This window comes from Streptomyces sp. NPDC058637 (assembly GCF_042717325.1).
In the GTDB taxonomy this organism is placed as follows: Bacteria; Actinomycetota; Actinomycetes; order Streptomycetales; family Streptomycetaceae; genus Streptomyces.
The window spans coordinates 167,089-224,759 of sequence record NZ_JBHXRD010000005.1 but is presented as its reverse complement, the minus strand read 5'-3'; the positions used below and the strand labels follow the sequence as shown (position 1 = coordinate 224,759).

The following is a 57,671-nucleotide window of genomic DNA, read 5'->3' as shown; positions in this document are numbered from 1 at the left end:
GGACACGACGAGGTCCGGGCGGTGCTCCGCCACGGCGGCGGTGAGCGCGGCGTCCCACTCGGCGCGGCTCGCGTGGGCGCCGAGCTTGCACACGAAGGTGGGAAGCCCGGCACGCTCGGCGCGCTGGAGTCCGACGGTGCCGTCGCGGTCGGCGCCGACCGCGACGACCTGGGCGCCGTAGCTCTCGGGATCGTCACCGATCGCGTCGAGCAGCGCTTGCAGATTCGTGCCGGAGCCGGATACCAGCACGACCAGACGGGCCGGAGCGGCGGAGGGGGGCGAGGCCACAGCAGGGCCCTTTCTCGCGTGGTAAGGCAGGTGCGTCGTACCGAAGATGCGTTTGTATGGTCGTACGAAAGACGCTCGCCCCCGGATACGGGGAACTCTACGAACGGGCCGACCGTCAGCAACGATACCGGCACACCCGGCGGCCCCCACGGGACGGGGGCGCGGCCGGGAGGTAGCGTCAGGTGACAGGCAACCGTCCTCAGGGCGGACATGACGAGATGGGGAAGACGTTCACCACATGCCGGACCGCCTCCGCACCGCCTTTGGCCACCCGCTGCCCGAGCGGACTTCCGCGCTGATGCGGGAACGCCGGCCCTCGTCGCCGGACTCCTCCCCTTCGGGTTCCACCCCGTCACCGGACTCCTCCTCGGCACCCGACTCCTCTCCGGCCACACCGGACTCCTCCGCGCCCTCGGACGACAATCCGTTCGCCGCGCCGCCCGAGGACCGGCCCGACCAGCCCTGGCAGCCCCGCCACCCGTCCCCGGGGGCGGGGAACCAGGGCGACGGCGGTCAGGGCGGCCCGCCCGACGACCGGCCCGCCTGGGGCAGCCGGTGGAGCGACAAGCAGCCGGGCCGGCAGAACGGCGGCTTCGGCAGCCGTCCCGGGGGTACCGGGGGGCAGGGCGGCAAGGGCGGCCCCGACGGCAGTCCCGGCGGGGTGCGCTGGGATCCCACCGACCCCGCTCAGCGGCGCGCGCGCTACGCGGTGCTGGGCGGCATGTGGGCGTTCTTCTTCGCCCTCTTCGACTTCCCCGAGATCGCGCTGCTCCTCGGCGCCCTCGCCGTGTACTGGTCGATCAGCGCGCTGCGTACGGGACCGCGGAAGGCCGGGACGCCTGACGCCACAGGGTCCGGCGGGGCCCCGGACCGTACGCCCGCCGCCACCGCGCCGTCCGGGACCGCTCCGGGAGCCGCCCCCGGCGGAGCTTCCGGGGCCGCTCCCGCCACCGGGCAGATCAGCGGCCGGCAGCAGACCACGGCGGCCGTGAGCGGGCTGGTGACCGCTCTGCTCGCGCTGACGATCGTCGCCACGAGCTTCACGGTCCAGCTGGTCTACCGCGACTACTACACGTGCGTGAACGACGCGCTCACCAAGTCCGGCGCCCTGACCTGCAACGACCTGCTGCCCGACCCGCTGGAGCCCTTCTTCGGCGTGAAGAAGTAGTTCCGGAGCGGCCGTCAGGCCTCGTTCTTCCCGGCCGGGTTGCGGTGCCCCTGGGCATCCGGAACCCGGCCGGACCACGTTCCGGGGCCCGGAGGGCTTCCGTCCGCCGGTGGGCCTCCACCCGTCGGTTCGCTTCCGGGGCCCTGATCCGTTCCGTCGTCACCGTCCGCCGCGAAGTCCGCCATCAGTCCGCCGGATGCCTTCCGGAGCGTGGCCCAGCGGGCCTTCCTCGCGCCCTCCTCGTGCCAGGAGTCGGCCGACAGGAATTCGTACGGTTCGGCGTCCACACCCGGCGCCTGCTTCTCCGGAGCCGCCCGGTCCTTCTCCCGGGCCCGCTTCTGGGCCTTCTGCGCCTTCTCCGTCCTCCTCCGCTCCTTCCTCTCCGCCCTGCTCTCCGTCCCGCTCTCCGTCCCGCTCTCCGCCTTCTCCCCCGCATCCCCCGCTGGCTGATTCCCCGTGAGGTCCCGCCGCCAGCCCCATCGGGTCTCCCGCAGCCGCCACGCCCTGAGCAACAGCGCCACGGGGACACCGATCACGGCCGTCCAGGCGAGCGCGGCAGGACCCACCAGCCACCACACCGGTCCGAACTTCGCCAGCGCCCCCGTCCCCAGCGGGCCGCCCGACGCGGCCGCGAGCACCGCCGCGCCCACGCCGCAGCCGACCGCCGCGAGTGCCGCCACCAGCGCCGTACCCCCGACGCCCCAGGCCTCGTCCCGCTCCCCACGGACGGGAGCGGCCCCACGGGCGGCGAAGCGGGCCACGGTCAGCCCGGCGACGACCGGCACCGCCACGGCCGCCCAGTTGGCCACCGTCCCCGGGCCCTGGGACGGGACCGCGTGGAGCAGCGGGAAGTCCGGCAGTGCCGGCTGTCCGGCGAAGGCCAGCGGGGTGACCGTGGAGGCCGTACCGAGGGAGAAGCCGGGCCCGAGCCCGTAGGCGGCGCCCCACATCGCCGCGTTCGGCACGAGCGCCAGTGCCAGCAGCAGTACGGAGATCCGGCCCGCCCAGTGGCCCGACAGCGCCAGGAACGACTCCCGGGCCGGCCCGGCGTGCCAGACGAGTGCCACGGCGACGAGGAGCGCCCCGCCGCCGAGCAGCACCGTCACCCCGGCCACCGCCGACCGCAGGGCCGTCTGCGCCCCGGCCCTGAACCGGGCGCGGGCGGCGGCCTCCTGCAGCGCGAGTGGTGCCCAGGCCAGCAGCGGGCCCGGCGGGCGCCCGCGCGCCGTCCACACCCCGGCCGCCGCCGCGCCGGTCACCACGGCGGCGAGCGGAAAGGCGAGCGTGGTGCGCTCGGCAGGCAGCCCGCCGCCCTGCGCGTACGCCGCCGTGGCCATCACCACCAGCAGGTATCCGGCGCTCACCGCGCAGCACGCCCCGACCGCCGAGTGCCTGCCCACGAGGTCCTCGTCGGTCTCCGCGGAATCCCGGGCGGCTCGGTGCACCAGCCACACCGGCAGGACGACGAGCAGCAGTGGGACGGTGGCCACGGGGGCCGGGTGCCCGCCGAGGGTGTCGGATCTCACGAGCTCGGCGCCGTGCGCGAGGAGCCAGAGCCCGGCCGCGACGTGCAGGGCGCCGCCCGGGCCGCTGTCGGGGTACGGGGAGCTGATCCACAGCAGCATGACCAGCACGGCGAGCGAGCCGAGCCCGAGCCCCGCCGCGATCGTCCCGCGTACGAAGGCGGAGGCCAGCACGGCGGACCTGCTCCGCTCGGCCGGCAACATCGGGCTGCGCTCGGTCACTTGGGTCACCGGGCCATGCTCCCAACGACACGCGCTTATTTCGTGTAACGGGCGAATGGCCGCTGTGTCGCTCAATATACGCTTATGTACTTTTTCACCCAGTGCAGTGCCGCCGGGGGCCGCACATGACACGGAGCGCCACCGGTCCGCCCTCCGCCGCCCCGCTGCCCTCTCCCAAGGAGCGCCGCAGGCTGCGCGAGGCCCGGGCACTGAGTGAGGAACAGGTCGCGGCGGCCGTGGGCGTGACCCCCGCCACCGTCCGCGCCTGGGAAACAGGGCGCACCAGCCCGCGGGGGCGCCGCCGCACGGCGTACGCCAGGCTGATCGGCTCCGCCACGTCCCGCACGGCGGTGCCGGACGCGGCAACCCCCTCCGTCGAAGCCACCGGGAGCACCACGATGTCCCCGACCGAGCCCGGCACCGGCGCCACCCCAGGCGCCGGGACCACCACCCCCGTACCGGCCGAGCCCGTCCCCGCCGGTACCACCTCCGTACCGGCCGAGCCCGTCCCCGCCGGTACCACCTCCGTACCGGTCGAGCCCGTTTCCGTACCGGTCGGGCCCGTCCCCGTACCGGCCGGTTCCGGTTCCGCGTCCTCACCTGCCGGGCCTGGCGGGACCGCCCCGGCGGCACCCGCCGCTCCGGCCCCCGGCGGTCCGACGGCCGAGGAGGCGTTCGACGCCCTGTACGCGCGCACCGCGCCCGGTCTCGTCGGCCAGACCTATCTGCTGACCGGGCGTCCGCAACTGTCCCGGGAAGCCGTCGACCACGCCTTCCAGCTCGCCTGGCACCGCTGGCCCGAGGTCGCAAGGGACCGTGACCCGGCGGGCTGGGTGCGGGCGGCGGCGTACGAGTACGCGATGTCGCCCTGGCACCGGCTGCGCCGCACGCACCGCCGTGCCGATCCGCGTCCCGACGATCCGGGGCGCGGCGCGCTCCTCGACGCACTGCTGGACCTGCCACCCTCGTACCGCCGGACCCTGCTGCTCTACGACGGTGTGGGGCTGGACCTGCCGGAGACGGCGGCGGAGACCGAGGCGAGCACTCCCGCCGCGGCGAGCAGGCTGATGAACGCCCGGGCCGCGCTCGCCGAGCGGATCCCCGAGTTGGCGGGACCCGCGTCGCCCGGCGAGCAGTCAGCGCTGATCCACGAACGGCTGGGCTCCCTCGCCCTCGCCGGTACCGAACAGGTGCCCGCACCGCCTCCGGCAGGGGCGGTCCGCCGGGGCAGCGAGCGAAAGGCGGAGCTCTGGACCCGGGCGGCGATCTGCTTCTGCGTGATGCTGATCGGCACGACGGCCTTCACCCTGAAGACGGCCCCCACCCAGTACGAACAGCCGCTCGCACCCGCCGAACGGGTGGGCGGCGTGCCCCCTCGGGGCGGCCCGCAGAAGCTCACGACGCAGGACCTGAAGCTGCAGAAGGCGCTGCGCGGCGAGTTCGCGCACGGTCCGGAACGCCTGGTACCGCGCATCCCCTGACCGGCCACGCGAACGGCGCGGGCCCGCACCCCTTCGATGAGGGGTGCGGGCCCGCGCCGTCGCTACGGGTGACGCGGTGCCGCGGCGGACGGGCCGCCACGGCGCACGGTCAGCCGCCGAGGATCTCGCGCGCCAGCTTGGCGGTCTCGGTCGGCGTCTTGCCGACCTTCACGCCGGCGGCCTCGAGGGCCTCCTTCTTGGCGGCGGCGGTGCCGGAGGAGCCTGAGACGATGGCGCCCGCGTGGCCCATGGTCTTGCCCTCGGGGGCGGTGAAGCCCGCGACGTAACCGACGACCGGCTTCGTGACGTTCTTCGCGATGTAGTCGGCCGCACGCTCCTCGGCGTCGCCGCCGATCTCGCCGATCATCACGATGAGGTCGGTCTCGGGGTCGGCCTCGAACGCCGCGAGGGCGTCGATGTGCGTCGTACCGATGACCGGGTCGCCACCGATGCCGACGGCGGACGAGAAGCCGATGTCACGGAGCTCGTACATCATCTGGTAGGTCAGCGTGCCGGACTTGGACACGAGACCGATGCGGCCGGGCTTCGTGATGTCGCCCGGGATGATACCGGCGTTGGACTGGCCGGGGGTGATCAGGCCGGGGCAGTTCGGGCCGATGATCCGGGTCTTGTTGCCCTTCGAACCGGCGTACGCCCAGAAGGCTGCCGAGTCGTGGACGGCGATGCCCTCGGTGATGACGACGGCCAGCGGGATCTCGGCGTCGATCGCCTCGACGACGGCGGCCTTCGCGAAGGCCGGCGGCACGAAGAGGACGGACACGTCGGCGCCGGTCTTCTCGATCGCCTCGGCGACGGAGCCGAACACGGGTACCTCGGTGCCGTCGAAGTCGACGGACGTGCCCGCCTTGCGCGGGTTCACGCCGCCGACGATGTTGGTGCCGTCGGCCAGCATGAGCTTGGTGTGCTTCATGCCCGTGGCGCCGGTCATCCCCTGGACGATGACCTTGCTGTCCTTGGTGAGGAAGATAGCCATGGTGTTGGAGTCCCTTAGTCCCTTGTCGTGTCGGAGACGCGCAACGTCACAGCGCAGCCGCGGCGAGCTCGGCGGCCTTGTCGGCCGCGCCGTCCATGGTGTCCACGCGCTGGACCAGCGGGTGGTTGGCGTCGGAGAGGATCTTGCGGCCCAGCTCCGCGTTGTTGCCGTCGAGGCGCACGACCAGCGGCTTGGTGACTGCTTCGCCCTTGGACTTGAGCAGTTCCAGGGCCTGGACGATGCCGTTGGCGACCTCGTCGCACGCGGTGATGCCACCGAAGACGTTGACGAAGACGGACTTGACGTCCGGGTCGCCGAGGATGATCTCCAGGCCGTTCGCCATGACCTCCGCGGAGGCGCCGCCACCGATGTCGAGGAAGTTGGCGGGCTTCACGTTGCCGTGGTTCTCACCGGCGTACGCGACGACGTCCAGGGTCGACATGACCAGACCGGCACCGTTACCGATGATGCCGACCTCACCCTCGAGCTTGACGTAGTTGAGGTTCTTGGCCTTGGCGGCGGCCTCGAGCGGGTTGGCCGCGGCCTTGTCCTCGAGGGCCTCGTGGCCGGGCTGACGGAAGTCGGCGTTCTCGTCGAGAGAAACCTTGCCGTCCAGGGCCAGGATCCGGCCGTCCTTGGTCTTCACCAGCGGGTTGACCTCGACGAGGAGGGCGTCCTCGGCGACGAAGGTGTCCCACAGGGTGACCATGGCCTCGGCGACACCCTCGGCCACGTCGGCCGGGAACTTCGCCTGGGCGACGATCTCGCGGGCCTTGACGATGTCGACGCCGTCCACGGCGTTGACCGGGACCTTCGCGAGGGCCTCGGGGGTCTTCTCCGCGACCTCCTCGATGTCCATGCCGCCCTGCACCGAGGCCATGGCCAGGAAGGTGCGGTTGGTGCGGTCGAGGAGGTACGAGACGTAGTACTCCGCCTCGATCTCCGGGGACAGCTCGGCGATCATCACCTTGTGGACCGTGTGGCCCTTGATGTCCATCCCGAGGATGTCGGTCGCACGCGCGACCGCCTCGTCGGGGTCGGCCGCCAGCTTCACGCCACCGGCCTTGCCCCGTCCACCGACCTTCACCTGCGCCTTGACGACTGACTTGCCGCCCAGCCGCTCGGTCGCCTCGCGGGCTGCCTCAGGCGTGTCGATGACTTCACCGGCCAGCACCGGTACACCGTGCTTGGCGAAGAGGTCCCTCGCCTGGTACTCGAACAGGTCCACGCGCGTCCGTCCCTATTTAGTGGTCTCGCGGTTCGTTTTCTGCGTGGGCGTGCCGCGAGGGCAACGTGACTGCGCAGTCACTAGGGAGGCGCACACGGTGTCCGGGTACGCGGCATGTCCATCCGGCAGGTTATCCCCGTGCTCGGCCGGACCCTAAATTGCGGATCACACCTGCGCGGTGATAACGGTCACAGACCGCGCTGGTGGCCGGGGTGCAAGGGACAAAACGGCGTGCGTGCCGGGCTCGTACGGCGGGTCCGGGGGCGGGGAGGGCGGGGTCCGGGGCCGCGAGGTCCGGGTACTCCGGAACGGTGACGTGCCGCCCGCGTCGCCTCAGCCCCTGTCCGGTATCGGCAGGGGCCTCTTCTCGATCGCGGCGGCCATGATCTCCGGGAAGAGGTCCGGGGTGCACGCGAAGGCGGGCGCGCCGAGCGCCCCCAGCGCGGCCGCGTGTTCCCGGTCGTAGGCGGGCGCGCCCTCGTCCGAGAGGGCGAGCAGGGCCACGAACTGGATACCGGAGGCCTTCATCGCGGCGACCCGCTTGAGCATCTCGTCCCGGATGCCGCCCTCGTAGAGATCGCTGATGAGGACGACGACGGTGTCGGCGGGACGGGTGATCTTCGACTGGCAGTAGGCGAGGGCGCGGTTGATGTCCGTACCGCCGCCGAGCCGGGTTCCGAACAGCACGTCGACCGGGTCGTCCAGCTGGTCGGTGAGGTCGGCCACGGCCGTGTCGAAGACGACCAGCCTGGTCGCCAGGGTGCGCATGGACGCGAGCACCGCGCCGAAGACCGAGGCGTGGACGACGGACGCCGCCATGGACCCCGACTGGTCGATGCAGAGGATGACGTCCTTCCGTACGCCCCGGTCGGCGCGCCCGTGTCCGACGAGGCGCTCGGGAACGACCGTGCGGTGGGCGGGCAGGTAGTTCTTGAGGTTGGCGCGGATGGTGCGGTCCCAGTCGATGTCCCGGTGGCGCGGCCTGCTGATGCGGGCCGAACGGTCCAGGGCTCCGGTGAGTGTCGCCCTGGTGCGGGTGGCCAGGCGCTTCTCCAGGTCCTCGACGACCTTGCGCACGACGGCCCGCGCGGTCTCCTTCGTCGTCTCGGGCATGGCCTTGCCGAGCGAGAGCAGCGTGCCGACGAGATGGACGTCGGGCTCCACGGCCTCCAGCATCTCGGGCTCCAGCAGCAGGGCGGACAGCCCGAGGCGGTCGATCGCGTCGCGCTGCATGACCTGGACGACGGAGCTCGGGAAGTACGTACGGATGTCGCCGAGCCAGCGGGCGACGGACGGGGCGGACGCTCCGAGCCCGGCGGTACGGTCGCTGCCGCCCCGGCCGCCCGGCTTCTTCCCTCCGCCGTACAGCGCGGTCAGGGCGCCGTCCATGGGGACGTCACGGCCGGTGAGCGTGTGCCCGGTGCTCTCGGCGCCGTCCGCGCCGAGCACCATGCGCCAGCGCCGCAGCCGCTCGTCGTCGGCCGGCGGTCCGGCAGGGGCCGCTGTCATCGTCGCCTTCTCCTGTCCCGTCGTGTCCGCCCGGTCCGTGGTGTCCGTGGCCGTCCTCGTATCCGTGGTGTCCTTCGTGTCCGCCCGGCCCTTCGTCATCGGGTTTCCGCTCCCGTCGTCATCGGGGTGCCGTCCGTCGCCTCGTGGTCGAGCCCGAGCAGCAGTCGGAGCATCGGGGTCACCGCGTCCGCGCGCTCCTCGTCGAGGCCGGCTCCGAACCCGGGCGCACCGGCCGTGTCCATGCCGTGCGCCGCCTCCGGGGCCGGGCCGCGGCGGACGAGCTCGCCGAGGGTGCGCCGTACGCCTGGTTCGTAGGCCGAGAACGTGCGGCGGAGGAGGGGCAGCACATCGGTGAACAGGTCGGCCGGTACGCCGGTGAGCCAGGCGTCGACGAGGCCGAGGAGCCGATCGTCGTGGACGAGCAGCATGCCGCCGCCCGCCGCGCCGCCGACGAAGCCCTCGATCCAGGCGGCGGCGTCGGCCGGTGGTGTGCCGGGTGAGAGCGCGAGGCCCATCAGCCGTGCCGCCTCCTCCTCGGCGAGCCGCCCGTCGTCCAGGAGGAGTCGGGTGGCACGGCCTCGGATCACTCCCGCGACGGTGTCCCTGGCGGACAGCTTGCGCAGGACGTCACCCCAGCGCTCCCGGAGTCTCTCCGCGGGGACGGCACCGGCCAGCAGCCCGATCGCGGTGTGCACCGCGTCCAGCCGGTGCCGCAGCTCCGCGGCTCCGTCCGCGTCGAGGCCGGTGCAGGCGGGTGGCAGGCCGACGCAGATCCGCTCGGCGAGGCCGACGGCGACCTCGCCCAGGGCAGCCGTGCCGGTGCCCCGCACGTCCCCGTACCGCAGGGAGCGGGCCAGGGCGGGCAGCGCGTCGGCGAGATGGCCGACGTCCGTGTCGAGGGCGGCCCGGTCGGCGAGGGCCTTCATGACGACGGGCAGCGCCTCGGTCAGTCCGGCCAGGAGACAGTGCTCGGCGAGCGCGGTGACGTCGGCGAGCGCGGTCGCCGCGACGGCGTCCGACTCCGCCCTGGCGGTCGCGGCGGAGAGCACCGTGGTGCCCCAGACGCCTGCTTCCGCGATCCGGACGGACAGCTCCGGCTCCCAGCGCAGCCGCCAGCTCTCGCGGAACGTCCCGGTGCTGCCCCGGCCGGCCGCGGGCTCGCCCCAGCCGACGCCCAGGAGCCGCAGCCGGTGCAGCAGTCTGCTGCGGGCCGCGTCGGTGTCCTTACGGAGGTCGAGCCCCAGCTCCCGCTCCTGTGCCTCGGGCTTGAGCCTCAGGGTGCGCTGCTGCCGGGTCAGGTCACGCCGGAGGGGGACGGCGGGTGCGGTGTCGGGCACCTCGCCGAGGGTCTCGCCGACGACGAGCCGGGCGTGGACGAGGGCCAGCGGCACGTCGGACCCCTCGCACATGACGGCCCGGACGGCGTCGGTGGCCTCGGCAAGGCCGGGGAATGGACGGTCCCGCACGGCGGCCAGCGTCGTGGCGAGCCGGACGGCCTCGATGACATGGGCGGAGGAGACGGGCCGGTCCTCCTCGCGCAGCATTCCCGCGACCTTCGTCATCCAGCGTTCGACGGGCCGGTCGGTCGCGGCGAAGAGGTGCCCGTACCAGCCGGGCGAGTCGATCCCGGCGCCGTATCCGCTGTGCCGGGCGAGCCGGCGGTGCGTCCAGGGCACCCAGGTCAGTTCCGCCTTCACCCTGGGGATCCCTCTGAGGAGGGCCCGGTCGGCGGCGAGTGTCGTCCGGGCGGCGAGCGCGGGGACGTGCCAGGCGCCGCAGACGACGGCGATGTCGTCGCCGAACTCCTTGCGGGCGGTGCGCAGCTGGATGCGCATATGGGCTTCCCGTACGGCGTCCCGTGGGTGCCCGCCGTCCCCGTACGCCTCGCGCAGCGCCGTCATCGCCTCGGCCAGGGCGGCGAACGGTGCCCGTGGGTCGGCCGGTGCGCCGTCCGGGGCCCGGTGCTCGACGACGTCCTCCCACCAGCGCTCGGGGTCGTCGTAGCCCGCGGTCGCCGCGAGGACACCGATCGGGTCGACGGCCGTGTCCTCCGGCCGGCCCGCCGACTGCTCCGTCATGGCCAGGGAGTGCGCGGCGGGCAGGTCCACGAAGCGCACCGGGACCTCGTGCGCCAGCGCCCAGCGGATCGCCACCCACTCGGGCGAGAACTCGGCCAGCGGCCAGAAGGCGGCGCGCCCCGGGTCGTCCACCGCGTGGGCGAGCAGCGCGACGGGAGGCCGCATCTGCTCGTCGGCGGCGAGCGGCAGGAGGGCGTCGCCCTCGGGCGGTCCTTCGACGAGCACGGCACGCGGCCGTACGGAATCCAGGGCGGCCAGGACCGCGCGGGCGGATCCCGGGCCGTGGTGGCGCACCCCGAGCAGCAGCGGCCCCCCGGACGCGGCCGGGACCGTCGGACGGACCGTCATGCGGAGACCTCGCGGCAGGCGCGGTAGAAGTCCTTCCAGCCGTCCCGCTCGCGGACCACGGTCTCCAGATACTCCTGCCACACCACCCGGTCGGCCGCCGGGTCGCGGACGACCGCGCCGAGGATGCCGGCCGCGACGTCGCCCGACCGCAGCACGCCGTCGCCGAAGTGGGCGGCGAGCGCGAGACCGCTGGTGACGACGGAGATGGCCTCGGCCGTGGACAGCGTCCCGGACGGCGACTTGAGCTTGGTGCGGCCGTCCGTGGTGATGCCGTCGCGCAGCTCCCGGAAGACCGTGACGACGCGCCGGATCTCGGCCATGCCGTCGGGGGCCGCGGGCAGGTCGAGGGAGCGTCCGATCTGGTCGACGCGCCGGGACACGATGTCCACCTCCGCCTCGGGGGTCTCGGGCAGCGGCAGCACGACGGTGTTGAAGCGGCGGCGCAGGGCGCTGGAGAGCTCGTTGACCCCGCGATCGCGGTCGTTCGCCGTGGCGATGAGGTTGAAGCCGCGCACGGCCTGGACCTCCTGGCCCAGCTCGGGGACGGGAAGCGTCTTCTCCGACAGGATCGTGATGAGCGCGTCCTGCACATCGGCGGGGATGCGGGTGAGTTCCTCGACCCGGGCGGTCATGCCCTCGGACATGGCACGCATGACCGGGCTCGGCACGAGCGCCTCGCGGCTGGGGCCGTGGGCCAGCAGCCGCGCGTAGTTCCACCCGTAGCGGACGGCTTCCTCGGGGGTTCCCGCGGTGCCCTGGACGAGCAGGGTCGAGTCTCCGCTGACGGCTGCGGCGAGGTGCTCGGACACCCAGGTCTTGGCGGTGCCGGGCACGCCGAGGAGGAGCAGGGCCCGGTCGGTGGCGAGCGTGGTCACGGCGACTTCGACGAGGCGGCGCGGGCCCACGTACTTAGGTGTGATCACCGTGCCGTCCGGGAGCGCTCCGCCGAGGAGGTAGGTGGCGACGGCCCACGGCGAGAGCTTCCAACGGACGGGCCTGGGGCGGTCGTCGGCGGCCGCGAGCGCCTTGAGCTCGTCGGCGAAGGCGTTCTCGGCGTGCGGCCTCAGGACCTCGCCGCCGCTGTCTGCGGCTGCGGTGTGCACGGATACGGACGTGGTCATGGATCCCCCTCCAGATCGTTCGACCCGATGTGGATCCACCGTGCACCATGCCACTGACAATCGGTCCCGACCGCGCCCCCGAACAGGGAAAAGGCCTGGTGGGAAGCCGAGTTCGGAGGCGGGGTCAGGAGGGGTCCGGAGGTGGAGCCCGGAGGTGGCGCGTCCGGGAGGTCAGCCGACGGCGGATGAGACGGCGACGCAGCCGCCGCTCGTCAGGAGCGCCTCGCCCTCCGACTCCGTGATGACCTCGCCCTTGTACGTGATCGTGCAGGTGACGTCGTCCGACTCCGGTGCGAACGGCATGACCGCGGGCGGCATGATGCCGCGCGGGGTGACGGTCTTCCGCCACGGGAGCGTGGGCGATCGGACCGTCTCCGTCGTCGGCTCCATGGCGTCACCCCCGCCGTCGTGGAACCGGATCTCGTCGACCTTCGTGCCGGTGACTTCGTAGGTCACCTCGTAGGTCTCGTCCACGGCCTCGTCGACGGCCCGGTCGATCGATTCCTCGACCGACTCCCCGTCCGTCGCGGAACAGGCGGTGAGCCCGGGCGCCAGGCCGCCTACGAGAACGGCGCACGCGGCGGACCGGGTGTCGCGTCCACGGCCGTTGGGGTGGGTGAGGCGAGGGATACGGGTGAGGCGATTCATCAGATCCCCCGAAATGGTCTGCCGACCGTTCTCACTTCGCAGGAAAGCGCACGGACCCGCCACGGTCGAGGTGTCGCGGAGCGGGGGAAGTCGCAGGTCGGTGCCGATTGTCAGTGGGGCGGCCTACCGTCGTTCCCATGCTGCTATCTCACGGGGGAGAATCCGCGCGCACCGCCGGTCCGGGGTCGCGCTGGACGGTGGAGCAGGTGCTGGCACTGGCTCCTGACGAGGCATCACGCGAGGCGGGGAGCAGGCTCGGCTCCGCGCGCCCGTGGTCCGCCACGGGCCGCACCGGCGGGGGGACGCTGTGGGGACTGTGCGACGGGAGCGGCGGCACGCCGTACCGCACGGCGGTCGACACGGACGGGCCCGCCTACACGTGCAGTTGCCCGAGCCGGAAGTTCCCGTGCAAGCACGCGCTGGGGCTGCTGCTGCTCTGGGCTTCCGGCGATCCCGCGCTGGGGCGGGGAGGAGCGGCCCCGGACTGGGCCGAGGAGTGGCTGGAGGGCCGCCGCGGACGGGCGGCGGTCCCGGCGGTTGGGGGCCATGCCTCGGGTCCGGCCGGCCCCGAGGCGGCCAGGAGGCGTGCGGAACGCCGGGCCGAGCGCATCACGGGAGGTGCGCAGGAGCTGGAGCAGCGGCTCGCCGACCTGGTGCGCGGCGGACTGGCGGCGGCCGACCGTCCGGAGTACGGCCAGTGGGAGGAGACCGCGGCCCGCATGGTCGACGCACAGGCTCCAGGGCTCGCCGGGCGGGTGCGGGAGCTGGGCTCGATCCCGGCGTCGGGCCCGGGCTGGCCGGTGCGGCTGCTGGAGGAGTGCGCGCTGCTGCATCTCCTCGACTCGGCGTGGCTGGGGCTCGACCGGCTGCCCGGTCCGCTGGCGGCGACGGTGCGGACGCGGGTCGGGCTGACGGTGCCCGCCGAGGGCCCGCCGGTCCGTGACCGGTGGCTGGTCCTCGCGCAGTACGACATACCGGACGGCAAGATCGTCACCCGTCGCGTCTGGCTGTACGGGAGGGAGTCGGGGCGCACGGCGCTGCTGCTGTCGTTCGGGGCGGCCGGGCGCTCCCCCGGGCCGGCGCTGCCGGTGGGGGTGACGATCGACGCCGAGGTGACGTTTTATCCGGGCGGCGGGCGGCTGCGGGCCGAGCTGGGTGAGCGGTTCGGCACGCCCGTCGCCGCTACCGCACCGCCGCCGGGCGGCACGACGGCCGACGCCGCCGCCGCGTACGGGCGTGCCCTGCTGGACGACCCGTGGCTGGACGCGTGGCCGGCCACCCTGCGCGAGGTCATACCGGTGCCGTCCGGGGACGGCTGGCAGCTGGTGGACGCGTCGGACGGCTCCGCCCTGCCGCTCTCCTCCCCGGCGGTGTCCCGGCCCGGCCTGTGGAAGCTCGTGGCACTGTCCGGGGGTGGCCCCGTGACGGTGTTCGGAGAGTCCGGGCACCGGGGCTTCGACCCGCTCGCGGCCTGGTGCCCCGAGTCCGTCGACGACATGGGGGCGGGCGCGACCGTGGCGCTCCTCTGACGCGACCGTATCTCTCGATCCGCGACTCCTGGACAACCGGAGGGGACCGATGACCACCACCAACTCGACGACCACCGTGCCGGTGAACACCCCGTGGGAGGAGCTTGTCACCTCCGCCCTGCTCGGCACCGACCGGCGTCCGTTGCGGCGCACGGCTGCTGCGGGACCCGCGGACGGCGCGGCAGCCCTGCTGGACGCGGCGGCGCTCCATACCGTGCGGCGCCGCGCCGCGCTGCTCCCGGCCGCCGGGGCACCCGCGCCCGAGCCCGCGCCCGCCGACCCCCGGCCGCCGCTTCCCGCAGCCGCCCGGCACCGGCTGGCGCAGCTGCTCGCCGACCGGTCCGCCCCCTCGGGCGGCGGGCGGAGGGGTACGGCCCCCGATCTCACCGAGCTCATCCCCCAGTGGCTGGCCACCGCCGGAGCACGCGGATTCCGCGCTCCGGCCGAGCTGCTGCCCGCCCTGCTGGACGCGGCCAGGGCGCGCACGGACCTGCGACCGCACGCGCTGGCGTTCGCGGGCCCGCGCGGGCTCTGGCTGGCTGGGCTGAATCCGGAGTGGCGGTTCGCGCTGCGGGCCTCACCCGGCGGTGCGCACCGGCCCGGCACCGGGGATCCGGATGCGGTGCGCCGGATGTGGGAGGAGGGGCTGTTCGCGGAACGGGTCGCGCTCCTGGGGGCCGTACGGGCGGAGGATCCCGCCGCGGCACGGGCCCTGCTCGCGGCCACCTGGTCCACGGAACGCGCCGAGGACCGGCTGATGTTCCTCGACTCGCTGCGGACGGGCCTGTGCGGCGACGACGAGGCGTTCCTGGAGGATGCGTTGTCGGACCGCAGCCGCAATGTCCGTGCCACGGCCGCGGAACTGCTGTCCGCGCTGACGGATTCGGCGCTCGCACGGCGGATGGCGGACCGGGCCACGTCCTGTGTGAACCCCGATCGTACGGGCGGCGCCGTGTCCGTCGCCGTGGAGGCCCCGCACGAGTGCGACGCCGCGATGCAGCGTGACGGGGTGGTGCCGGTCCCACCGTCCGGCCGGGGTGAACGCTCGTGGTGGCTTGGACAGTTGGTGGAGGCTTCCCCGCTGACCGTCTGGCGGGAGAGGTTCGGCGGCCGTACCGCTCGGGAGATCGTCGCGCTGCCCGTCGCCGACGGGTGGGCGCCCGAGCTGCATGCCGCGTGGTGCCGGGCGGCGGTGCGGCAGCGGGATCCCGAGTGGGCGCGGGCGCTGCTCGGTACCCCGTCGACGCCTCCGGCGAACGGCCCCGGGACGGCGTCCCTGGCGGAGCGTTCCCAGCTCCTCGCCACCCTGCCCGCCGCCGAACGGGCGCTCTGGGTGGCCGACTTCATAGCGGCACACGGTCTGTCCGAGGCGTTCCAGCTGCTCGGCGTCTGCACCGTCCCCTGGTCCGAGCCGCTCGGCCGGTCGGTGGTCGACGCGCTGGACATCGCCCGGGACGCGGGGAGTTACCCGTGGAGTTTCAGCGGGGTGATGGGCCTGGCCGAGCGCTGCCTCGACCCTGCGGAGGCGGACCGGCTGGAGGTGCTGACCACCACCCCCGACGAGCCGGAGGGCGCGTCACCTGGAGCGGGTGGCTACTGGTCGGAGGCGTTCCAGCGCCTGGTCTCCACGCTGCGCCTGCGCGCGGCCATGGACGCGGAACTGACACCGGACGCCGGGTGCGCGAGCACCCCGGACCGGGACGCCCCGGCGCGGTCGGGCGCCGGCTGACCGGGCCGGAAGAGCAGGGCCGGCCGCGTGCCACGGTCGGCGGGCCGCGCCGGACCGGCTCGGGCTCCGCTGACCGGCTCGGATTCCGCGGACCGGCTCGGGCTCGCGGGGGCCGGCGCGGGGCTCAGGCTCGCTCGGGCTCGCGGGGGAGGCTAAGGCCCTGAGCGGGCACGGCTCGCCCCCGGCAGGCCTCGGCAGGCGCGGGCCCAGGAAGGACGACCCCAGGCCGCGTCGAGCACCGGCGGCTCGCTCCGGGCAGGACCCCGCGCGGCCCACGCAAGCACCGGGCAGGCTCCTGCACCGACCGCGCGGGCCCAGGCGGCGGGCAGGCATCAACGGGCCCCGTCGGGTCCAGGCCCCGCCGAGCAGGCGCAAGCCCTGACCGACGCCGGTCCTGACCGGCGCGATCCAGGACCCAGACCGACCGCCCCGGAAGAAACCACCACCCCGGGAGCCGGGAAGGCGCGGCACCGGCAGGTGTAGCGGTCCGGATGCCCCGCCAGCCCGCCCGGATGCCCTACAAGCCCGTCCGCATGTCCCGCGAGCCGAGCGGTCAGGCCTCCGCGGACTGGCGTACGTGGGCGTTCACCCAGTCGACGATCGACGCGGTCGTCGCGCCGGGGGTGAAGATCTCCGCCACGCCCTGCTCCTTCAGCGGAGCGATGTCCGCCTCGGGGATGATGCCACCGCCGAACACCTTGATGTCCTCCGCCTCGCGTTCCTTCAGGAGCGCGATGACCTTGGCGAAGAGCGTGTTGTGCGCACCGGAGAGGATCGAGAGACCGATCGCGTCGGCGTCCTCCTGGATCGCCGTGTCCACGATCTGTTCCGGGGTCTGGTGGAGGCCCGTGTAGATGACCTCCATCCCCGCGTCCCGCAGCGCCCGCGCGATCACCTTCGCCCCGCGGTCGTGGCCGTCGAGGCCCGGCTTGGCCACCACCACACGGATCGGACCGGTCACACCCATCACTGCCTCCACATGCGTCTCCCGTGCCGGAAGGGCCGGGGATGTGAACGAACGTTATCCACAGCATCCCGTACCGCGTCGTTTCGCGGTGGACCGGGAGGGGGAAATCACACATGGGACATGTTCGCCGAGCGGCGCTCCCTGCGTCAGGCGGCCCACCGGCCGTGCAGGGACCGCCGCAAGGGGAGCCGCAGCGAGGTCGTCGTACCACCGTGCCGCCAGCCGCACGGCACGGTGGTACGGCCCCCGGCCGGCAGGGCCGTCGTCACCTCCACCGCGGCACCCCGTGAGGGCGTACGGGGCAGGGAGCCGCCTCCCCCGCATGCCAGTGCAGGAGGTCCGGCCATGAAGGCCCTGTCCTTCCTACCCCTACTGCTGCGCGGCCCGTGGCCGCGCCCCTGCCGCCTGCCATCCGCGCTGGTGAGAGCCACCGCCCTGGAGCTGGCGATCCTCGCGGGGCATGTGCTCATCTACCCCTCGGGCATCACGCCCGAGCGCAGGGCCCGCACCGCTCCGCCCGGCCGGGGCACCGCCCCCGAGCCGCAGGTCACTCCCACCGACACCGACAGGGCGGCGGCAACCGGGCCCGCCGTCACCGATGAGACGAGGGGCAGCGCCTCACCGCTCGGCCCTCCGCCCGCCGACGACCGCCCTCCCGTGGTCCTCCTGCACGGTTTCATCGACAACCGTTCCGTCTTCGTCCTGCTCCGCCGTTCCCTGTCCCGGCACGGCTGGCATCACCTGGAGTCGCTCAACTACTCGCCGCTGACCTGCGACATCCGCACGGCGGCGGAACTGCTCGGCCGGCATGTCGAGGAGATCTGCGCCCGCACCGGGCACCGCGAGGTCGACATCGTCGGGCACAGCCTCGGCGGCCTGATCGCGCGGTACTACGTGCAGCGGCTCGGCGGCGACCGGCGGGTGCGCACGCTCGTCACCCTCGGCACGCCGCACTGCGGCACGGCCGTCGCCCCCGTCGCGGGCGCGCACCCCATCGTCCGCCAGATGCGCGGCGGCTCGGACCTGATCGAGGAGCTGCGCCACCCGGCCCCCGGCTGCCGGACCCGGTTCATCAGCTTCTGGAGCGAGTTGGACCGGATGATGGTCCCGGTCGAGGCGGCGTGCGTCGACCACCCCGACCTGGACGCGGTCAACGTGCGCGTCACCGGTATCGGCCATCTCGCGCTCCCCGTGCACCCCGCGGTCGCCGCCGCGATCCGGCAGGCACTCGAATCGGACGATTCGGTCGACCTCAGTACTCCAGGGGCCACTTCCGTGGCCTGAGCCGACCCGAAGAAATAGAACTAATTTCGAACATAGGGCCAAGCCTGCTTCCACAGTCCGCCGAAAGGCGGCCGATTGCCCGTTTCCTACGGTGCCGGGACCCGTCGAAGATTGTCGTCGTCACGTACTGCCGGGTACAGTCGCGGCCACTGCTCACCCTGGGATTCCCCACCGGACCCAGAACAGGTTCTGCTGCCGAGGCGAGAGAGAAGTTGGTGAACGACCAGCACCCCCACGCCGGGTACGCCGGATTCGACAGCCGGTCCACCGGAGGTTTCGACACCGACCCGCTCTTCGGGTCCCTGCCGGACCATCAGGACGGCAGTCACGAGACGGCGTACGGCAGCGGTTACACCGCCGCGTACGACGGTTCCTACGGCGGCTACGACACCGCTCACGCGGCCGAGCCCCAGGGCCAGTACGACACCGGCCAGTACGACACCGCGCAGTACGGCAACCAGTGGGACACCGGAGCGCACCAGCAGACCTCGTACGACGGCTACGGCGCGCAGCCCCAGCAAGCCCAGCAGACGCACGACACCACCGCCACCTGGATGCCCGAGGCGGGGATCCCCGCGCAGGCGGCACACACCGGAACCGGAGCCCCGGGCGCGACGGGCCAGTGGGACACCACCGGCTGGGGCCACACGGGCCAGGCCGACCAGTGGGCCACGGGCGACACCGGCGCCTTCCCCACCACCACCTTCAGCAGCACGTCCTACGCCACGGGCACGTACACGGCCCCGGTCTTCGAGACCTCCGGCTACGAGACGGCCGACACGGGCGCCTATGACGCCACCGCCTGGAACACCGGCGCCACGCCCGAGACCACGGCGTACGCACCCGAACACATGTCGTATCCCGCATACGAACACCAGGCCGCTCCCTACGAGTCGTACGAGACGGCCGAGTTCGTAGCCCAGGAACACATGGACGGGGCCGACGCCGGGACCACCGTCGCGGAGGCGGAGTCCGACGCGCAGGCGGAAGCCGCCGCGTACGACGCGGCCGATCCGTACGCCCCGTACAACCCGGACCTCGGGCACGGCCCGGCCGACGTGCACGACGCGGTCACCGAGATCGCGCACGTCATCGACGTGACCGCGCCCCACACCCCCTCCGGGGCCCACCCCGTGGGCCGTTCCGCCCAGCGCGGCGGCAGCCGCGGCCGGCGTCGCACTCCGGCGAAGCGCTCCGCGCTCCTCACCGTCGCCGTTCCCTCCGCCTGCGTGATGAGCGTCGCGGGCATCGCGGCGGCTTCCGTGAGCGGCGTCGGCGCCGCCGAGCAGAAGAAGGACGACACCACGTCCATGGCGGCCGCGGACACGGTCAAGCCGGCCGTGGCGAACAACGAGCTGGACACCCAGCTCGCCGCCCTCAGCGCCGATGCCGAGAACTTCGCCGACCGTGCCAGCCGCACCCAGGAGCGCATCGACCTGAAGGAACGTCAGGCCGTCGAGAAGAAGAAGCGCGAGGAGGAGGCCGCACGCCGCGAGGCGGCACGCCCCAAGTTCGCCCTGCCGGTCAACCAGCACGGTCTCAGCGCCTACTACGGCCAGGCGGGCGTGAACTGGATGTCCGCCCACACCGGCATCGACTTCCCCGTGGGTCTCGGCACCCCGGTGATGGCGGCGACCGACGGCACCGTCCGCACGCAGCTGAACAGCGCCTACGGGAACATGGTGATCGTCACCGCGGCCGACGGCACCGAGACCTGGTACTGCCACCTCAGCGCCGCGAAGATCCGTTCCGGCACGGTCAAGGCCGGTGACGTCATCGCGTACTCGGGGGACTCGGGCAACTCCACCGGCCCGCACCTGCACTTCGAGGTACGGCCCGGCGGCGGCGCGTCGATCGACCCGCTGGCGTGGCTCCGCAGCCACGGCCTCAACCCGAACTGAGCCCTGAGATCGATCGAGGGCCCGGGCGCGAACCCGGGCCCTCGAGTCGCGCCCTGAACGATCCGGGGCCTTGAACGATCCGCAGCCCTGGACGATCCGAGCTTCGAACGATCCGCAGGCGTACCCGTACCCGCGCCCGGTCGACGAGAAAGCCCGGGCCCCATCCGGACCCGGGCGACAGGCCCTACAGCTTCTCGACCGGCGCGTACCGCAGCAGCAGCTTCTTCGGGCGTTCGTCGCCGAAGTCGACCGTGGCCTTCGCCTGGTCGCCGAAGCCCTCGACGGCCGTCACCGTTCCCAGGCCGAACTGGTCGTGCGTGACCCGGTCCCCCGCCACCAGGGTGACCACCGGCTTGTCCGCCGTCCGCCGGGTCGCGAAGCCCGAGGGCCCCGACCTGGCGCGCGACGAGGACAGCGACGAGGTGATCCCCGACGTCGGTCCCGCCGGAGCCGCCATCGGGCCCTTGCGCTTCCACTCCAGGTGCTGGTCCGGGATCTCCTCCAGGAACCGCGACGGCGGGTTGTACGAGGGCTGTCCCCAGGCGCTGCGCATGGAGGCCCGGGTCAGGTACAGCCGCTCGCGGGCACGGGTGATGCCCACGTAGGCGAGCCGACGCTCCTCCTCCAGCTCCTTCACCTGACCCAGCGCGCGCATGTGCGGGAAGACGCCGTCCTCCATGCCGGTCAGGAACACCACCGGGAATTCGAGGCCCTTGGCGGTGTGCAGCGTCATCAGGGTGACGACACCGGAACCGTCCTCGTCCTCGTCGGGAATCTGGTCGGCGTCGGCGACGAGCGCGACCTTCTCCAGGAACTCGGCGAGCGTGCCCGTGCCCTCCTCCTCAGCACGCTCCTGCTCGAACTCGAGGGCGACGGCCGCGAGCTCCTGAAGGTTCTCGACGCGGGTCTCGTCCTGCGGGTCGGTGGACGCCTGGAGTTCGGCGAGATAACCGGTCCGCTCCATGACGGCCTCCAGCACGACCGCCGGGCCGGCGCCGGACTCCACGATCGTGCGGAGCTCCTCCATCAGCGTGTTGAACCGCTTCACGGCGTTCGACGAACGGGCCGCCATGCCGTACGCCTCGTCGACGCGGCGCAGCGCCTGCGGGAAGGAGATCTTCTCGCGCAGCGACAGGGCGTCGATCATCGCCTCGGCCCGGTCGCCGATGCCCCGCTTCGGCACGTTGAGGATGCGGCGCAGCGGGACGGTGTCCTCGGGGTTGGAGAGGACCCGGAGGTAGGCCAGGACGTCCCTGACCTCCTTGCGCTCGTAGAAGCGCACTCCGCCGACGACCTTGTAGGGCAGCCCGACGCGGATGAAGATCTCTTCGAAGACGCGGGACTGGGCGTTCGTGCGGTAGAAGACGGCGACATCGCCCGCCTTCGCGTCCCCGGCGTCCGTCAGCCGGTCGATCTCGTCGGCGACGAACTGCGCCTCGTCGTGCTCGGTGTCGGCGACGTAGCCGGTGATCCGGGTGCCGGCGCCGGCGTTCGTCCAGAGGTTCTTGGGACGGCGGCTCTCGTTGCGCTCGATGACGGCGTTGGCCGCGGACAGGATCGTCTGCGTGGAGCGGTAGTTCTGCTCCAGCATGATCGTCTTCGCGTCCGGGTAGTCCTCCTCGAACTGGAGGATGTTGCGGATGGTCGCGCCGCGGAAGGCGTAGATCGACTGGTCCGCGTCACCGACGACGCACAGCTCGCCGGGGGCGTCGGCCTCTCCCGCCGGGCCCACCAGCTCGCGTACGAGGGTGTACTGCGCGTGGTTGGTGTCCTGGTACTCGTCGACCATGACGTGCCGGAAGCGGCGGCGGTAGTGCTCGGCGACGTCGGGGAACGCCTGGAGCAGGTGGACCGTCGTCATGATGATGTCGTCGAAGTCCAGGGCGTTGGCCTCGCGGAGCCGTGCCTGGTAGAGCGCGTAGGCCTGCGCCAGCGTCTTCTCGAAACCGTCGCTCGCCTGACCGGCGAAGGTCTCCTCGTCGATCAGCTCGTTCTTCAGGTTCGAGACCTTCGCCGTGAACGACTTCGGCGGGTAGCGCTTCGGGTCGAGGTCCAGATCACGGCAGACCAGCGCCATCAGCCGCTTGGAGTCGGCGGCGTCGTAGATCGAGAACGACGAGGTGAAGCCGAGGAGCTTGGACTCGCGGCGCAGGATCCGCACGCACGCGCTGTGGAAGGTCATGACCCACATGGCGTTGGCGCGCGGCCCGACGAGCTGCTCGACGCGCTCCTTCATCTCACCGGCGGCCTTGTTGGTGAAGGTGATCGCCAGGATCTGCCCCGGGTGCACCCCGCGCTCGGCCAGCAGGTGGGCGATCCGGTGGGTCAGCACGCGGGTCTTGCCCGAGCCCGCCCCGGCGACGATGAGCAGCGGAGAGCCCGCGTGCACGACGGCGGCGCGCTGCTCGGTGTTCAGCCCGTCGAGCAGCGCGGCGGAGTCGACGACCGGGCGCGGGGCGCCGTCGCGGTAGTACGCGTCACGCGGCGGCGGGGGCGTGTCGAAGACGTCCTCGAACAGCCCCTCCGGCACCGCCTCGGGCGCGTGGCCCTCGGGGGGCGGCGGGGGGCCTTCGTCCGCTTGCTGGAGGCCGGTCAGGAAACTGTCGTCAAAGAGGCTGCTCATCGCTGGTCGAGTCTAGGCCGCCGCACCGACAACCCGGGGCCGCATTCCGAACGAGGACCGAAATCCGTACGCGTACGGAGACGGGCCGCGCACCGTGCGTAGGAATCCGGGGTCCGTCGCCGCCCGGCGGGCAGCCGGTCCGGAAAGGTCACGGAAATGTATCGGGCATATCGAACATCAACCTTCACAGGGACACCACGGGTTGGCTAGCGTGCTCGGCGGGTGACCCGTCACCGCTTCGAGGCGACCCACGCCACGCGGGCACCCCCGCCGAATCCGTGCCGCCCTCGCGGGAGCCGGAACCGGGGACCCACACGCAGCACCGGGGTGAATCGGTCCGTTCCCCAGGACCGTAGGGCAGCCTTCCGTTCCGCCCGAACCCGACAGCTAACCCGGTAGGCGGTCCACGGAAGGAGATGCCTGCCTTGGCATCGCATCGCAAGCCGCGCCCGCGGGTACGCACCACCACCCCGGCCGTCGGCCTCACGACGGCGGCGCTGGCCTCCGTCACCCTGCTCTCGACGCAGAGCGCGACGGCCGCCCCGGCGGAGCCCAGGCCCAGCATCGAGGAAGTGCGGAAGAAGGTCGACGACCTGTACCGCCAGGCGGGCACGGCGACGCAGGAGTACAACAAGGCGAAGACCGCGTCCACGCAGCAGCGCTCCAAGGTCGACGCGCTGCTGGAGGCCGCGGCCGAGCGGGCCGACAGGCTCAACGAGACGCGCCGGGAGCTGGGCCACTACGCGGCTGCGCAGTACCGAGGCGGTGCGATCGCCCCGACGGCGACGTTCTTCCTCGCGGACGACCCGCAGGCGTACTTCGACCAGGACCAGCTGATGGCGCGGATGACCAGCCGGCAGCAGAAGGCGGTCGCCGACTTCCGTACGCAGCAGAGCGAGGCCGCGGCGAAGCGGGTCGAGGCGACGAAGAGCCTGGAGACGCTCACCGAGTCGCAGGCCACTCTGCGCACCAGCAAGCAGCAGGTGCGGAACAAGCTGACCGAGGCCCGCTCGCTGCTGTCGGAGCTGACCGCCGAGGAGAAGGCGCGCCTCGCGGAGCTGGAGCGCGAGAAGGAGGCGGAGGCCGAGCGCAAGGCGAAGGAGCTCGCCCGCCGGCAGGCCGCCGCGAAGGCGGAGGCCGACCGGGCGGCCGAGGAGGCGGCCTCGAAGGAGGAGGAGGCGGGCTCCGGCACCGGAACGGGCGGCGACACGGGCTCCGGCACGGGCTCCGAGACGGGCTCGGACAGCGGCTACGCGGCCAAGGCCGACAAGGTCCTCGCCTTCGCCCGGGCCCAGATCGGCAAGCCGTACGTCTGGGGGGCGACGGGCCCGGCCTCGTACGACTGCTCGGGCCTCACCCAGGCCGCCTGGAAGGCCGCGGGCGTCACCCTGCCCCGGACGACCTGGGACCAGGTGGAGGCCGGCACCCGGGTGGCCACGGCGGATCTGCAGCCCGGTGACCTGGTCTTCTTCTACGACGACATCAGCCACGTCGGCGTCTACAAGGGCGACGGCATGATGATCCACGCGCCGAAGCCCGGTGCGAACGTCCGCGAGGAGTCGATCTACTCCATGCCGATCTACGGCAGCGTGCGCCCGGCGTGACACGCGGGCGCGCGAAGGGCGGGCATACGAGTCGTACGCCCGCCCCGCCCGCGACACAGCCGCACCGCCCACGACAGCGGCCGGCTCAGGCCCGGAGGCCGGCTCAGGCCCGGAGGCCGGCTCAGGCCCGGAGGCCGGCTCAGGCCCGGAGGCCGGCTCAGGTCCAGAGCGTGGCGATGAAGATGTTGGCGACCGTCAGCCCGCCGACCGCGGCGAAGGCGCCCTTGCCGACCCTCTCCTCGTCCCGCTTCACGTACACGAGCGCCAGGATCACGATCAGGACCAGCAGCTTGACGCCGATCTTGACGTTGTTCACCGCCTGGTCGTCGGCCTGGTTGAGCCCGACGAGGGCGATGCCCGTCACCAGCATGGTCAGCGCTCCGTGCAGCATGGCCGGCACGAAGCGGGCGGTGCCCGCCCCCATGGCCTTCATCTGGGTCAGGAAGCCGCCCAGCAGGGAGGCGATACCGATGATGTGCAGGGCCACGAAGACATTGATGAGTACGTCCATGGCCGCAGCCTAGCCGCGGGCATATCACCACTCTTCGGCCAGGTAGGACTTCCTTACGAATTCGTTCACACCTGGTGCGAATTGCCGGACTGCGGTTGATTTTTCCAGTCATTCGACGAGACCGAAACGTCACATCGCGCCAATAACTGTCATTACGACTCTTCCCCGTGCCTCGGGTTTAGCGTCCCTCCCAGGTGACCGATTCCTCACCGCCGACCCGTACCGGGGCGGCACCCCGGTCACCCCGCCAGGAGATCCGGCGGCGGGCCACTCCCCCTTTTCCAGGTGGCCCGCCGCCGCACTCCCGGCGGGCCCGCAGGTATCCCCCGGCGGGCAGTCGAACGGAAGGACCCACGCCCCCGTGGCCGCCCATCGCAAAGCCGCTCACCGCAAGCCCAAGCAGCGCCTGTTCACCGGGCCTGCTGCCCGCACCGCGGCCACCCTCGCCTTCGCCGGGGCGGCGACCGCCACCGCCCTGGAAGGCGCCGCCCAGGCCGAGCCCCAGCTCTCCCCGGCCCAGGTCAAGGCCAAGGTCGACCGGCTGTACCACGACGCCGAGGTCGCCACCGAGAAGTACAACGGCGCGAAGGAGAAGGCGACCGCCTCCGCGAAGTCCCTCGACGCGCTGCGCGACGAGGCCGCGCGCCGGACCGACCGCCTCAACGCCGCGCGCAACGCCCTCGGTTCGTTCGCCGCGGCGCAGTACCGCAGCGGCGGCATCGACCCCGCCGTCCGGCTGGCGCTCTCCTCCGACCCCGACGAGTACCTGGAGCGGGCCTCCTACCTGGACCGGGCCGGTGACCGGCAGGCCGGCGCGATCAACGGCGTACGCCGGCAGATCGGCGAGGTCGCACAGCTGCGCGCCCGGGCCGAGGACGAGCTAGCCGTCCTCAAATCCCGCCAGGCCGAACTGAGGAAGCACAAGGAGGCGGTCCGCACGAAGCTGGCCGACGCCCAACGGCTCCTGGCCACCCTGACCGAGGCCCAGCGTGCCGACTACGAGCGCTCCGCCGACGCGGGGCACGGCGGCCCGGCCGTGCGCGCCGACCGCGGCACCCCCCGCGGCCCCGTCGCCGCCCCCGACGCCCGCTCGGCGCAGGCGATCGCCTTCGCCTACGGGGCGCTCGGCAAGCCGTACGTCTGGGGCGCCACCGGCCCCTCCTCCTTCGACTGTTCCGGCCTCACCCAGGCCGCCTGGCGTTCCGCGGGCGTCTCGCTGCCGAGGACGACCTACACGCAGATCAACGCGGGCCGACGCGTCGCGCGCTCCGAACTGGCACCCGGGGACCTGGTGTTCTTCTACCCAGGAATCACCCACGTCGGGCTCTACATCGGCGGTGGCCAGATGATCCACGCCCCGCGACCGGGCGCACCGGTCCGTATCGCGCCGATCAGCGAAATGCCTTTCGCGGGGGCGACCCGGGTGGCATAGGCTCCGCGCCGACCGGCCGGACCGACCGGGATCCGCGAGAGAGAGGGCCCCACCGTGCCCGTGGACACCGATGTCCAGAGCTATGCCCGTGCGCTCACCCTCCGCTCCCCCGACCACTACCGGGTGGGCCCGTTCACCGTGCGTCACAACCCGGGCTGGGAGCTGAAGTTCGCCAACTACGCGATTCCGGACCGGGGTGCGGAACCGACCGCACAGGACGTCGCCGACCTCGTCGCGGCGTTCCGCGAGCGGGACCGGCTGCCCCGGCTGGAGTACCTGCCCGCCTGGGCGCCCGCGGTCGAACCGGCGTTGCTGACCGCCGGTTTCACCGTGGAGAACCGTGCCCCGGTGCTCGCCTGCGCCCCGGACGACCTGCTCACGCCGAAGCAGGTGGACGGGCTCCAGGTCGCCGAGCCCGTCACCGACGCGGAGTTCACCGCGGCGGCGGCCGTGCAGCACACGGGATTCGGCGGGGAGGGCGGCCCCGACGGCGGCGAGATCGCCTGGCTGCGCGGGGCCGTGACCGGCGGGGGCGTCGCGGCGCTCGCCGTGCTCGGCTCCGAGCCCGCCGGGGCGGGCGGCTGCTCGGTCCCGGTCGACGGAATATGCGAGCTGGCCGGTCTGGCGGTCGCCGAGGCCTTCCGCCGCCGGGGCGTCGGCGCCGCGCTGTCCGCCTGGCTGACGACGACGGCGTTCGGACGCGGCTGCCACACCGTGTGGCTGGAGCCGGGCAGCCCGGAGGTCGAGCGGATCTACGCGGGCATCGGCTACCGCAGGGTCGGCGAGAAGCTCAACATCTCGCTGGAGGGTCCTGAGGACGGCCCGGAACCCACCCCGGACCGCCTCTGAGACCGCCCGCAGCCGCCCGGCTCTCAGACCAGGCGCCGCGCCGTCGCCCACCGGGTCAGCTCGTGCCGGTTGGACAGCTGGAGCTTGCGGAGCACCGCCGAGACGTGCGACTCGACGGTCTTCACCGAGATGAACAGCTGCTTGGCGATCTCCTTGTACGCGTACCCGCGCGCGATCAGCCGCAGCACCTCGCGCTCGCGCTGCGTCAGCCGGTCCAGGTCCTCGTCGACCGGCGGCGCGTCCGTCGAGGCGAAGGCGTCCAGGACGAAGCCGGCCAGCCGCGGTGAGAACACCGCGTCGCCTTCCTGGACGCGGAATACGGAGTCGACCAGGTCGGTGCCGGTGATGGTCTTGGTGACATAGCCGCGGGCGCCGCCGCGGATGACCCCGATGACGTCCTCCGCGGCGTCCGAGACGGACAGCGCGAGGAAGCGGACCGGGTTCTCCACCTGGCCCATCATCGGGGCGCAGCGTCGCAGCACCTCGACGCCGCCGCCGCCCGGGAGGTGGACGTCGAGGAGGACGACCTCGGGCCGGGTCGCCGTGATCACGGTGACCGCCTGGTCGACGTCGGCGGCCTCGCCGACGACCTCGACCCCGGTCTCCTCGGTGCGGCCGATCTCGGCCTGGACGCCGGTGCGGAACATCCGGTGGTCGTCGACGAGCACGACCCGTACCCGTCGCTCCGGGCCCCCGGTCGCTGCGGTGTTCTCGGTCATTGGCTCGCCCTCTCCATCTCCAGCTCGACTTCCGTGCCCCCGCCGGGCACCGAACGCAGTCGCGCCGTACCGCCGTTGCGCTGCATCCGGCCGATGATTGATTCTCGTACGCCCATCCTGTCGCCAGGGACGGAATCCAGGTCGAATCCCGGCCCCCGGTCCCGTACCGAGACGAAGACCGTGCGGCCCTCGACCTCCGCGAAGACCTGGACGGCGCCGCCCTCGCCACCGTACTTGGCGGCGTTGACCATCGCTTCGCGTGCGGCCTGCATCTGGGCGGCCAGCCTCTCGTCGAGCGGGCAGTCGCCGACGACGACGACCTCCAGGGGCACCCCGTGCTTGTCCTCGACCTCGGCGGCGGCCCGCTTGACGGCCTCGGCGAGGGTCGTGGGCTCGTCGTCCTCGTCCTTGCCGGTGCCCTCCGGGTTGTACAGCCAGTTGCGCAGCTCGCGTTCCTGGGCGCGGGCGAGTCTGCGGACCTCGCCGCCGTCGTCCGCGCTGCGCTGGATCAGGGTGAGGGTGTGCAGGACGGAGTCGTGCACGTGGGCGGCGACCTCGGCCCGCTCCTGGGCCCGGATGCGCATCAGCCGTTCCTCGGAGAGGTCCTGGGTCATGCGCACGAGGTAGGGGCCGGCGAGCAGCGCGATGCCGGTGAGCACGGCGATCGCGGCGGTCAGTACGTTGCCGAGCTGGGCCGCCGAGCCGCGGACCACCATGAAGACGGCCAGGCCGAGGCCGACGAGGGCGACACCGGCCAGTCCGCGGGCCAGTTGCAGCACCCGGCGGCGGCGGCCGACCTCGATCCAGCGGGCCCGGCGCGCGTTGTCGGCCTGGCGCCACACCAGGACGGAGCCCGCCCCGATCAGCAGCGTCGGCCAGATGTAGCGGTCGGCCTCGCTGCCCATGTCGACGTTGCCGACGAAGACCACGGCGCCGACGAGCAGCGCGACCAGGGCGAAGACCTGGCCCTTGTCGGGCTTGCGGAGCCTGCGGCGGCCGTCCGGCGCGGTCTCGAAGACGGACCGGGTGGTCTCCACGCCGCCCACGCCGAGCGGGACGACGATCCAGAACACGGCGTAGAGCAGGGCACCGAGGCCGTCCGCGAAGAACAGTCCGAGGAAGACGAAGCGGACCCAGGCGACGGGCAGTCCCAGATGACCCGCGAGGCCGCGTGCGACACCGCCGAGCATCCGTCCGTCGGCGCTGCGGTACAGCTTGCGCACCGGCGGCTCCTCCACGTCCGGTACGTGGGGGCCCGGGGCTCGGGTCGTGGCGGCTGGCATGGTCCGATCGTCACATGTCCCGGCGGGCCGTGGCATCAGGGTCGGCCCCGGAATCGACCCTGAGAAGTCGCCGGATCCCGGTGCGCCGTGCCGGGACGGCGATCTCGGGGCCCCGGGCGGTCCCTCAGGGGGCGCCCGGGAGCAATATCAGGGATCGGCCAGGGTCGTCGCGGGTCCCACGTGGCCGTACGGACCGTCACCATGGGGAGATGACCGTTCCCCAGGACGCCGCACCCGGCGTCGCGCCGGCCCCCGAGCCGAAACCGCAGCTGCGGCGCAGCCCGCGGCAGAAGATGGTGGCCGGAGTGTGCGGGGGGCTCGGCCGGTACTGCGACGTGGACCCGGTGATCTTCCGGATCGTGCTGGGCGTCCTCTCGGTGACCGGTGGCATCGGCCTGATCTTCTACGGCTTCGCCTGGCTGCTGCTCCCGCTGGAGGGCGAGGAGGAGAACGAGGCGCGCCGGCTGCTGTCGGGCCGGGTCGAGGGCGCGTCGCTGGTCGCGCTGCTGCTCGCGCTGGTGGGCTGCGGGCTGCTCCTGTCGATGCTGCACAACGGCGGGATGCTGGCCTTCGCCGCGATGCTGTCGCTGGCCGTCATCGGTTTCTCCGTGTGGACGCAGCACCGCAGGACGGCCCCCGAGGACCCGCCGGGCGCGGCGGCGCAGACACCGGGGAGTACCCAGGCGGGCCACGGGGCGCCGCCCGAGGTGAAGGCGCCGCCGACGCCGGGCAGCCCGTCCTGGTGGCGGGATCCGATCGTCAAGGACGGCACGACGGGCCCGGTGGGTCCGGGCTATCTGTGGGGCCCCGTGGACGCGGCTCACGACGCGACGGCGCGGGACGGGCGCAGGGCGACTTGGGACGCCCCGTACCGGGCGCCCTACCGTGCGCCGGGGACCCGGGGGCCGCGCTCGATCGGCGGGGCGGTCTTCCTGCTGGCGCTGGTCGCGGGCGGTCTGGGCACGGGGCTGAGCTGGGACGGGCAGCCGCTGGGGACGAGCCTGCAGATCGGGCTCGCCGCCGCGCTCGCCGTGTTCGGCCTCGGCCTGCTGGTGTCCGCCGTCCTCGGCCGGACGGGATTCGGCACGATCCTGCTGGCGGTGATCACGGCGGGTCTGCTGGCGGGGGCCTCGGCCGTGCCGAAGGACATCGGCACCGACTGGGTGCGCGAGGAGTGGCGTCCGGCGTCGGTGGCGGCGGTACAGCCGTGGTACGAGCTGGGGACCGGGGCCGCGGAGCTCGACCTGTCCGGGGTCGTCGTCCCGGAGGGCGACACGCTGCGCACCGGGCTGGGGCTCGGGGTGGGGCGCGCCCACGTCGTCGTACCGCGCGGGGTGACCGTCGAGCTGTACACGGAGGTGGGGCTCGGTGACGTCCGGTTGCCCTCCACGAAGCGCGAGGACGTGGACGTCGCCGCGGACCGGCGGACACGGGAGACGCTCCGCCCGGTGAAGGGGAGCAAGCCGGCCGGCACGGTCGAGCTGCGGATGGAAATCGGCATCGGACAGGTGGAGGTCACCCGTGCTGCGTCATGAGATCCGGCCCGGCCGCGCGGTGGCGGGCCTCGCCATGCTCGCCCTGGCCGGCGGTTACGCGGCGGACGCCGCGGGCGCCTGGAGCGTCCCGTGGACGTTCACCGCCCCGGTGTTCCTCGGCGGGCTCGGGCTGTCGGCCGCGGTGACGTGGCTGAGCTACCTGCTGCGCCGTCGCCGCGACGCGAGGAAGGCGTCGGCGGAGAACTCGGCGGCACCCGCGAGCAGCAGCGGCAGCCAGGCCATGAGGTAGATCAGGTCGTTGCCGTAGTAGTACGGCTCGGTCTGCCAGCTCACGGTCAGCCAGAGGCTCAGCGAGATCAGTACGCCGCCGAGGGCCGCGAGCCGCGCCCACAGCCCGAGGAGGGTCCCCAGGCCGACGGCGAGTTCACCGAAGGCGATGGCGTAGCCGAAGCCCTCGGGGCTCTTCAGCGCGAGGTCGACGAGGCCCGGGATCGCCGAGGTGTCGCGTACGGCGTTCATCATCTCGCCTATGGAACCGGTCCCGCTCGCCGACATGAACGCGCTGTCGGTCAGCTTGTCGAGCCCCGCGTAGACGAAGGTGACGCCGAGGAAGATCCGCAGGGGCAGCAGCGCGTACTGCCTCGCCCGGTCCCGGAGACTTCTCGGCTCGTCCAGTCCGTAGGAACCGCCGCCGTACCCATGCATCACTGCCCCGCCTTCCGTTGGCCCCTCGACAGACCATACGTACGCCGGACGGGCGCGGCTCACCAGGTGTGCGGGCAGGTGGATTCAGTCGGTGACGTCGATCTGGCAGGGGTTGGTCTCCACACCCGCCGCCGTGACGACCTGTACGTCCACGATGCCCGGTTCGACCTCGACCGGGACGGGCACGGTCAGCACCGTGTCGGCCGGGTTGGCGAAGCCCCCGGCGACCGGGATCAGCGGCACGTGGACGTGCACCCGGCCGATCCTGACGACCACCCGCGCCAGCCGGTCCGGGCTGCCCGCGCCGGGGGGTACGAAGCCCGCACCGCGGATCTCGATGTCGTCGCCGGTGCGGATCGGGGCGTCCAGGTCCCCGGCCTCACGGGCCCGTACGACCGACAGGATGACCGGACGGCCGCCCTCCGCGTACTTCCCGGAGAAGTAGGTCGCCGCGGACACGGCCACCAGGAGGGCGAGGCCCCACGGCAGGTCGGGCAGCTGCTCGGGGCGGCGCGCGAGACGGACGGCGGCGAACAGCACGGCGACGGCGCTGACCAGCACGTACTGCACATCCGTGAAGCTGCCGCGCCCGGAGTCGTCGGTGAGCAGGTCGGCGGCCCTCGGCCGGTCGGCGCGCAGCTTCTGCAGGCGCTGCCCCAGGACGCGTACGGTCACCACCCGGCGTACGAGTACGGCGACGGCGCACACCAGCGCGAGCACGGTCAGCACGCCCGCCGAGCGGACCAGGTCCAGGCCCTCGATCAGCTCGTCGCGGTCGGCGTGGTCGGAGGCGCCGGCCAGCTGGAGGGCGAGGACCAGGACGGCGAACACGGCGAGCAGCACCCAGGCGGCGGCGACGGTGCGGGAGGTGGAGAGCCTGTTGTCCTCGCCGATCAGCGGGGCGAGGAGGCCGCCGCGGGCCCGGTGGACCCTGGCCGCGCCGGTCAGCAGGCCCGCGGTGACGAGGCCGGCGATCAGGCCCGCGGTGCGGGCGGTGGACCAGCCTGCGCCGATGGCGGTGGCGGACTCGCCGATGACCAGGAGGGCGACCGCGCCCCAGACGACGACGAGGGTGCGCCGCCAGACCACGTGGAGCCAGGCGTCACCGGCCTCGCGGCTGCGTTCGGCGACCGCGCGGGCCGACTCCGTCAGCTCGTCCGACACCCACTGCCGGGACGCGGAGGCGGACTGGGCGACCCCGGCGGGCAGGCCCTTGCCGGCCGCCAGTTCGTCCCGTTTGGTGAGGAAGGCCGCCACCGCGCGCCGATGTCCTTCGCGTGCTCCGTGCGGGCAGTCGCCGCACGTACAGCCACCGCCGTGCGTACTGCTCGCCCTCGCCTCGTCCAACGCCACGGAGAACGCCGCCCTTTCCCGCCCCGGTAAAACCAACTCACTTGCGATTTCTGCGAATTGTGCCGTACGGAGCGGGACCGTCCCGCACTGGGGCGGGCTGCGCGTACATGTCGTCCACATGTACGAATGTCAGGAGCTGAGTACGAGGTACGCGAGGCCCAGCGTTCCTCGGTACCCGCCGTAGTAACCGGTGCGGCGGGCGTCGACGGCCGCGGTCACCTCGGCGTGCAGCGGATGCCCGGGGTGGGCCAGGGCCCAGCGTTCGCCCCGTCCGATGTTGGCGGCGGATTCGAAGAGGTCCCACTCCCGCTGATCGGCCACGGTGACCTGGAGCACCCGCAGGCCGGCGGCCTCCGCCTGCCGGACCAGGCCGAGGAGCGGGCCGAAGTCGCCCGGCTCCGCGCCGAGCCCCTCCAGCGCGGCCTTCGAGGGCTCCCGCTCCCAGAACCCGTCCCCGAACAGCACCCGTCCGCCGGGCCGGACGGCTGCCCGCAGCGCCTTGAGTGCCTCGGTGGTGCCGCCGGGCCAGGCGTGCGAGGAGCCGATGGAGACGGCCAGGTCGTAGCCGTCGCCCGGATACTCCGCGGCCGGTGCCCCGTGGAACCGCACCCGGTCGGTGAGCCCTCTCGCCGCGGCCAGCAGTCGCCCGCGCGCGACGGCGTCCGGGTCCGTCTCGATGCCGTCCCCGGTGGATCCGGGCGCCGCCTCCACCAGGCGCATCAGCAGTTCGCCCCAGCCACTGCCGAAGTCGGCGATCCGGGCACCGGGGGCGGGGGCGCAGGCGGCGATCAGACAAGCGGCGTGCTCCTCGGAGAGCGGGGTGTTCCACGTGAGGTGGCTGTTCCCCGGGGCGGACATGAGCGCGCGGACTTCATCGGCGGACATAGGCGCGGATCCTGCCACGGCGGCACGGGACCGGGCCAGCGCTTTCCGTCCGGGAGGACCGGGCAGGCGGCGGGGCCCGGAAAGCGGCGACGCCGCCGCCCGGGAGGGCGGCGGCGTCGGCACGGGTCCGTCCGGACGATCCGGTGGGATCGTCGTGGGACTACTCCCACTCGATGGTGCCCGGCGGCTTGCTCGTCACGTCGAGGACGACGCGGTTGACGTCGGCGACCTCGTTGGTGATGCGGGTGGAGATCTTGGCCAGCGTCTCGTACGGCAGGCGCGACCAGTCGGCCGTCATCGCGTCCTCGGAGGAGACCGGGCGCAGCACGATCGGGTGGCCGTAGGTGCGGCCGTCGCCCTGGACGCCGACGCTGCGGACGTCCGCGAGGAGGACCACCGGGCACTGCCAGATGTCGCGGTCCAGGCCGGCCGCGGTCAGCTCCTCACGGGCGATGGCGTCGGCCTCGCGCAGCAGGTCGAGCCGCTCCTTGGTGACGTCGCCGACGATGCGGATCCCGAGGCCGGGGCCCGGGAACGGCTGGCGCTGGACGATCTCCTCCGGCAGGCCGAGCTCCTGGCCGACCATCCGGACCTCGTCCTTGAACAGCTGGCGCAGCGGCTCGACGAGCTGGAACTCGATGTCGTCGGGCAGGCCGCCCACGTTGTGGTGCGACTTGATGTTGGCGGTGCCTGTGCCGCCGCCGGACTCCACGACGTCCGGGTAGAGGGTGCCCTGGACGAGGAAGGCGACCTCGGGGCCGTCCTCCTGGAGGATCTCCAGCTGGGCCTGCTCGAAGACACGGATGAACTCGCGGCCGATGATCTTCCGCTTCTGCTCCGGGTCGGACACCCCGGCCAGGGCGTCCAGGAAGCGCTTCTCGGCGTCGACGACCTTCAGCTTCGCGCCGGTCGCGGCCACGAAGTCCTTCTCGACCTGCTCGGTCTCGCCCTTGCGCATCAGACCGTGGTCGACGTACACACAGGTGAGCTGGGAGCCGATGGCCTTCTGCACGAGGGCCGCGGCGACCGCGGAGTCCACACCGCCGGAGAGGCCGCAGATGGCACGCTTGTCGCCGACCTGCTCGCGGATCAGCGCGATCTGCTCCTCGACGACGTTGGTCGTCGTCCAGGTCGGCTCGATGCCCGCGCCCCGGTAGAGGAAGTGCTCCAGGACCTGCTGGCCGTAGGTCGAGTGCATGACCTCCGGGTGGTACTGGACGCCGTACAGCTTCTTCTCGTCGTTCTCGAAGGCGGCGACCGGTACGACGTCCGTGGACGCGGTGACGGTGAAGCCCTCGGGGGCGGCGGAGCAGGCGTCGCCGTGCGACATCCACACCGGCTGCTCGGTGGGCGTGCCCTCGAAGAGGGTGGAGCCGGCCTTGGAGACGGCGAGCGATGTACGCCCGTACTCGCGGGCGCCGTTGTCGTCGACCGTGCCGCCGAGCGTGGTGGCCATCAGCTGGAAGCCGTAGCACATGCCGAAGACGGGGACCCCGGCCTCGAACAGCGAACGGTCCAGGCTGGGCGCGCCCTCCGCGTACACCGAGGACGGCCCGCCGGACAGGATGATCGCCCGGGGGTTCCTGGCCAGCATCTCGGCCACCGGCATCGTGGACGGGACGATCTCGCTGTAGACCCGGGCCTCACGGACGCGGCGGGCGATGAGCTGGGCGTACTGGGCGCCGAAGTCGACAACCAGGACCACGTCGGTGGTGGTGTCGGGGGCGGCGGGGGGTGCTGCTGGCACGGGGCGGCCTTCCGGCGGTGGAGAGGGGGTCGGTCCTCCAATTCTACCGGCCGTGGGACCGCGCCCTGCCGGACTCCCGTCTCACCATCCGGGCCCGGCGTGGACCCGGCCCCGGGGGCGGGTCCATACTTGCCCCCATGCGTCAGCACACGATCTTCGTCTTTACCTATGGCACCCGGCCCGCCGGCTGCCATGGTCGTGCTGCTTGAGCAACTGACAAGCAACTTCTCCAGGCGCCCCGGGCCGACAGGTCCGGGGCGTTCTGGCGTTCCGGGCCTGTCGCTCCGGGGGGCCGCACCCCACCAGGAGTCACGGATGAACAGCACCGCTCCCACGAAGACCGCCGCCGAGCGGACCGGCGCGCACACCGACGAGGCCGCCTCCCTGATCGGCGGCGCCCGGACACGTATCGACGCGCTCGACGACCGGATCATCGGTCTCGTCCAGGAACGGATGGCCGTCTCCGCGGTCATCCAGGAGGCGAGGATCACGTCCGGCGGCCGTCGGGTGAACCTCTCCCGCGAGATGGACGTCCTCAGCCACTACAGCGACGCCCTGGGCAAGCCGGGCACGGCACTCGCCATGACGCTGCTGGAGCTGTGCCGCGGCCGGGTGTGACGGGCGCCGGGAGCTACGGGCACGGGACGACGGGCGCGGGCGCGGGCGTCGGGAAGGCTGTACGGCCGCACCCGCGTTCGGGCCCGGTCTCACCCGTACGGCGCGTGACCGGGCCCCGGGCGGCTTCGTTGGTCCGTGTGCCCGTGCCAGCCAGGGACGGCAGCGGTGGGAGACCACGTGGCTCCGTCGGGACGTGTGACGTACCGCTGGTACGTCGTGGGACCGCGTTCCGGCGCGTGTGACCGGTCGGCAGGGGACAGCAGCCCGGTCACCCATGTGCGACCGGCCCCGGGGACGCCCGGGACCGGCCGCCCTCGGACGGGCGCGGCGCGGGTGCGGGCCTCAGCCCCGCTCGGCGCGGCGCCGGGTCGTCACGTACAGCACGCCGCCCGCCGCCAGGGCCACGGCCGCCGCTCCGCCGGCCTGCAGCGCGACCGAGCCGGTGGAGGCGAGAGGGCCGTCGGTGCCCCCCGCCGCGGAGCCGGTTCCTCCGGTGGATCCCGAGGTGGAGGACGTACCCGCGGTGCCGGACGTCCCGGACGTGGAGCCCGAGGTGTCACCGCCGGTGGAGCCGCCCGTGCCGGTGGTGCCGTCCGAGGTGCCGCCGGTGTCCTCGGACGGGTCCTCGGCGTTCAGCACCAGCTGTGCGGTGTTGTTGGCCGGCGCGGGGTCGAAGGGCAGTTCGGGGTCGGCGAGCCAGGTGTTCCTGACGGTGACGGCGCCCGTGGCGTCCGGGACCACTTCGTTGATCTTCAGGTCGAACGGGTACCCGGTCTCCGCTCCGTCGCGCACCGTCATGGACGTGTCGCAGACGTAGCGGGGGGCGCCGAGCTGCTTCTCGCGGTATGTGCCTGTGGCCGTCACGCCCTGGCAGGAGTCGGGCTTCCCGGTGACCTCCGCACCCTCGGGGACGGTGAAGTCGACCGTGGCGACGGACTCGCCCGAGCGGATGTAGCCGATCCAGGCCGGCCCGTCGTTGCGGAACCCGACCTCGGCGGTGACGGTCTCCCCGGCGGAGCCCTTCTCCTTGCCTCCGGTCGCCACGAAGTCGGCGGTGTTCTCCGTACGGAAGTCCGCTTCCTGCTGGTTGTCCCAGGGGTCGAGGTCCACGCTGCGGGCGGAGGCCGTGACCTTCTTCAGGGCGAGCTCCGGACCGGTGCCCCGGGTGAAGGCCGCTCCGGCACGCCGGGCGGTGCGCCGGGACGCGCTGTCCTCTTCGATGCGGTAGACGAACGTGTCGTGGTACGCCCGCTCGGTCGTCCCGACCGACAGCGGCACCGCGAGCGTGTAGGTGGCGCCCGGCTCGTACGAGCCCTCGACCGAGCACAGCGCGGTGGACCAGGCGAAACCCTCCTGGAGCCCCTCCCCGTCGGTGTACTCGCAGTTGGCGTACCGCTCGGGGATCTCCAGGCCGCGGGTGTACATCAGGGTCAGCAGGACCCCGTCGGCGGCCGTCGTGCCCTTGTTGGTGAAGGTGATCGGGGCCGGCTGTACGTCACCCGGCTCGGTCGCCCGGTCGAACGGGAGCCGCTTCATGACCAGGTCGGGACCGCCGATGGTCACCTCGGTGGAGAGCGGGGTGAAGGTCACGCCGTCCGCGGAGCCGGTCACCGCGATGGTGCCGGTCGCGCCCTCCTCGCTGCCCTCGGCCGCCGCGACGTCGAAGTCGGCGATGGAGCTGAGGCCGGCGTGTACACCGTGGTCACGGCAGACGGCCGTGTCCCCGGTGATCTCGCAGTCCCCGCCGGTGTCCTCGGCGACGGTGACGTCGGCGATGCCGGCGACGCCGCTGAGGTCGAGGGTGTAGGTCACCTCGCCCTCGTACCCGTCCTCGCCCTGGGCCGGGTTGCTGACGGTGAGCCCCAGCGAGGACTTCCGCGGGGCGCCGCTCTCCGGGTAGGGGTGCACGGCCGTCACGGCGGGGCCGCCGAGCGTGAAGACCGGGTCGGCGGCCCGCGCCGGAGCGCCGACGGCGAGCGAACCGGCGGCGAGCAGCCCGGCGGCGGCGAGAGCGCCGGCGGAACGGCGCAGCGCGGCTTTCGGGGAAAGGCGTGTCATCGCGAACCTCTGGGGGTCGACAGAAGCTGTGTTACCGCTGTGACGCAGTACGAGTTCGACCTCGCGAAGACACGAAGAGTTGCACGGGACAGGATCACGGATTGGGTACGGGCGGGAGTGTGGCGAGCGCCACATGAGGTTTGCGTGATTCCTGGGGCAACCGTTTGCCGGTTCCACAGGTCATGCATGGCACCGGTGGAAGCCACCGGTCACAAGCCTGAGGGGCTGCACTCGGAGGGGGGTGCAGCCCCTTGGCGTTCTTGTGCTCAGACCCCGGGAGCGGGAGCCTTCGGCGGGACCACGGGTATCGCCAGGAACGGCAGTCTCAGTGCGCCGAACGCCTCCTCGGGCACGGCGGGCGCCTTCGGCTTCACCGCGGCCAGCCGCTCGTACGCCAGCCCCTGGGCCGGACGCGGGTCGGCCTCGCCCTTGTTGGGCCAGAAGGACATCGCGCGTTCCGCCTGCGCGGTGATGGTCAGCGACGGGTTGACGCCCAGGTTCGCGGAGACCGCCGAGCCGTCGACGACGGAGATCCCCGGGTGTCCGTACACACGGTGGTAGGGGTCTATGACGCCGTCCTCGGGGCTCGCCCCGATCGGACAGCCGCCGAGGAAGTGCGCGGTGAGCGGCGTGCCCATCAGCTCCCCGACGTTCGAACCGGCGAAGCCGTTGATCTCCTGGGCCAGCAGCGTCGCGCCCCGCGTGGCCTCGGCGATCTGCGTCGGGTTGGGCGCTCCGTGCCCCTGCCGGGCGGTGAGCAGGCCTTTTCCTATGCCGCCGGGCTTGCGGTAGGCGATCAGTGAGTTGTCCAGGGACTGCATGACGAGCCCGATGATGGTCCGCTCCGACCACCGCCGGTTGGACAGCGAACGCGCGGCGAGCACCGGATGCCGGGCCACGCTGCCGAACCAGCTCAGTACCCGGTGCGTGCTGTAGGGGACCTGGAGGATGGTGAGCGCGCCCATCGCGTTGGATCCCTTGCCGTAGCGCACCGGCTCGATGTGGGTGTTCTCGTCGGGGTGGATCGACGAGGTGATGGCGACGCCCCGGGTGAAGTCGGCCTTCGCGGTGCCGTGCTTCTTGCGGTAGCGGCGGTCGCTGGTCTGCGCGCCGACCAGGCCCTCGGAGTTCGTCCGGGTCAGCTCGCCGAGCTTCGCCGGGATCCGTGGCAGCAGCCCCCGGTCCTTCATGGTGTGCAGCAGGGTCTGCGTCCCGTACGTCCCCGCCGCGACGACGACCTTCCGGGCCCGCAGCACGGCTGGTTCCGCCTTCCTGCGGCGGTTCGTGGGGACGGTCGACACGCGGTAGCCGCCGTCCGGGTGGTCCGTCACCGCGACGACTGATGTCATCGGGTGGATGACGGCTCCGGCCTTCTCCGCGAGGTACAGGTAGTTCTCGTTGAGGGTGTTCTTCGCTCCGTGGCGGCAGCCCGTCATGCATTCGCCGCATTCGGAACAGGCCTTGCGGGCGGGGCCCGCACCGCCGAAGTACGGGTCGGCGACCGAGGCACCGGGTTTCGCCCTGGACGTCCCGTCGGCGTCCTTGCCGTCCCCGAAGAAGACTCCGACCGGGGCGAAGTGGAAGGTGTCGCCGACTCCCATCGCCTCGGCGGCCGCCTTGAGGTGGACGTCGGCCGGAGTCATGGTCGGGTTGAGCCGGACCCCGAGCATCCGCTTGGCCTGGTCGTAGTACGGCGCGAGTTCGTCCCGCCAGTCGGTGATGCCGGCCCACTGGTGGTCCTCGAAGAACGGCGCGGGCGGTACGTACAGCGTGTTGGCGTAGTTGAGGGACCCTCCCCCGACCCCCGCGCCGGCCAGGACCATCACCTTGCCGAGCAGGTGGACGCGCTGGATGCCGAACAGCCCGAGGGCGGGGGCCCACAGGTAGTTCCTGATGTCCCAGGAGTTCTTGGGGAGGGTCGCGGCCGTGAAGCGGCGGCCCGCCTCCAGGACACCGACGCGGTACCCCTTCTCGCTCAGCCGCAGGGCCGAGACCGCGCCGCCGAAACCCGACCCGACGACGAGGACGTCGTAGTCGTACGCGGCGTCGGCGTCGGGTCCTTCGGCGGCCGGGTCCTGCTTCTGGGCAGCGCTGTCCTGGGACATGGCTCTCCTCGGTACGAAAGGGAAGGAAAGGCAGGAAAGGGGGTGCCTGGTGGTCGGCGCGGCCGAGGGGCCGGCGCGGCCCGGGGGCTCAGCGCAGCCGGAAGGCCTTCATCGCCTTCAGCCCGAAGCTCATCACCGCCGCGTACTTCTCGTCGTCCATCCCGAAGGCCGGTCCGAGCGGAACCAGCCGCTGCTGGGCGACGGTCTGGGCCTCGGTGTACTTGAGGATGCCCTCGGAGCCGTGGCGCCGCCCCAGACCGGAATCCTTCATGCCGCCCATCGGGGACTGCACACTGCCGTAGGCGGGCGCGTAGCCCTCGTTGATGTTGACGGTGCCCGCCCGCAGCCGGGCGGCGATCCGGTGGCCGCGCCGGCCGTCCTTGGTCCAGACGCTGGCGTTGAGACCGTACGGCGTGGCGTTGGCGAGGGAGACGGCCTCGTCCTCGTCGGTGAAGCGGTAGATCGAGACGACGGGGCCGAAGGTCTCCTGGGTGCAGACGGCCATCGGCTCCTGGACGTCGTCGAGGATGGTCGGCTCGTAGAACAGCGGGCCGACGTCCGGGCGGGCGGTGCCGCCCGCGACGAGCGTGGCGCCCTTCTCGACGGCTTCGGCGACGTGCCGGGTGACGGTCTCCAGCTGCCGTTCGCCGACCAGGGATCCCATGTCGGCGCCGTACGCGAGGGAGTTGCCGAGGCGCATCGCCTTCGTACGGGCGGCGAAGTGCGCCACGAACTCGTCCGCGACGGACTCGTGGACGTACAGGCGCTCGATGGAGATGCAGAGCTGTCCGGCGGAGGAGAAGCAGGCCCGGACGGCACCCGCGGCGGCCTTCTCCAGGTCGGCGTCGGCCAGCACGAGCATGGGGTTCTTGCCACCGAGCTCCAGCGAGACGCCGACGAGCCGGGCGGCGGCGCGCTGGGCGACGTCACGGCCCGTGGCGGTCGAGCCGGTGAAGGAGACGTAGTCGGCGCGTTCGACGACCTCGGGGCCGACGACGGGGCCTTCCCCGATGACGATCTGGAACACCCCGGCGGGCAGCCCGGCCTCGATCAGCAGGTCGCGGGCCCACAGCGCGGTCAGCGCGGTCTCCGTGTCGGGCTTCATCACGACGGCGTTGCCGGCCACGAAGGCGGGCAGCGCGTCACCGACGGAGAGTTCGAGCGGATAGTTCCAGGGGGCGATCTGGCCGACGACCCCGCGCGGCTGCCGCAGCTCGGTGACCTTCGTGAGGGCGGGGACGACGCCGGTGTGCCGCTTCGGCTTCAGATAGGCGGCGGCCCTGCGCCCGTAGTGGCGGGCCGAGACGGCGACGGCCAGCACTTCCTCGTGGGCGTGCAGCCGGGCCTTGCCGGTCTCCAGCTGGATGAGGTCGAGGACCTCGGACTGACGCTGCAGCACCAGGTCGTGGAAGCGCAGCAGCACCGCGGCCCGGGCGCGGATCGAGGTCGCGGCCCAGGCGGGCTGGGCGGCGCGGGCGCGCTCGAAGGCGGTCGCCACGTCCTCGGGCGTGGACTCGGGCAGGTCGGCCAGCTTGTCCCCGGTGAACGGCATGTGGTTGGCCGTGCGGCCGGAGCCGACGACACCACGGGTCAGCTGGGCGATCACCTCGGGTGTGACCACGTCGGCCGCGGTGCGCACGCCCACGGGGGCGGCAGCCACCGGGTTGGTGCCGACGCGGGTGCCGGGGGCGGCGGTCGTGGAGGCCTGCGAGTCCGTCATGAGGGCGAGAGTATGTCCGGCGCAACACTTTGGGTACCCGTCGGTAACAGCTTTTCACAGTCCCTGCGCCTGCCCTCGGCCCCGACCGTTGACACAGCCAGTGATCACTGGCGACATAACCGCTGATCAGGAGCTATCTTCCGACGGCGCGGCGAATCGTGAAGGTTCTGGTGCCCCATGACCCGGGCATGAATCTTTTCACCCACGTGCACGGATCGACGCGTCACGGACCCGGGTCTCCGCCGCCCGCCCGTCCAGGGCGTCCTCAGCCGTCCTGCTCCGGGGGCTGCCAGCTGCGCAGCATCGTCTCGAAGCGCTCCTTGCTCTCGTCCCGGTCCTCCTCGGGCCCCGTCATGTAGAGCGCGTACTCCGGGCCGCCCCTCTCGCCGAAGTACATCTGGTCGATCCCGTGGCGCGCGCCCGGATGGTCCTTGGACTCGACCCAGGTGAACTCCCACAGGGAGCCCGGCCGGTCACGGAAGGTGTTCGAGTGCAGGGTGAGCCGCTCGTAGCCGGGCAGCCGTTCGGCGAGGTCCTTCTCGATGCTCAGCATGTGCGTGTACGAGTTGTCGAAGTCGGGCTCCGGATCGAGGCTGATCCGGATGCGGTGCGCGCCGTTGTCCGGGGTGTAGTCGATCTGGCCGTCGTTCTTCTGCCGTGTCCAGCCGTCGGGGACGACGAGGCTGAAGCCCTCGGGGTCCTCGACCCGGTGCCAGCCGTCGGGTATCTCCGCCTGCGAGGACGCCGGGCCGTCCTTGTCCCCGTCCTTCCCGCTCTCAGCGTCCGACACGGACGGGGACGGGCCGGTGCTCTCCGGGCCTGCGGTGCTCCGTTCCCCCGCGCCGCCGCTTCCGTGGCCGCCGAACTTCATCACGGCCAGGCCCACGGCCCCGCCCAGCAGCGCGGCCACGGCGACGACGAGCAGGGCGGTGTGCCACCGGCCCCTGCCGCTCCGTGTGGCGGCGGCGGGCGCCGGGGCGTACGCGGGCGCGACCGGTTCGGGCACCGGCTGCGCGAGATGGGCCGTCGATCCTTCGGGGACCGAGGAGGCACGCAGGTCCTCGTCGGAGATCCGCTGCGTCGGCACGTGCGCCTGCGCCGCGCGGGGCCTGCGGCCCTCCATCGCGTCCAGCAGCATGCGCTCCGCCTCCTCGGCCGTCGGCCGGTCGGCGGGGTCCTTGCGCAGCAGCGCCGTGATCACGGGGGCCAGCGCACCGCCCCGCAGCGGTGGCGGCGGTTCCTCCGCGACGACGGCCTGCATGGTGGAGATCGGGGACGTACGGCGGAAGGGCGAGCGCCCCTCGACGGCCGTGTAGAGCGTGGCGCCCAGCGACCAGAGGTCGGACGCCGGGCCCGGGTCGCGGCCGCGCACCCGCTCGGGTGCCAGATAGTCGATGGAGCCGACCAGTTCACCGGTCCTGGTGATCGTGGAGTCGCCCTCGATCGCGGCGATCCCGAAGTCGGTCAGCAGCACCTGCCCGTCACGCGCGAGCAGTACGTTGCCGGGCTTGACGTCCCGGTGCAGCACCCCGGCGCCGTGCGCGGCCCGCAGGGCACTCAGCACGTGCAGCCCGATCCTGGCGGCCTCGCGCGGATCGACCTCGCCCGTCTCCTTCGTGGCGTCGGCGAGGGACGGCCCGTCGACGTACCGCATGACGATCCAGGGGCGCTGGTCGTACTCGATGACGTCGTGGACGGTGACGACCCCGGGATGCGTGATCCGGGCGGCGGCACGCGCCTCCTTCTGCGTACGGGCGTGGAGCACCGCCCGGTCCGCCTCGGACACGTACAGCCCGGCCGTCAACTCCTTGACTGCGACGGTCCGGTGGAGCACCTCGTCGTGGGCCCGCCACACCTTGCCCATGCCGCCACGGCCCAGGACGTCACCGAGCCGGTACCGCCCCGCCAGTACGATTCCCGCGTCCGTGCCCTGTGCATGTTCCACGTGTGCCCCCGCCCCATTCCTTCGAACGACAGGTTACGGACGGGAGGCACTACGGCGTAACCGCACCTCGCCCACGAGACCGCACTGTGATGCTCGTGGCGTGTGCCGACGCGTGGTCAGGAACTGACGCGGTAGGAGGAGATGGCCTGTTCGTAGATGTCGGAGACCCTGTCGCGCTCGTCCTCCGGACCGATGACCTGGACGATGTGGTACCTGCCGTCCACGATCATCGCGAGGTTGCGGACGTAGACTTCGCGCCCGCCGCTCTCCTGCCAGGTGAACTGGCCCTCGGCCATGGCCTGTCGGCCCACGTCGACCCGGCGCAGGCCGCTGGACGTCGCCCAGCTGGACTCCCGGAACGGCTGCAGCTCGGGCTCGGCGCTGCGCTGGTAGTCCAGCGGGTCGGCGCCGTTGGCCTTGACGGTGTCCCGGCCGGGAACGACCAGCACCGTGAACCCGTCGCTGCCGTAGAGGATCTGACGGTCCGCGTTGGCCGGGCTGCGCTGGAAGTCCTTCGGCACACCGACCTCGAACCCCTCCGCGTCCTTGCGCAGGACGTAGCCCGAGGCGAGCGCCACCGCGGAGCGGCTGGTCTGCGGCTGCTCCGAGCCGGACCTGTCCGGCTCCTCGGCGGAGGGGCTGGGTTCCGGACCCGGCTCCGCCGGAGCGGCGGAACCGGACGGCTGCTGCCGCGCCCCCGTGTCCGTACCCGATTCGGATCCGGCCTTGGGCATGAACATGAACGCGTACGCCACGGCGGCGGCCATCGCCAGGAGTATCAGCACCAGCAGCAGCCGGCCGAGCCGGCGCGGCGCACGGGCACCGGGCTGCCGGCCGGGCGGCGGCTGACGCAGCACCTTGGGGCCCTTGGGCTCACGGGGTGCGCGCGGTGGCTTCTCGTACCGCGGCTGCTTCTCGTACCGCTGGGACTTCTGCTGGCGGTGCCGGCCCTGCGCGGCGCCACGGCTCCGGCGCCTGCGCACCAGCTCGCCCCGGCGGCGCACGACGGGCAGCCGGGTGGCGTCGGTGGGCGGCAGCCGCACGACGTCGGTGCCTGCCTCGGGCTCGGGTGCGGAGCGCACGAGGGAGCGCAGCCAGCCGCGCAGCTCCTCGAAGTCCGGGCGCTCCGTCGGGTCCTGACGCAGCAACGACTCGACGACGGGCCGCAGCGGGCCGCACTCCTCCGCGAAGGCCGGCGGTTCGCCGCAGACCATCTGGACGAGCTCGGCGGCGTTCTCCTCCGGGTACGGGGCGTGGCCCTGGACCGCGCGGTAGAGCAGGGCGCCGAGCGCCCAGAGGTCGGTGGAGGGGCCGATGGGCGGGGCCAGTTGCCAGTTGTCGTGGACCGGTCCCGCCTGCTCGGGCGCCCAGCGCTCGGTGACGGCGCCGACGACGGCGATACGGGCCTGCCGGGCGCGTTCGGCGGCGAGCGGGGTGGCGGGGCCGCGATAGGCGGGGGTGTCGCCTCCGCCCGCGACGACCTCGTCCCAGCCGCCGGAGGGGGTCCGTGCGGCCACCGACCGGGGCAGGCGCTCCTGCCGTTCCGCCGGGCCGCTGCCGAGGCGCCGTGAGTCGGCGCGCAGCGCGTCCTCGCCGGAGCCGCCCGATCCTCCGGAGCCGCCCGCGGGTACGGGGCGGCCTGAGCCGTGCCCGTCGCCCCAGGTGCCGGCGAGGTGGACGCGCCGGGGGCCCGCGCCGGGTCCGCCGTCGCCTTCGTCGTCCTCGTCGCCTTCGTCGTCCTCGTCGCCTTCGTCGTCGTAGGGGTCGCCGTAGGGATCGTCGGCCGCGCGGCTCCAGGTGCCGGGCAGCAGCGGGTGTCCGGTCGCCGAGCCGGGGGCTTCCTCGTGCCCGGCGGCATCGGTGCCGTCGTCACCCTCACGCGGCTGGTCCCCGGTTTCGCGGGCCTGCCGGTCCCCGGTTTCGCGGGCCTGCTGGTCCTCGGTGACACGGGCCTGCTGGTCCTCGGTGACACGGGCCTGCTGGTCCTCGGTGACACGGGCCGCGGCGCGGGCACCCGCCCGGTAGGCGGCGATCGCGCCGGCGCGGTCGGCGCGCAGCTGGGCCGGGCTTCCCGCCCCGGGTTCCGCCACGGGGACGGCGGGGTGCGCGGGCCTCGGGACCAGCTCCTGGCCGTCCCGGTCCACGGCGTCGCCCGACACGGGCAAAGCCGCCTCGATCTCCATGGGGCCGCGCGAGGCGGGCACCCCGGCGGAGGGCGTCTCCGCAGCGGTCTCCACCTCGAAGGGCGGCTCGTACGGACCGGTGGGGCCCGACTCGACCGCCGGGGGCCCGTAGTCGTCCGCCTCCTCGGGCCGCGGCACGGGGACGTACCCGCACAGCGCCTCCTCGGCCGCGCCCGCCGCCAGGCCGGTCAGGACGACCCGGCCGTCGTCACAGACGAGCACCGTGCGGACGGTGATGTTGCGGTGGGTCCAGCCGTGCGCGTGCAGCACCCGCAGGGCCGTGAGCACGTCGGAGCCGATCTCGGCGGCCCGGTAGGGGTTGAGCGGTCGCTCCGCGAGGAGCGCGGCGAGCGGCCGGGCCGCGATCAGTTCGCTCACTATCCAGAGCGAGCCCGCCTCGGCGAACACGTCGAAGACCTGGTCCAGGCGCGGGTGGTCGGGCACCTGGGCGGCCGCCTGCGCGGCCTCGATGGCCCGGCGGACCGCAGGGTCCGTGGGCCGCCGCACGGTGCGTCCGGTGGTACGCCTGGCCGCCGAGGTCAGCCCGTCGGCGTCGAGCACCTCCGCGTCCACGACCTCGGGCAACGGGACCTGCCGGACGAGGACTTCCTGACCGCTGTAGGTGTCGAACGCCCGGGTCTCGACCAGTTCGTACGCTTCGGACGGGGGCAGCGGAAGGCGGTAGCGGTCGGCAAGGACCCGACCCGCATAGTCGTCCACAACGCCTCCCCAGAGCGCACTGTCCCCCGGTCACGGAGACCGCAAGAATCCGTCCGTTGCGGTCACTTGCTGTGCAACCTACCCATGATCCCGGCTGCGTACGGTCCATGGCCTCTCACGATACGTGGCAAGTGGCGACGGTGCGGCCGGGTCGGGGCAACCCGGCCGTTCCGTTCGGTCCGGCCGGGTTTGCCGTCCCGTCAGTCGGTGGGCGCGAACGTGGCGAACGCCGTCTCGCGCAGCGTGGTGCACTCCTCGCCGTCCCACTCGCTCGCCTTGCAGCTGATCATGATCGAGTAGCCGTGGGTGGCGTCGACCTTGAAGCCCCGGTTGAGGACCCTGACCCGCATCCCCTGCTGGTTGCGCGTGAACTCCCAGTCGGCGACGGTCGGGTAGCCGTTGTACTCGACCTTCTTGATGCCGATGTGCTTGTAGCCGTTGCTGCTTCCGGCGACAGCTCCCATGAGGCCGCGCCATGCGGCGGCGGCATCGTCACCGGGCGAGCTGTTGTAGTCGACCTGGACGCGCGGGAAGCCGCCGCCGTCGTTGTAGATGCCGCCCGAATTGCTTCCCGCTATGTCGTTGCGCTCGAAGCTCCCGGGCATCGCCATCGCGAAGTGGAACCGCTTGTCGGTGACCTTCCCGTACCCGGCGGGCAGGGCGTTCGGGCCCGGGGCCGCCGGTTCGCCGGACTCCGGGGTGGGCGAGGGGTCGGTGGACGCCTCGCCCTTGTCCTCGCCCTGGCCGTCCTTGCCGTTCCCGTCGTCGGTTCCGGTGCCGGTGTCCTTGCCCGGGTCGGTGTCGCCACCGGCCGCCGCTCCGGCCGACGTCGCGGTGTCGCCCTTGCCCGCACCGGCGTCGCCGTCGTCGCCGAGGGTGAGCGCGAGGACCGTACCGAGGACGGCCAGCACGACGACACCGGCGATGACCGCCAGGGTGCGGCGCGGTACGACATCCGTGATCGACGCACGCGGCGGAGCCGGCGGGCCCGCCGGACGTGCGGCCGGTCCGGAGGCCGAGGCGGTGGTGGCCACCGCCGGGGTCTTCGCGTTCCGCACGGACCGCAGCGCGCCGCGCAGCCGTTCCTTCGTGCTCTCACCGGTGCCGGAAGCCGCACCGGCCCCCGGCCCGGTCGCGGATCCCGTGGCCGCACCGGCCCCGGAGACACTGCCCGAAGCGCCCGCGGCCGGGCCCGCGCCGGACGCGGAACCGCTTCCCGGCCCGGCCGCCGAAGCAGGACCGGCCGTGGACGCGGCTGCCGCGGTCGCGGCGGCTGCCGCCGCCTTCTTCTTGCCGCCGCTCTTCGAACCGGCGATCCCGGGCAGCGCCATGACCTGGGTGGAGTCGGCAGGCGGCGCGACGGGCGGTTCGGGCTGCTCGGGAGCGTTGATCACCTTGTTGAGGAGGACGCGCGCCCCCGCGTCGTCCAGCCGCTGCTCGGGGTCCCTGACCAGCAGGCCGTAGATGACCTCCTCCAGCGGACCCGCGTTCTTCGGCGGATCGACCGGCTCCGTCATCACGGCCGTCAGCGTGGCGATGGCCGAACCCTTGTCGTACGGCGGGCAGCCCTCGACGCTCGCGTACAGCAGTCCGCCGAGCGACCAGAGGTCGGCGGGCGGACCCGGCTTGTGCCCGCGGGCGCGCTCCGGCGAGATGTACGAGGGGGCGCCGACGAGCATGCCCGTCGAGGTGACCGAGGGGTCGCCCTCGACCTGGGCGATGCCGAAGTCGGTCAAAACGACCCGGCCGTCCTCGGAGATCAGCACGTTGGACGGCTTCACGTCGCGGTGCAGGATGCCCTCGCGGTGCGCCGAGCGCAGCACGTCGAGGATGGCGAGGCCGACCTCGGCCGCGCGCCTCGGCGTCAGTGTCCCGTCCTCACGGATCGCCTCGGCGAGTGACTTGCCCTCGATGAGCTCCATGACGATCCACGGCCGGTCGTCCTCGTCGACCACGTCGTAGACCGTCACCGCGCTGTTGTTGCGGATCCTCGCGATCGCCTTCGCCTCACGCAGGGTGCGCGTGATCAGCCGGCGCTTCTCGTCCTCGTCGATGGCCGAGGGGAACCGCAGTTCCTTGACGGCGACCGTGCGGCCCAGTGTCTCGTCGGCGGCACGCCAGACCGTGCCCATGCCGCCCCGGCCGAGCACCTCCCCGAGCCGGTACCGCCCCGCGAGGAGACGTCCGTCCTTGTCCCGTTGGGGCTCCTGTGCCTGCTCCGCCTCCGACATGCGTCCCCTCTGCGATCAACCCGCCCTGGCAGAGCGTTCATTGTCCCTCACCCCGGGACCGGTCATGGTGCCGGGTCCGCGGTCGGCCATGATGTGGCCGGAGGAAGGAGACCTCTGCCGTGCCGATACCCAGGGCGCTGCTCGCCGCCCCGGTGGTGCTGGCCCTGCTCGCGCCGGGAACCGTGAGCCTGCCCAGCGAACCACACCTCACGCCCGCATCGTCCTACCTTCCCCGGCTCGTCGTCGAGGGCGACGCCCCGGCGGCGGCCTTCCTGGCGGGCCCCAGCACCTCGGCGCCGTACGGCACATACGGCTCGGCGGGGCCCGGGATCGGGCCCGGCGACCGCTTCCGGGCGGGCAGCGTCACCAAGACGTTCGTCGCGACCGTGGTCCTGCAGCTCGCCGCCGAGGGCCGGCTGCGGCTGTCGGACAGCGTCGAGGCGTATCTGCCGGGTCTGATACACGGTCACGGCAACGACGGCGCGCACATCACGCTGCGCTCCCTGCTCACTCACACCAGTGGCCTCAACGACTACCTGGACGCGCTGCCCGCCACCGATCCCGCCGTCACAGGCGCCGCCGGCCCGTCCGCGCAGCCGCTGACGCCCGGCACCGCGATCCGCACGGCCCTGGCCCGCTCCCCGGCGAGGACGCCCGGCGCCTTCACGTACTCCAACACCAACTACGTCCTGCTCGGTCTGGTCGTCCAGCGCGTCACCGGGCGTCCGTACGCCACCGGGATACAGGACCGCGTGCTCACCCCCCTCCACCTGTCCGGCACCTCCCTCCCGGGCGCCCGCAGCGTCCTGCCCGATCCGCACTCCCACGGCTACCACCGCTCCGCCGACGACGGTGCCCTGCGTGACGTCACGGCCATCGACCCGCGGGTCGCGGGCGCGGCCGGGGAGCTGGTGTCCACGCTCGCCGACCTCAACCGCTTCTACGCGGCCCTGCTGGGCGGCCGTCTGCTGCCCCCCGCCCAGCTGGCCACGCTGCTCGACACCCGGGCGGCGGGGGGCTTTTACGGCATGGGCGTCTATCCGCAGAAGCTTGTCTGCGGGACCACCGTCTGGGGGCACAACGGGCACATCACCGGGAGTTACGTGCGGACCGCCGCGACCGCGGACGGCCGGCATGTCTTCACCTTCCGGGTCAACACGGACGCGGCGCCCGACCCGGACCTCGAAACGGCCCTCCTGGAGGCCGAGTTCTGCCCCTCGGCCTCCTGATCCACGGTGTCAGAGGGGCACGATGTCCGGTGCCCCCAGCCTCGCCGCGTCCGCCGTCAGGTCGTCCGGCTGCCGCTGCGACTCGCGCTCCGCCTCCACGCGCTTGCGGTAGTGCTCGACCTCCCGCTCGACCTGGCCGGTGTCCCAGCCGAGCACCGGCGCCATCAGGTCGGCGCACTCACGCGCACAGCGGGTGCCCCGGTCGAACGTCTCGATGGAGATCCGGGTGCGTCGCGTCAGTACGTCGTCGAGGTGACGGGCGCCCTCGTGCGAGGCGGCGTAGACGACCTCGGCCCGCAGATAGTCCTCCGCGCCCGCCAGCGGATCGCCCAGCGACGCGTCACCGGCGACCAGCTCCAGCAGTTCCTCGGTCATGGAGCCGTAGCGGTTGAGCAGATGCTCCACCCGGGCGACGTGCAGCCCGGTCCGGGCCGCGATCCTGGCGCGGGCGTTCCACAGGGCCCGGTAGCCCTCGGCGCCCAGCAGCGGGATGTCCTCGGTGACGCAGTCCGCGACCCGCTGGTCCAGCCCGCGCACGGCCTCGTCCACCGCGTCCTTCGCCATCACCCGGTACGTCGTGTACTTGCCGCCCGCGACGACGACGAGTCCGGGCGCCGGATGGGCCACCGTGTGCTCGCGCGAGAGCTTGCTCGTGGCGTCCGACTCGCCGGCCAGCAACGGCCGCAGCCCCGCGTACACCCCCTGGACGTCGTCCCTGCTCAGCGGGGTGTTGAGCACCGAGTTGACGTGTTCGAGCAGATAGTCGATGTCGGCGCTGGAGGCGGCCGGATGGGCTTTGTCCAGGTCCCAGTCGGTGTCCGTGGTTCCGATGATCCAGTGGCGGCCCCACGGGATCACGAACAGGACGGACTTCTCCGTCCGCAGGATCAGGCCGGTCGAGGAGTGGATGCGGTCCTTGGGTACGACGAGGTGGATGCCCTTCGACGCCCGTACGTGGAACTGTCCGCGCTCGCCGATGAGCGCCTGGGTGTCGTCCGTCCACACACCGGTGGCGTTGACCACCTGCTTGGCCCTGACCTCGTACTCCCCGCCACCCTCGACGTCCTGCACCCGGGCGCCGACGACGCGCTCGCCCTCGCGCAGGAAACCTATGACGCGCGCCCTGTTCGCCACGTGCGCGCCGTAGCTCGCGGCCGTGCGCACCAGGGCCTGGACATAGCGGGCGTCGTCCATCTGGGCGTCGTAGTACTGCAGGGCGCCGACCAGGGCGTCCTTCTTGAGCGCGGGCGCGATCCGCAGGGCGCGGCGGCGCGAGAGGTGGCGGTGCACGGGCAGACCGCGGCCGTGGCCGGAGGACACCGACATCGCGTCGTACAGCGCGACGCCCGAGCCGGCGTACAGCCGCTCCCAGCCCTTGTGCCGCAAGGGGTAGAGGAAGGGGACGGGCTTCACCAGATGCGGGGCCAGCCGCTCCAGCAGCAGTCCGCGCTCCTTCAGCGCCTCCCGTACGAGCGCGAAGTCCAGCATCTCCAGATAGCGCAGTCCGCCGTGGATCAGCTTGCTCGACCGGCTGGACGTCCCGGACGCCCAGTCACGCGCCTCGACCAGTCCGGTGGAAAGTCCTCTGGTGACCGCGTCCAGCGCCGTCCCGGCGCCGACCACGCCCGCTCCCACGACCAGCACGTCCAGTTCACGCTCGGCCATCGCGGCGAGCGCCTGGGTGCGCTGCGCCGGTCCCAGTGTCGCTGTCCTCACTGCTGCCTCCCGGTAGTGCCGGTACTCCGGTGGATCAGGGTGGTACGGCACGGGAGGGGGACCGGCCGAGAGGCCGGGCGCCCGTGCCCACCACTCGATTCTGTCCGCGGTCCGCGACTTCAGCCACCGCCTGTGGACAACACTCGGTCGACCAGAGCCACAGAATGCGACATATAGGTCATATTTACGCCTAGTCTGACATTGCGCTGTCCCCAGCAGTTGCGCTTTCTGTCTTCTTGGTCTTAGGGAAGGACGGCCCTCGACATGCCCGCAGACCTCGCTGTCATCGGACTCGGTCACCTCGGCCTGCCCCTCGCCCAAGCAGCCGTCGCCGCCGGGATCCACACCGTCGGCTACGACACCGACCCACGCCCGTACGCCGAACTCTCCGCGGGGCGTACGCCGGTCGAGGGATCCCTCAGCGCCTCCGACATCCGCCGGATGCTCTCGGGAGGGTTCCGCCCCACCGCCGACCCGGCCGAGCTCGGCCGGGTGCGCACCGCCGCGATCTGCGCCCCCACCCCCCTCGGCCCCGACCGCACCCTGGACCTCTCCGCCGTCACCGACGCCGCCCGCGCCCTCGCCGCCCGGCTGCGCCCGCACACCACCGTCCTGGTGGAATCGGCCGTGCCTCCCGGCACCACGGAGAACCTCGTGCGTCCGCTCCTGGAGGAGGGATCGGGCCTGCGCGCCGGACGCGACTTCCACCTCGCCCACTCCCCCGGCCGCCTCGACCCCGGCAACCGCACCCACGTCTTCGCCAACACCCCCAAGGTCATCGGTGGCCTGACCCCGGCCTGCACCGAGTCGGCCGCCGCGTTCTACGGCCGGCTCACCGACAAGGTCGTCCGGGCCCGCGGACCCCGGGAGGCCGAGATGACGAAGGTCCTGGAAACCAACTTCCGGCATGTCAACATCGCCCTGGTCAACGAGATGGCCGTCCTCTGCCACGACCTCGGCGTCGACCTCTGGGACGTCATCCGGTGCGCCGAGACCAAACCGTTCGGCTTCCAGCCCTTCCGCCCCGGCCCCGGAGTCGGCGGCCACGGCGCCCCCGTCGACCCCGGCTTCCTCCCGTACAACAGCCGCACCCCCGGCCACCCGCTGCGCATGGTCTCGCTGGCCAAGGAGATCAACGACCGGATGCCCGGCTACGTCATCCAGCGCTGTGCCACCCTGCTCAACGAGCACGGCAAGTCCGTCCGCGGTGCCAGGGTGCTGCTGCTCGGCGTCACCTACAAGCCGGACCTGGCCGACCAGGAGGCCTCCCCCGCCCGCGAGATCGCGACCCGGCTGATGGACATGGGTGCCCAGATCGGCTACCACGACCCGCATGTCCTGGACTGGCGCGTGCGCGAACTGCCCGTCCCACGCGCCGACTCGCTGTACGAGGCCGCCGCCGGGGCCGACCTGACCGTGCTGCTCCAGCACCACCGCACGTACGACCTCCAGGGGCTCGCCGTGAAGGCCCAACTCCTCCTGGACACCCGGGGAGCCACCCCTGCGGGAGCCGCGCACCGGCTCTAGGGAAGGCCCCTCCGACCGGTCCCCGCAAGGATTCCGGTGGGTCCTGTCGGTACGGACTGCTAGCCTGCGGCGTCGCATCTCGCACAGTCGTGCGCATCCGTCCCAGGGGGAACATCCGTCATGAGCCAGCCCGTGCAGCCGCCCAACCCGCCGCAGCAGCCCCAGGGCGGCCGACCCGCCGCCGGCAACCCGTACGCGGCGGCGCCGCAGCCCGGTGCCCCGGCGGACAACAACCCGTACGCGGGTGCCCCGACGGGGAACCCGTACGGCCAGCAGCAGGGCGCGCCCACGGGCAACCCGTTCGCCGGCCGGCAGCCCGGACAGTTCGGCGAGGGCGCCCCGTTCGCGCCCGCCCCGCCCGCCGGCAACGGCTCCGGGCTCGGCCTCGGCATCCTGGCCGCGCTCGGCACGGCGATCGTCGCGGCGATCCTGTACGGCGTCATAGCGGGCTCCATCGAGCGCGAGGTCGGCTACGCGGCCGTCGGTGTCGGCTTCCTCGTCGGCTTCGTGGCGGGCAAGGTCGGCGGATCCAACCCGGCCGTCGCCGTCGCGGGTGCCGTCTTCTCCCTGGGCGCCGTCTTCCTGGGCCAGCTCGTCGCCATGTCGATGATCCTGGCCGACGGGCTCGGCGTCGGCTTCACCGAGGTCTTCTTCGACCACTTCGGTGACGTCATGGACATCTGGAAGGAGGAGGCCGACTTCATGACCTACCTCTTCCTCGCCCTGGGTCCGGTCGCAGCCTTCGGTGGCGCCAAGAGGGCCGGCTGACCCACAGCGCACACGCGGGAGGGCCCGGACCACAGGTGGTCCGGGCCCTCCCGCGTGTGTCGGGCGGTTCGTCAGCGGCTGTGCTGCGAGTCCGCCACGGTCACCTCGACGCGCTGGAACTCCTTGAGGTCGCTGTAGCCCGTGGTGGCCATCGCCCGGCGCAGCGCGCCGAAGATGTTCATCGAGCCGTCGGGGTTGTGCGAGGGCCCGGTCAGGACCTCCTCCGTCGTGCCGACGGAGCCCAGGTCGACCAGCTTGCCGCGCGGCACGTCCTCGTGGACGGCCTCCATGCCCCAGTGCCGGCCGCGGCCGGGCGCGTCCGTGGCACGGGCCAGCGGGGAGCCAATCATCACGGCGTCCGCACCGCAGGCGATCGCCTTGGGCAGGTCGCCGGACCAGCCGACCCCGCCGTCCGCGATCACGTGCACGTACCGGCCGCCGGACTCGTCCATGTAGTCACGGCGGGCCCCGGCCACGTCGGCGACCGCGGTCGCCATCGGGACCTGGATGCCGAAGACGTTGCGCGTGGTGTGCGCGGCGCCGCCGCCGAAGCCGACGAGGACACCGGCCGCGCCGGTGCGCATCAGGTGCAGGGCCGCGGTGTACGTGGCACAGCCGCCGACGATCACCGGGACGTCCAGCTCGTAGATGAACTGCTTCAGGTTGAGCGGCTCGGCGGCGCCGGAGACGTGCTCGGCGGAGACCGTCGTACCGCGGATGACGAAGATGTCCACGCCCGCGTCGACGACGGCCTTGGAGAACTGCGCGGTGCGCTGCGGGGAGAGCGCGGCGGCGGTGACGACACCGGAGTCGCGCACCTCCTTGAGGCGCTGCCCGATCAGCTCCTCCTGGATGGGGGCGGAGTAGATCTCCTGGAGCCGCGGGGTCGCGGTCTCGACGGGCATCTCGGCGATCTCGTCGAGGAGCGGCTGCGGGTCGGCGTGCCGGGTCCACAGCCCCTCGAGGTTGAGGACACCGAGGCCGCCCAGCTCACCGATGCGGATGGCGGTCTGCGGGGAGACCACCGAGTCCATGGGGGCGGCCAGGAAGGGCAGCTCGAAACGGTAGGCGTCGATCTGCCAGGCGATCGAGACCTCCTTCGGGTCACGGGTACGACGGCTCGGCACGACAGCGATGTCGTCGAACGCGTATGCCCGCCGACCGCGCTTTCCGCGCCCGATCTCGATCTCAGTCACGATGATGTGGCCTTTCCTCTACGTCTGCGCTGACCAGTATCCCCGACACACACATGAGGGGCGGTCCCGGGAACCCCGGTCCGCCCCTCACCTGCGCTTATGACTTACTTCCTGCTGTAGTTCGGCGCTTCGACCGTCATCTGGATGTCGTGCGGGTGGCTCTCCTTGAGCCCCGCCGAGGTGATCCGGACGAAGCGGCCGTTGGCCTGGAGCTCCGGGACCGTCCGGCCGCCGACGTAGAACATCGACTGGCGCAGACCACCGGTGAGCTGGTGCACGACCGCGGACAGCGGACCGCGGTACGGGACCTGGCCCTCGATGCCCTCGGGGACCAGCTTCTCGTCGGAGGCGACGCCCTCCTGGAAGTAGCGGTCCTTGGAGTACGAGCGCTGGTCGCCCCGGGTCTGCATCGCGGCGAGCGAGCCCATGCCGCGGTACGACTTGAACTGCTTGCCGTTGATGAACAGCAGCTCGCCCGGGGACTCCTCGCAGCCCGCGAGGAGCGAGCCGAGCATCACGGTGTCGGCGCCGGCCACCAGGGCCTTGGCGATGTCGCCGGAGTACTGCAGGCCGCCGTCGCCGATGACCGGGACACCGGCCGCCTTCGCGGCGAGCGAGGCCTCGTAGATCGCGGTGACCTGCGGGACGCCGATGCCGGCGACCACGCGGGTCGTACAGATGGAACCGGGTCCGACGCCGACCTTGATGCCGTCGACGCCCGCGTCGATGAGTGCCTGGGCACCGTCACGGGTGGCGATGTTGCCGCCGATGACGTCGACGCCCGAGGCGTTCGACTTGATCTTGGCGACCATGTCGCCGACCAGGCGGGAGTGGCCGTGCGCGGTGTCCACGACGATGAAGTCGACACCGGCCTCGACGAGCGCCTGCGCCCGCTCGAAGGCGTCACCCGCGACACCGACAGCGGCGCCGACGAGCAGCCGGCCTTCCTTGTCCTTGGCGGCGTTCGGGTACTTCTCCGCCTTGACGAAGTCCTTGACGGTGATGAGGCCCTTGAGGACCCCTGCGTCGTCGACCAGCGGAAGCTTCTCGATCTTGTGGCGGCGCAGCAGCTCCATGGCGTCGACGCCGGAGATGCCCACCTTGCCCGTGACGAGCGGCATCGGCGTCATGACCTCGCGCACCTGGCGCGAACGGTCCGGCTCGAAGGCCATGTCACGGTTGGTGACGATGCCGAGGAGCTTGCCCGCCGCGTCGGTGACCGGGACACCGCTGATGCGGAACTTGGCGCACAGGGCGTTGGCCTCGTGCAGTGTCGCGTCCGGGTGGACCGTGATCGGGTCGGTGACCATGCCGGACTCGGAGCGCTTCACCAGGTCGACCTGGTTCGCCTGGTCGGCGATGGAGAGGTTGCGGTGCAGGACGCCCGCGCCGCCCTGCCGCGCCATGGCGATGGCCATGCGCGCCTCGGTGACCTTGTCCATCGCGGCGGAGAGCAGCGGGATGTTCACCCGGACGTTCTTCGAGATGTGCGAGGAGGTATCGATCTGGTCGGGCGCCATGTCGGACGCGCCGGGCAGCAGCAGCACGTCGTCGTATGTCAGCCCGAGCGTCGCGAATTTCTCGGGCACTCCGTCGACGTTTGCAGTCATGACACCTTCCCCAAATGGCCTTGATCGGTGCGGATGTCCATGCTAACGGGCTCGCGGGGTGTCTCATTCCACGAGCAAGATCACTTAGCTGTTTCGTGGCTTCCTGCGGAACGGCGGTACCGCCCTTTCCACGGAACGGCGGTGCCGCTCCTACTGGCCCGCGAGGGCCCGGAGTCTGCTCAGCGCACGGTGCTGGGCGACCCGGACCGCGCCCGGGGACATCCCGAGCATCTGCCCGGTCTCCTCGGCGGTCAGTCCGACCGCGACGCGCAGGACCAGCAGCTCACGCTGGTTCTCCGGAAGGTTGGCGAGCAGCTTCTTGGCCCAGGCCGCATCGCTGCTGAGCAGGGCGCGTTCCTCCGGGCCGAGCGAGTCGTCGGGCCGCTCCGGCATCTCGTCGGAGGGCACGGCCGTCGAGCCGGGGTGCCGCATCGCGGCGCGCTGCAGGTCGGCGACCTTGTGGCCCGCGATCGCGAAGACGAAGGCCTCGAAGGGTCTGCCGGTGTCCTTGTAGCGCGGCAGCGCCATCAGTACCGCGACACAGACCTCCTGTGCGAGGTCCTCCACGAAGTGACGGGCATCACCGGGCAGCCGGTTCAGCCGGGACCTGCAGTAGCGCAGGGCCAGCGGGTGGACATGGGCCAGCAGATCGTGGGTGGCCTGCGCGTCGCCGTCCACGGCACGGTGCACCAGAGCACCGATCGCCGTCGTCTCGTCGTCGCGCATCGGACCATGGTGCCTTGACGCCGTCTGATCCGCGGCATCGAGTCCCGAGTTGTGCACCGAAGCGTTATGAGCGGATGCGCCGGATGTCATCTCC

43 protein-coding genes and 1 riboswitch (1 of these 44 running past the window's edge) are annotated in these 57,671 nt (G+C 72.6%); of the genes, 15 read left to right on the top strand and 28 right to left on the bottom strand.

Annotated features, from left to right (window positions below; all coding sequences use genetic code 11):
- Positions 1-288, bottom strand: partial view of a phosphoribosylglycinamide formyltransferase gene (gene purN, locus ACFWVP_RS07235; RefSeq protein ID WP_384494294.1) — the 5' end (the start) only. The gene continues 366 nt to the left of window position 1, outside the view; 288 of the gene's 654 nt are visible here — the first part of the coding sequence; its start codon is at positions 286-288; its stop codon lies beyond the left edge, outside the window.
- 238 nt (positions 289-526) lie between these two features.
- On the opposite strand from purN, the gene ACFWVP_RS07230 reads away from it, so the two are divergent.
- Entirely contained in the window at positions 527-1,456 is a 930-nt protein-coding gene (locus tag ACFWVP_RS07230; protein ID WP_384494292.1) for a hypothetical protein, read from the top strand.
- A gap of 14 nt (positions 1,457-1,470) precedes the next feature.
- Here the strand turns inward: ACFWVP_RS07230 and ACFWVP_RS07225 are convergent, their stop codons facing one another.
- Positions 1,471-3,210: a DUF6350 family protein gene (locus ACFWVP_RS07225; protein ID WP_384494290.1), complete on the bottom strand. Its 1,740-nt coding sequence runs from the start codon at positions 3,208-3,210 to the stop codon at positions 1,471-1,473.
- Between the two features lie 116 nt (positions 3,211-3,326).
- Here ACFWVP_RS07225 and ACFWVP_RS07220 point away from each other — a divergent pair, with 116 nt between their 5' ends.
- Positions 3,327-4,682, top strand: a complete 1,356-nt coding sequence (locus tag ACFWVP_RS07220) for a sigma factor-like helix-turn-helix DNA-binding protein (protein WP_384494289.1) — start codon at positions 3,327-3,329, stop codon at positions 4,680-4,682.
- Between the two features lie 109 nt (positions 4,683-4,791).
- Here ACFWVP_RS07220 and sucD read toward each other — a convergent pair whose 3' ends face one another.
- From sucD to ACFWVP_RS07190, 6 genes are all read right to left on the bottom strand, one after another.
- Positions 4,792-5,676 carry a succinate--CoA ligase subunit alpha gene (sucD, locus tag ACFWVP_RS07215; RefSeq protein ID WP_329208168.1) on the bottom strand — a complete coding sequence of 295 codons (885 nt, stop codon included), beginning with the start codon at positions 5,674-5,676 and terminating at the stop codon, positions 4,792-4,794.
- Positions 5,677-5,722: 46 nt separating this feature from the next.
- Positions 5,723-6,904: an ADP-forming succinate--CoA ligase subunit beta gene (gene sucC, locus ACFWVP_RS07210; RefSeq protein WP_384494287.1), complete on the bottom strand. Its 1,182-nt coding sequence runs from the start codon at positions 6,902-6,904 to the stop codon at positions 5,723-5,725.
- Positions 6,905-7,237: 333 nt separating this feature from the next.
- Positions 7,238-8,512, bottom strand: coding sequence for a VWA domain-containing protein (locus ACFWVP_RS07205; RefSeq protein WP_384494286.1), 1,275 nt, complete (start codon positions 8,510-8,512; stop codon positions 7,238-7,240).
- Positions 8,509-10,839, bottom strand: coding sequence for a DUF5682 family protein (locus ACFWVP_RS07200; protein WP_384494285.1), 2,331 nt, complete (start codon positions 10,837-10,839; stop codon positions 8,509-8,511). The genes ACFWVP_RS07205 and ACFWVP_RS07200 overlap by 4 nt, the downstream gene beginning before the upstream one ends.
- Positions 10,836-11,960: an AAA family ATPase gene (locus tag ACFWVP_RS07195; RefSeq protein ID WP_384494283.1), complete on the bottom strand. Its 1,125-nt coding sequence runs from the start codon at positions 11,958-11,960 to the stop codon at positions 10,836-10,838. Before ACFWVP_RS07195 ends, ACFWVP_RS07200 begins: the two co-directional genes overlap by 4 nt.
- Positions 11,961-12,131: 171 nt before the next feature.
- Positions 12,132-12,608, bottom strand: coding sequence for a hypothetical protein (locus ACFWVP_RS07190; RefSeq protein WP_384494281.1), 477 nt, complete (start codon positions 12,606-12,608; stop codon positions 12,132-12,134).
- A gap of 137 nt (positions 12,609-12,745) precedes the next feature.
- Between ACFWVP_RS07190 and ACFWVP_RS07185 the strand changes: the two genes are divergently transcribed.
- The gene (locus ACFWVP_RS07185) at positions 12,746-14,137 is read left to right on the top strand and encodes an SWIM zinc finger domain-containing protein (RefSeq protein ID WP_384494280.1); all 1,392 of its coding nucleotides are present in this window, start codon (positions 12,746-12,748) and stop codon (positions 14,135-14,137) included.
- Positions 14,138-14,186: 49 nt separating this feature from the next.
- The gene (locus tag ACFWVP_RS07180; RefSeq protein WP_384494278.1) at positions 14,187-15,866 is read left to right on the top strand and encodes a DUF5691 domain-containing protein; all 1,680 of its coding nucleotides are present in this window, start codon (positions 14,187-14,189) and stop codon (positions 15,864-15,866) included.
- A gap of 553 nt (positions 15,867-16,419) precedes the next feature.
- Here ACFWVP_RS07180 and ACFWVP_RS07175 read toward each other — a convergent pair.
- Positions 16,420-16,833 carry a cobalamin B12-binding domain-containing protein gene (locus tag ACFWVP_RS07175; protein ID WP_384494277.1) on the bottom strand — a complete coding sequence of 138 codons (414 nt, stop codon included), beginning with the start codon at positions 16,831-16,833 and terminating at the stop codon, positions 16,420-16,422.
- A 146-nt stretch (positions 16,834-16,979) separates the two neighbouring features.
- Positions 16,980-17,180 carry a hypothetical protein gene (locus ACFWVP_RS07170; protein WP_384494275.1) on the bottom strand — a complete coding sequence of 67 codons (201 nt, stop codon included), beginning with the start codon at positions 17,178-17,180 and terminating at the stop codon, positions 16,980-16,982.
- Here ACFWVP_RS07170 and ACFWVP_RS07165 point away from each other — a divergent pair.
- Together ACFWVP_RS07165 and ACFWVP_RS07160 are read left to right on the top strand one after the other, a co-directional pair.
- Positions 17,179-18,117 carry an esterase/lipase family protein gene (locus tag ACFWVP_RS07165; RefSeq protein ID WP_384494273.1) on the top strand — a complete coding sequence of 313 codons (939 nt, stop codon included), beginning with the start codon at positions 17,179-17,181 and terminating at the stop codon, positions 18,115-18,117. The genes ACFWVP_RS07170 and ACFWVP_RS07165 overlap by 2 nt on opposite strands.
- Before the next feature lie 215 nt (positions 18,118-18,332).
- Positions 18,333-20,018, top strand: a complete 1,686-nt coding sequence (locus ACFWVP_RS07160) for a peptidoglycan DD-metalloendopeptidase family protein (RefSeq protein WP_384494271.1) — start codon at positions 18,333-18,335, stop codon at positions 20,016-20,018.
- A gap of 184 nt (positions 20,019-20,202) precedes the next feature.
- Here the strand turns inward: ACFWVP_RS07160 and pcrA are convergent, their stop codons facing one another.
- A complete protein-coding gene (gene pcrA / locus ACFWVP_RS07155) occupies positions 20,203-22,641 on the bottom strand; it encodes a DNA helicase PcrA (RefSeq protein WP_384494269.1) in 2,439 nt (812 codons plus the stop codon).
- 258 nt (positions 22,642-22,899) lie between these two features.
- Positions 22,900-23,059: riboswitch (cyclic di-AMP (ydaO/yuaA leader) on the top strand.
- Here pcrA and ACFWVP_RS07150 point away from each other — a divergent pair.
- Positions 23,058-24,245 carry an NlpC/P60 family protein gene (locus ACFWVP_RS07150; protein WP_384494267.1) on the top strand — a complete coding sequence of 396 codons (1,188 nt, stop codon included), beginning with the start codon at positions 23,058-23,060 and terminating at the stop codon, positions 24,243-24,245. (Overlaps the previous riboswitch by 2 nt.)
- A gap of 157 nt (positions 24,246-24,402) precedes the next feature.
- Here ACFWVP_RS07150 and ACFWVP_RS07145 read toward each other — a convergent pair whose 3' ends face one another.
- Positions 24,403-24,756, bottom strand: coding sequence for a hypothetical protein (locus ACFWVP_RS07145; protein WP_384494266.1), 354 nt, complete (start codon positions 24,754-24,756; stop codon positions 24,403-24,405).
- A 361-nt stretch (positions 24,757-25,117) separates the two neighbouring features.
- Here ACFWVP_RS07145 and ACFWVP_RS07140 point away from each other — a divergent pair, with 361 nt between their 5' ends.
- Positions 25,118-26,188 carry an NlpC/P60 family protein gene (locus ACFWVP_RS07140; RefSeq protein WP_384494264.1) on the top strand — a complete coding sequence of 357 codons (1,071 nt, stop codon included), beginning with the start codon at positions 25,118-25,120 and terminating at the stop codon, positions 26,186-26,188.
- Between the two features lie 60 nt (positions 26,189-26,248).
- Complete coding sequence (locus ACFWVP_RS07135; protein WP_384494262.1) at positions 26,249-27,037, top strand: GNAT family N-acetyltransferase; 789 nt, start codon at positions 26,249-26,251, stop codon at positions 27,035-27,037.
- Between the two features lie 23 nt (positions 27,038-27,060).
- Here the strand turns inward: ACFWVP_RS07135 and ACFWVP_RS07130 are convergent, their stop codons facing one another.
- Entirely contained in the window at positions 27,061-27,756 is a 696-nt protein-coding gene (locus ACFWVP_RS07130) for a LuxR C-terminal-related transcriptional regulator (RefSeq protein ID WP_384494260.1), read from the bottom strand.
- Positions 27,753-29,039, bottom strand: a complete 1,287-nt coding sequence (locus tag ACFWVP_RS07125) for a PspC domain-containing protein (RefSeq protein WP_384494259.1) — start codon at positions 29,037-29,039, stop codon at positions 27,753-27,755. The genes ACFWVP_RS07130 and ACFWVP_RS07125 overlap by 4 nt, the downstream gene beginning before the upstream one ends.
- A gap of 209 nt (positions 29,040-29,248) precedes the next feature.
- Between ACFWVP_RS07125 and ACFWVP_RS07120 the strand changes: the two genes are divergently transcribed.
- Positions 29,249-30,574: a PspC domain-containing protein gene (locus tag ACFWVP_RS07120; RefSeq protein ID WP_384494257.1), complete on the top strand. Its 1,326-nt coding sequence runs from the start codon at positions 29,249-29,251 to the stop codon at positions 30,572-30,574.
- Positions 30,561-30,824 (top strand): hypothetical protein, encoded by a 264-nt coding sequence (locus tag ACFWVP_RS07115; RefSeq protein WP_384494255.1) that lies wholly within the window; start codon positions 30,561-30,563, stop codon positions 30,822-30,824. The genes ACFWVP_RS07120 and ACFWVP_RS07115 overlap by 14 nt, the downstream gene beginning before the upstream one ends.
- Here ACFWVP_RS07115 and ACFWVP_RS07110 read toward each other — a convergent pair.
- The 4 genes from ACFWVP_RS07110 to guaA form a co-directional block, all read right to left on the bottom strand.
- The gene (locus tag ACFWVP_RS07110; protein WP_384494254.1) at positions 30,731-31,240 is read right to left on the bottom strand and encodes a DoxX family protein; all 510 of its coding nucleotides are present in this window, start codon (positions 31,238-31,240) and stop codon (positions 30,731-30,733) included. The genes ACFWVP_RS07115 and ACFWVP_RS07110 overlap by 94 nt on opposite strands.
- 84 nt (positions 31,241-31,324) lie before the next feature.
- Positions 31,325-32,593: a hypothetical protein gene (locus tag ACFWVP_RS07105; protein WP_384494252.1), complete on the bottom strand. Its 1,269-nt coding sequence runs from the start codon at positions 32,591-32,593 to the stop codon at positions 31,325-31,327.
- Between the two features lie 129 nt (positions 32,594-32,722).
- Positions 32,723-33,478, bottom strand: a complete 756-nt coding sequence (locus tag ACFWVP_RS07100) for an SAM-dependent methyltransferase (RefSeq protein ID WP_384494250.1) — start codon at positions 33,476-33,478, stop codon at positions 32,723-32,725.
- Between the two features lie 160 nt (positions 33,479-33,638).
- Entirely contained in the window at positions 33,639-35,225 is a 1,587-nt protein-coding gene (guaA, locus tag ACFWVP_RS07095) for a glutamine-hydrolyzing GMP synthase (RefSeq protein WP_329231947.1), read from the bottom strand.
- 315 nt (positions 35,226-35,540) lie between these two features.
- Between guaA and ACFWVP_RS07090 the strand changes: the two genes are divergently transcribed.
- Positions 35,541-35,843 carry a chorismate mutase gene (locus ACFWVP_RS07090; RefSeq protein ID WP_205018398.1) on the top strand — a complete coding sequence of 101 codons (303 nt, stop codon included), beginning with the start codon at positions 35,541-35,543 and terminating at the stop codon, positions 35,841-35,843.
- Between the two features lie 342 nt (positions 35,844-36,185).
- Here ACFWVP_RS07090 and ACFWVP_RS07085 read toward each other — a convergent pair whose 3' ends face one another.
- The 6 genes from ACFWVP_RS07085 to ACFWVP_RS07060 all read right to left on the bottom strand — a co-directional run bounded on the left by ACFWVP_RS07085 (position 36,186) and on the right by ACFWVP_RS07060 (position 48,805).
- Complete coding sequence (locus ACFWVP_RS07085; protein ID WP_384494248.1) at positions 36,186-37,901, bottom strand: peptidase; 1,716 nt, start codon at positions 37,899-37,901, stop codon at positions 36,186-36,188.
- A gap of 266 nt (positions 37,902-38,167) precedes the next feature.
- Entirely contained in the window at positions 38,168-40,006 is a 1,839-nt protein-coding gene (locus ACFWVP_RS07080; protein WP_384494246.1) for a GMC oxidoreductase, read from the bottom strand.
- Positions 40,007-40,094: 88 nt separating this feature from the next.
- Positions 40,095-41,726 carry a succinic semialdehyde dehydrogenase gene (locus tag ACFWVP_RS07075; RefSeq protein ID WP_384494244.1) on the bottom strand — a complete coding sequence of 544 codons (1,632 nt, stop codon included), beginning with the start codon at positions 41,724-41,726 and terminating at the stop codon, positions 40,095-40,097.
- Positions 41,727-41,991: 265 nt separating this feature from the next.
- Positions 41,992-43,671: a protein kinase gene (locus tag ACFWVP_RS07070; protein ID WP_384494242.1), complete on the bottom strand. Its 1,680-nt coding sequence runs from the start codon at positions 43,669-43,671 to the stop codon at positions 41,992-41,994.
- 116 nt (positions 43,672-43,787) lie between these two features.
- Positions 43,788-46,574, bottom strand: coding sequence for a protein kinase (locus ACFWVP_RS07065; protein ID WP_384494241.1), 2,787 nt, complete (start codon positions 46,572-46,574; stop codon positions 43,788-43,790).
- 200 nt (positions 46,575-46,774) lie between these two features.
- Positions 46,775-48,805, bottom strand: coding sequence for a serine/threonine-protein kinase (locus ACFWVP_RS07060; RefSeq protein WP_384494240.1), 2,031 nt, complete (start codon positions 48,803-48,805; stop codon positions 46,775-46,777).
- A 119-nt stretch (positions 48,806-48,924) separates the two neighbouring features.
- Between ACFWVP_RS07060 and ACFWVP_RS07055 the strand changes: the two genes are divergently transcribed.
- Entirely contained in the window at positions 48,925-50,034 is a 1,110-nt protein-coding gene (locus ACFWVP_RS07055) for a serine hydrolase domain-containing protein (RefSeq protein ID WP_384494239.1), read from the top strand.
- A gap of 9 nt (positions 50,035-50,043) precedes the next feature.
- Here ACFWVP_RS07055 and ACFWVP_RS07050 read toward each other — a convergent pair whose 3' ends face one another.
- Positions 50,044-51,750 carry a glycerol-3-phosphate dehydrogenase/oxidase gene (locus ACFWVP_RS07050; RefSeq protein ID WP_384494237.1) on the bottom strand — a complete coding sequence of 569 codons (1,707 nt, stop codon included), beginning with the start codon at positions 51,748-51,750 and terminating at the stop codon, positions 50,044-50,046.
- A 264-nt stretch (positions 51,751-52,014) separates the two neighbouring features.
- Here ACFWVP_RS07050 and ACFWVP_RS07045 point away from each other — a divergent pair, with 264 nt between their 5' ends.
- Both ACFWVP_RS07045 and ACFWVP_RS07040 read left to right on the top strand, forming a co-directional pair.
- Complete coding sequence (locus ACFWVP_RS07045; protein WP_384494235.1) at positions 52,015-53,277, top strand: nucleotide sugar dehydrogenase; 1,263 nt, start codon at positions 52,015-52,017, stop codon at positions 53,275-53,277.
- Between the two features lie 120 nt (positions 53,278-53,397).
- Positions 53,398-54,045: a hypothetical protein gene (locus ACFWVP_RS07040; RefSeq protein ID WP_384494233.1), complete on the top strand. Its 648-nt coding sequence runs from the start codon at positions 53,398-53,400 to the stop codon at positions 54,043-54,045.
- A gap of 71 nt (positions 54,046-54,116) precedes the next feature.
- Here the strand turns inward: ACFWVP_RS07040 and ACFWVP_RS07035 are convergent, their stop codons facing one another.
- From ACFWVP_RS07035 to ACFWVP_RS07025, 3 genes are all read right to left on the bottom strand, one after another.
- The gene (locus ACFWVP_RS07035) at positions 54,117-55,241 is read right to left on the bottom strand and encodes a GuaB3 family IMP dehydrogenase-related protein (protein WP_384494232.1); all 1,125 of its coding nucleotides are present in this window, start codon (positions 55,239-55,241) and stop codon (positions 54,117-54,119) included.
- A gap of 104 nt (positions 55,242-55,345) precedes the next feature.
- Positions 55,346-56,851 (bottom strand): IMP dehydrogenase, encoded by a 1,506-nt coding sequence (guaB, locus tag ACFWVP_RS07030; RefSeq protein WP_384494230.1) that lies wholly within the window; start codon positions 56,849-56,851, stop codon positions 55,346-55,348.
- 150 nt (positions 56,852-57,001) lie between these two features.
- Entirely contained in the window at positions 57,002-57,577 is a 576-nt protein-coding gene (locus ACFWVP_RS07025) for a sigma-70 family RNA polymerase sigma factor (RefSeq protein WP_351170100.1), read from the bottom strand.
- Between the last annotated feature and the right edge of the window lie 94 nt (positions 57,578-57,671).

Excerpts from the sequence above, each read along its gene's own strand:
- ACFWVP_RS07230 (WP_384494292.1), top strand. The coding sequence starts at position 527 with ATGCCGGACCGCCTCCGCACCGCCTTTGGCCACCCGCTGCCCGAGCGG.
- ACFWVP_RS07220 (WP_384494289.1), top strand. The coding sequence starts at position 3,327 with ATGACACGGAGCGCCACCGGTCCGCCCTCCGCCGCCCCGCTGCCCTCT.
- sucD (WP_329208168.1), bottom strand. The coding sequence starts at position 5,676 with ATGGCTATCTTCCTCACCAAGGACAGCAAGGTCATCGTCCAGGGGATG.
- ACFWVP_RS07205 (WP_384494286.1), bottom strand. The coding sequence starts at position 8,512 with ATGACGAAGGGCCGGGCGGACACGAAGGACACCACGGATACGAGGACG.
- ACFWVP_RS07200 (WP_384494285.1), bottom strand. The coding sequence starts at position 10,839 with ATGACGGTCCGTCCGACGGTCCCGGCCGCGTCCGGGGGGCCGCTGCTG.
- ACFWVP_RS07195 (WP_384494283.1), bottom strand. The coding sequence starts at position 11,960 with ATGACCACGTCCGTATCCGTGCACACCGCAGCCGCAGACAGCGGCGGC.
- ACFWVP_RS07190 (WP_384494281.1), bottom strand. The coding sequence starts at position 12,608 with ATGAATCGCCTCACCCGTATCCCTCGCCTCACCCACCCCAACGGCCGT.
- ACFWVP_RS07185 (WP_384494280.1), top strand. The coding sequence starts at position 12,746 with ATGCTGCTATCTCACGGGGGAGAATCCGCGCGCACCGCCGGTCCGGGG.
- ACFWVP_RS07180 (WP_384494278.1), top strand. The coding sequence starts at position 14,187 with ATGACCACCACCAACTCGACGACCACCGTGCCGGTGAACACCCCGTGG.
- ACFWVP_RS07175 (WP_384494277.1), bottom strand. The coding sequence starts at position 16,833 with ATGGGTGTGACCGGTCCGATCCGTGTGGTGGTGGCCAAGCCGGGCCTC.
- ACFWVP_RS07165 (WP_384494273.1), top strand. The coding sequence starts at position 17,179 with ATGAAGGCCCTGTCCTTCCTACCCCTACTGCTGCGCGGCCCGTGGCCG.
- ACFWVP_RS07170 (WP_384494275.1), bottom strand. The coding sequence starts at position 17,180 with ATGGCCGGACCTCCTGCACTGGCATGCGGGGGAGGCGGCTCCCTGCCC.
- pcrA (WP_384494269.1), bottom strand. The coding sequence starts at position 22,641 with ATGAGCAGCCTCTTTGACGACAGTTTCCTGACCGGCCTCCAGCAAGCG.
- ACFWVP_RS07150 (WP_384494267.1), top strand. The coding sequence starts at position 23,058 with ATGCCTGCCTTGGCATCGCATCGCAAGCCGCGCCCGCGGGTACGCACC.
- ACFWVP_RS07145 (WP_384494266.1), bottom strand. The coding sequence starts at position 24,756 with ATGGACGTACTCATCAATGTCTTCGTGGCCCTGCACATCATCGGTATC.
- ACFWVP_RS07130 (WP_384494260.1), bottom strand. The coding sequence starts at position 27,756 with ATGACCGAGAACACCGCAGCGACCGGGGGCCCGGAGCGACGGGTACGG.
- ACFWVP_RS07125 (WP_384494259.1), bottom strand. The coding sequence starts at position 29,039 with ATGCCAGCCGCCACGACCCGAGCCCCGGGCCCCCACGTACCGGACGTG.
- ACFWVP_RS07120 (WP_384494257.1), top strand. The coding sequence starts at position 29,249 with ATGACCGTTCCCCAGGACGCCGCACCCGGCGTCGCGCCGGCCCCCGAG.
- ACFWVP_RS07110 (WP_384494254.1), bottom strand. The coding sequence starts at position 31,240 with ATGCATGGGTACGGCGGCGGTTCCTACGGACTGGACGAGCCGAGAAGT.
- ACFWVP_RS07100 (WP_384494250.1), bottom strand. The coding sequence starts at position 33,478 with ATGTCCGCCGATGAAGTCCGCGCGCTCATGTCCGCCCCGGGGAACAGC.
- ACFWVP_RS07090 (WP_205018398.1), top strand. The coding sequence starts at position 35,541 with ATGAACAGCACCGCTCCCACGAAGACCGCCGCCGAGCGGACCGGCGCG.
- ACFWVP_RS07085 (WP_384494248.1), bottom strand. The coding sequence starts at position 37,901 with ATGACACGCCTTTCCCCGAAAGCCGCGCTGCGCCGTTCCGCCGGCGCT.
- ACFWVP_RS07080 (WP_384494246.1), bottom strand. The coding sequence starts at position 40,006 with ATGTCCCAGGACAGCGCTGCCCAGAAGCAGGACCCGGCCGCCGAAGGA.
- ACFWVP_RS07075 (WP_384494244.1), bottom strand. The coding sequence starts at position 41,726 with ATGACGGACTCGCAGGCCTCCACGACCGCCGCCCCCGGCACCCGCGTC.
- ACFWVP_RS07060 (WP_384494240.1), bottom strand. The coding sequence starts at position 48,805 with ATGTCGGAGGCGGAGCAGGCACAGGAGCCCCAACGGGACAAGGACGGA.
- ACFWVP_RS07045 (WP_384494235.1), top strand. The coding sequence starts at position 52,015 with ATGCCCGCAGACCTCGCTGTCATCGGACTCGGTCACCTCGGCCTGCCC.
- ACFWVP_RS07040 (WP_384494233.1), top strand. The coding sequence starts at position 53,398 with ATGAGCCAGCCCGTGCAGCCGCCCAACCCGCCGCAGCAGCCCCAGGGC.
- guaB (WP_384494230.1), bottom strand. The coding sequence starts at position 56,851 with ATGACTGCAAACGTCGACGGAGTGCCCGAGAAATTCGCGACGCTCGGG.
- ACFWVP_RS07025 (WP_351170100.1), bottom strand. The coding sequence starts at position 57,577 with ATGCGCGACGACGAGACGACGGCGATCGGTGCTCTGGTGCACCGTGCC.